The organism is Pseudonocardia kongjuensis (genome assembly GCF_039526905.1).
Lineage (GTDB): Bacteria > Actinomycetota > Actinomycetes > Mycobacteriales > Pseudonocardiaceae > Pseudonocardia > Pseudonocardia kongjuensis.
In genome coordinates, this window is sequence record NZ_BAAAJK010000034.1 from 108303 (window position 1) to 164451 (window position 56149).

The 56149-nt window shown below is 74.4% G+C and carries 56 protein-coding genes and 2 tRNA genes (2 of these 58 only partly in view); 33 read left to right on the top strand and 25 right to left on the bottom strand.

Going from position 1 to position 56149, the window contains the following annotated elements:
* Window positions 1–175: the 3' end of a bleomycin resistance protein gene (locus tag ABD160_RS24850; protein WP_344026598.1), read on the top strand. It extends 179 nt beyond the left edge of the window; the window shows 175 of its 354 coding nt (coding positions 180–354); the start codon falls outside the window, past its left edge; it ends in the stop codon at window positions 173–175.
* Between the two features lie 44 nt (window positions 176–219).
* Here ABD160_RS24850 and ABD160_RS24855 read toward each other — a convergent pair whose 3' ends face one another.
* Window positions 220–426, bottom strand: a complete 207-nt coding sequence (locus ABD160_RS24855) for a hypothetical protein (protein WP_344026600.1) — start codon at window positions 424–426, stop codon at window positions 220–222.
* A gap of 85 nt (window positions 427–511) precedes the next feature.
* On the opposite strand from ABD160_RS24855, the gene ABD160_RS24860 reads away from it, so the two are divergent.
* The gene (locus tag ABD160_RS24860) at window positions 512–1084 is read left to right on the top strand and encodes a TetR/AcrR family transcriptional regulator (RefSeq protein WP_344026602.1); all 573 of its coding nucleotides are present in this window, start codon (window positions 512–514) and stop codon (window positions 1082–1084) included.
* Window positions 1085–1114: 30 nt separating this feature from the next.
* Entirely contained in the window at window positions 1115–1612 is a 498-nt protein-coding gene (locus tag ABD160_RS24865; RefSeq protein ID WP_344026604.1) for a hypothetical protein, read from the top strand.
* A gap of 249 nt (window positions 1613–1861) precedes the next feature.
* Here ABD160_RS24865 and ABD160_RS24870 read toward each other — a convergent pair whose 3' ends face one another.
* Window positions 1862–2434 carry a dihydrofolate reductase family protein gene (locus tag ABD160_RS24870; protein WP_344026606.1) on the bottom strand — a complete coding sequence of 191 codons (573 nt, stop codon included), beginning with the start codon at window positions 2432–2434 and terminating at the stop codon, window positions 1862–1864.
* 7 nt (window positions 2435–2441) lie between these two features.
* Entirely contained in the window at window positions 2442–3869 is a 1428-nt protein-coding gene (locus ABD160_RS24875; RefSeq protein ID WP_344026608.1) for an amidohydrolase family protein, read from the bottom strand.
* 199 nt (window positions 3870–4068) lie between these two features.
* Between ABD160_RS24875 and ABD160_RS24880 the strand changes: the two genes are divergently transcribed.
* The 9 genes from ABD160_RS24880 to ABD160_RS24920 all read left to right on the top strand — a co-directional run bounded on the left by ABD160_RS24880 (window position 4069) and on the right by ABD160_RS24920 (window position 15938).
* Window positions 4069–4878 carry an IclR family transcriptional regulator domain-containing protein gene (locus ABD160_RS24880; RefSeq protein WP_344026610.1) on the top strand — a complete coding sequence of 270 codons (810 nt, stop codon included), beginning with the start codon at window positions 4069–4071 and terminating at the stop codon, window positions 4876–4878.
* A gap of 73 nt (window positions 4879–4951) precedes the next feature.
* Entirely contained in the window at window positions 4952–6118 is a 1167-nt protein-coding gene (locus ABD160_RS24885; protein ID WP_344026611.1) for a CaiB/BaiF CoA transferase family protein, read from the top strand.
* Complete coding sequence (locus ABD160_RS24890; RefSeq protein ID WP_344026613.1) at window positions 6115–6918, top strand: citryl-CoA lyase; 804 nt, start codon at window positions 6115–6117, stop codon at window positions 6916–6918. Before ABD160_RS24885 ends, ABD160_RS24890 begins: the two co-directional genes overlap by 4 nt.
* A complete protein-coding gene (locus ABD160_RS24895) occupies window positions 6915–7793 on the top strand; it encodes a dioxygenase family protein (protein ID WP_344026615.1) in 879 nt (292 codons plus the stop codon). Before ABD160_RS24890 ends, ABD160_RS24895 begins: the two co-directional genes overlap by 4 nt.
* A 2-nt stretch (window positions 7794–7795) precedes the next feature.
* Window positions 7796–8743, top strand: a complete 948-nt coding sequence (locus tag ABD160_RS24900) for a zinc-binding dehydrogenase (RefSeq protein WP_344026617.1) — start codon at window positions 7796–7798, stop codon at window positions 8741–8743.
* 554 nt (window positions 8744–9297) lie between these two features.
* Window positions 9298–10689 carry an MFS transporter gene (locus ABD160_RS24905; protein WP_344026619.1) on the top strand — a complete coding sequence of 464 codons (1392 nt, stop codon included), beginning with the start codon at window positions 9298–9300 and terminating at the stop codon, window positions 10687–10689.
* Window positions 10690–10765: 76 nt separating this feature from the next.
* On the top strand, window positions 10766–12163 hold the full coding sequence (gene hglS / locus ABD160_RS24910; protein WP_344026621.1) for a 2-oxoadipate dioxygenase/decarboxylase: 1398 nt from the start codon (window positions 10766–10768) through the stop codon (window positions 12161–12163).
* 146 nt (window positions 12164–12309) lie between these two features.
* The gene (locus ABD160_RS24915) at window positions 12310–12981 is read left to right on the top strand and encodes a GntR family transcriptional regulator (RefSeq protein WP_344026623.1); all 672 of its coding nucleotides are present in this window, start codon (window positions 12310–12312) and stop codon (window positions 12979–12981) included.
* Window positions 12982–13064: 83 nt separating this feature from the next.
* On the top strand, window positions 13065–15938 hold the full coding sequence (locus ABD160_RS24920; RefSeq protein WP_344026624.1) for an FAD-binding and (Fe-S)-binding domain-containing protein: 2874 nt from the start codon (window positions 13065–13067) through the stop codon (window positions 15936–15938).
* Here the strand turns inward: ABD160_RS24920 and ABD160_RS24925 are convergent.
* Window positions 15913–16554, bottom strand: a complete 642-nt coding sequence (locus tag ABD160_RS24925) for a LysE family translocator (protein WP_344026626.1) — start codon at window positions 16552–16554, stop codon at window positions 15913–15915. The two genes, ABD160_RS24920 and ABD160_RS24925, sit on opposite strands and share 26 nt — an antisense overlap.
* 91 nt (window positions 16555–16645) lie before the next feature.
* Here ABD160_RS24925 and ABD160_RS24930 point away from each other — a divergent pair, with 91 nt between their 5' ends.
* From ABD160_RS24930 to ABD160_RS24940, 3 genes are all read left to right on the top strand, one after another.
* Complete coding sequence (locus ABD160_RS24930) at window positions 16646–17215, top strand: hypothetical protein (protein ID WP_344026628.1); 570 nt, start codon at window positions 16646–16648, stop codon at window positions 17213–17215.
* Window positions 17216–17409: 194 nt separating this feature from the next.
* Window positions 17410–18066, top strand: coding sequence for a CPBP family intramembrane glutamic endopeptidase (locus ABD160_RS24935; protein WP_344026630.1), 657 nt, complete (start codon window positions 17410–17412; stop codon window positions 18064–18066).
* Between the two features lie 82 nt (window positions 18067–18148).
* A complete protein-coding gene (locus tag ABD160_RS24940) occupies window positions 18149–18448 on the top strand; it encodes a GNAT family N-acetyltransferase (protein ID WP_344026632.1) in 300 nt (99 codons plus the stop codon).
* 4 nt (window positions 18449–18452) lie between these two features.
* Here ABD160_RS24940 and ABD160_RS24945 read toward each other — a convergent pair whose 3' ends face one another.
* The gene (locus ABD160_RS24945) at window positions 18453–18842 is read right to left on the bottom strand and encodes a nuclear transport factor 2 family protein (protein WP_344026634.1); all 390 of its coding nucleotides are present in this window, start codon (window positions 18840–18842) and stop codon (window positions 18453–18455) included.
* Window positions 18843–18975: 133 nt separating this feature from the next.
* On the opposite strand from ABD160_RS24945, the gene ABD160_RS24950 reads away from it, so the two are divergent.
* The 3 genes from ABD160_RS24950 (at window position 18976) to ABD160_RS24960 (ending at window position 20900) form a co-directional block, all read left to right on the top strand.
* Window positions 18976–19836, top strand: coding sequence for an alpha/beta fold hydrolase (locus ABD160_RS24950; protein ID WP_344026636.1), 861 nt, complete (start codon window positions 18976–18978; stop codon window positions 19834–19836).
* A complete protein-coding gene (locus ABD160_RS24955) occupies window positions 19833–20348 on the top strand; it encodes an anthrone oxygenase family protein (RefSeq protein ID WP_344026638.1) in 516 nt (171 codons plus the stop codon). Before ABD160_RS24950 ends, ABD160_RS24955 begins: the two co-directional genes overlap by 4 nt.
* 192 nt (window positions 20349–20540) lie before the next feature.
* Window positions 20541–20900 (top strand): DUF4345 domain-containing protein, encoded by a 360-nt coding sequence (locus ABD160_RS24960; RefSeq protein ID WP_344026640.1) that lies wholly within the window; start codon window positions 20541–20543, stop codon window positions 20898–20900.
* A gap of 44 nt (window positions 20901–20944) precedes the next feature.
* On the opposite strand, the gene ABD160_RS24965 is transcribed toward ABD160_RS24960, so the two are convergent.
* Window positions 20945–21021: transfer RNA gene (locus ABD160_RS24965), tRNA-Leu, on the bottom strand.
* 34 nt (window positions 21022–21055) lie between these two features.
* Between ABD160_RS24965 and ABD160_RS24970 the strand changes: the two genes are divergently transcribed.
* Both ABD160_RS24970 and ABD160_RS24975 read left to right on the top strand, forming a co-directional pair.
* Window positions 21056–21874: a class I SAM-dependent methyltransferase gene (locus ABD160_RS24970; protein WP_344026642.1), complete on the top strand. Its 819-nt coding sequence runs from the start codon at window positions 21056–21058 to the stop codon at window positions 21872–21874.
* A 27-nt stretch (window positions 21875–21901) separates the two neighbouring features.
* Window positions 21902–22234 carry a hypothetical protein gene (locus ABD160_RS24975; RefSeq protein ID WP_344026644.1) on the top strand — a complete coding sequence of 111 codons (333 nt, stop codon included), beginning with the start codon at window positions 21902–21904 and terminating at the stop codon, window positions 22232–22234.
* Window positions 22235–22374: 140 nt separating this feature from the next.
* On the opposite strand, the gene ABD160_RS24980 is transcribed toward ABD160_RS24975, so the two are convergent.
* Together ABD160_RS24980 and ABD160_RS24985 are read right to left on the bottom strand one after the other, a co-directional pair.
* On the bottom strand, window positions 22375–23091 hold the full coding sequence (locus ABD160_RS24980; protein WP_344026646.1) for a uracil-DNA glycosylase: 717 nt from the start codon (window positions 23089–23091) through the stop codon (window positions 22375–22377).
* On the bottom strand, window positions 23088–24041 hold the full coding sequence (locus ABD160_RS24985; protein WP_344026648.1) for a Ppx/GppA phosphatase family protein: 954 nt from the start codon (window positions 24039–24041) through the stop codon (window positions 23088–23090). Before ABD160_RS24985 ends, ABD160_RS24980 begins: the two co-directional genes overlap by 4 nt.
* 86 nt (window positions 24042–24127) lie before the next feature.
* Here ABD160_RS24985 and ABD160_RS24990 point away from each other — a divergent pair, with 86 nt between their 5' ends.
* The 3 genes from ABD160_RS24990 (at window position 24128) to ABD160_RS25000 (ending at window position 27722) form a co-directional block, all read left to right on the top strand.
* Entirely contained in the window at window positions 24128–25801 is a 1674-nt protein-coding gene (locus ABD160_RS24990) for an acyl-CoA dehydrogenase family protein (RefSeq protein WP_344026650.1), read from the top strand.
* Between the two features lie 174 nt (window positions 25802–25975).
* Entirely contained in the window at window positions 25976–26935 is a 960-nt protein-coding gene (locus tag ABD160_RS24995) for an ABC transporter substrate-binding protein (RefSeq protein ID WP_344026652.1), read from the top strand.
* On the top strand, window positions 26928–27722 hold the full coding sequence (locus tag ABD160_RS25000) for a siderophore-interacting protein (RefSeq protein ID WP_344026654.1): 795 nt from the start codon (window positions 26928–26930) through the stop codon (window positions 27720–27722). Before ABD160_RS24995 ends, ABD160_RS25000 begins: the two co-directional genes overlap by 8 nt.
* 4 nt (window positions 27723–27726) lie before the next feature.
* On the opposite strand, the gene ABD160_RS25005 is transcribed toward ABD160_RS25000, so the two are convergent.
* The 4 genes from ABD160_RS25005 to eno all read right to left on the bottom strand — a co-directional run bounded on the left by ABD160_RS25005 (window position 27727) and on the right by eno (window position 30906).
* A complete protein-coding gene (locus tag ABD160_RS25005) occupies window positions 27727–28239 on the bottom strand; it encodes a VOC family protein (RefSeq protein ID WP_344026656.1) in 513 nt (170 codons plus the stop codon).
* Between the two features lie 122 nt (window positions 28240–28361).
* Entirely contained in the window at window positions 28362–28871 is a 510-nt protein-coding gene (locus ABD160_RS25010) for a DUF501 domain-containing protein (RefSeq protein ID WP_344026835.1), read from the bottom strand.
* Between the two features lie 40 nt (window positions 28872–28911).
* On the bottom strand, window positions 28912–29490 hold the full coding sequence (locus ABD160_RS25015; RefSeq protein WP_344026658.1) for an FtsB family cell division protein: 579 nt from the start codon (window positions 29488–29490) through the stop codon (window positions 28912–28914).
* Between the two features lie 120 nt (window positions 29491–29610).
* On the bottom strand, window positions 29611–30906 hold the full coding sequence (eno, locus tag ABD160_RS25020) for a phosphopyruvate hydratase (protein WP_344026660.1): 1296 nt from the start codon (window positions 30904–30906) through the stop codon (window positions 29611–29613).
* Between the two features lie 140 nt (window positions 30907–31046).
* On the opposite strand from eno, the gene ABD160_RS25025 reads away from it, so the two are divergent.
* From ABD160_RS25025 to efeB, 4 genes are all read left to right on the top strand, one after another.
* On the top strand, window positions 31047–31448 hold the full coding sequence (locus tag ABD160_RS25025; RefSeq protein ID WP_344026662.1) for a tetratricopeptide repeat protein: 402 nt from the start codon (window positions 31047–31049) through the stop codon (window positions 31446–31448).
* A 173-nt stretch (window positions 31449–31621) separates the two neighbouring features.
* Window positions 31622–32440: an iron uptake transporter permease EfeU gene (gene efeU / locus ABD160_RS25030; protein ID WP_344026664.1), complete on the top strand. Its 819-nt coding sequence runs from the start codon at window positions 31622–31624 to the stop codon at window positions 32438–32440.
* A 14-nt stretch (window positions 32441–32454) separates the two neighbouring features.
* Complete coding sequence (gene efeO, locus ABD160_RS25035) at window positions 32455–33594, top strand: iron uptake system protein EfeO (protein WP_344026666.1); 1140 nt, start codon at window positions 32455–32457, stop codon at window positions 33592–33594.
* Complete coding sequence (gene efeB, locus ABD160_RS25040; RefSeq protein WP_344026668.1) at window positions 33591–34823, top strand: iron uptake transporter deferrochelatase/peroxidase subunit; 1233 nt, start codon at window positions 33591–33593, stop codon at window positions 34821–34823. Before efeO ends, efeB begins: the two co-directional genes overlap by 4 nt.
* Before the next feature lie 19 nt (window positions 34824–34842).
* On the opposite strand, the gene ABD160_RS25045 is transcribed toward efeB, so the two are convergent.
* From ABD160_RS25045 to ABD160_RS25065, 5 genes are read right to left on the bottom strand one after another with little or no spacing between them, the layout of a single operon-like run.
* On the bottom strand, window positions 34843–35583 hold the full coding sequence (locus tag ABD160_RS25045) for a lytic transglycosylase domain-containing protein (RefSeq protein ID WP_344026670.1): 741 nt from the start codon (window positions 35581–35583) through the stop codon (window positions 34843–34845).
* 45 nt (window positions 35584–35628) lie between these two features.
* Window positions 35629–36564 (bottom strand): nucleoside triphosphate pyrophosphohydrolase, encoded by a 936-nt coding sequence (locus tag ABD160_RS25050; RefSeq protein WP_344026672.1) that lies wholly within the window; start codon window positions 36562–36564, stop codon window positions 35629–35631.
* Window positions 36561–37484, bottom strand: coding sequence for a SurA N-terminal domain-containing protein (locus ABD160_RS25055; protein WP_344026674.1), 924 nt, complete (start codon window positions 37482–37484; stop codon window positions 36561–36563). The genes ABD160_RS25050 and ABD160_RS25055 overlap by 4 nt, the downstream gene beginning before the upstream one ends.
* A 54-nt stretch (window positions 37485–37538) precedes the next feature.
* Window positions 37539–38189 (bottom strand): response regulator, encoded by a 651-nt coding sequence (locus ABD160_RS25060; protein WP_344026676.1) that lies wholly within the window; start codon window positions 38187–38189, stop codon window positions 37539–37541.
* The gene (locus ABD160_RS25065) at window positions 38165–40465 is read right to left on the bottom strand and encodes an ATP-binding protein (RefSeq protein WP_344026678.1); all 2301 of its coding nucleotides are present in this window, start codon (window positions 40463–40465) and stop codon (window positions 38165–38167) included. Before ABD160_RS25065 ends, ABD160_RS25060 begins: the two co-directional genes overlap by 25 nt.
* Before the next feature lie 167 nt (window positions 40466–40632).
* Here ABD160_RS25065 and ABD160_RS25070 point away from each other — a divergent pair, with 167 nt between their 5' ends.
* On the top strand, window positions 40633–41454 hold the full coding sequence (locus ABD160_RS25070) for a formate/nitrite transporter family protein (RefSeq protein ID WP_344026680.1): 822 nt from the start codon (window positions 40633–40635) through the stop codon (window positions 41452–41454).
* A gap of 3 nt (window positions 41455–41457) precedes the next feature.
* On the opposite strand, the gene mfd is transcribed toward ABD160_RS25070, so the two are convergent.
* Window positions 41458–45087 carry a transcription-repair coupling factor gene (gene mfd / locus ABD160_RS25075; RefSeq protein WP_344026681.1) on the bottom strand — a complete coding sequence of 1210 codons (3630 nt, stop codon included), beginning with the start codon at window positions 45085–45087 and terminating at the stop codon, window positions 41458–41460.
* 280 nt (window positions 45088–45367) lie between these two features.
* On the opposite strand from mfd, the gene ABD160_RS25080 reads away from it, so the two are divergent.
* Window positions 45368–46249 carry a phytanoyl-CoA dioxygenase family protein gene (locus ABD160_RS25080; protein WP_344026683.1) on the top strand — a complete coding sequence of 294 codons (882 nt, stop codon included), beginning with the start codon at window positions 45368–45370 and terminating at the stop codon, window positions 46247–46249.
* A gap of 63 nt (window positions 46250–46312) precedes the next feature.
* On the opposite strand, the gene ABD160_RS25085 is transcribed toward ABD160_RS25080, so the two are convergent.
* From ABD160_RS25085 to ABD160_RS25105, 5 genes are all read right to left on the bottom strand, one after another.
* Entirely contained in the window at window positions 46313–46582 is a 270-nt protein-coding gene (locus ABD160_RS25085) for a DUF2277 domain-containing protein (RefSeq protein WP_344026685.1), read from the bottom strand.
* 68 nt (window positions 46583–46650) lie between these two features.
* The gene (locus tag ABD160_RS25090; RefSeq protein WP_344026687.1) at window positions 46651–47676 is read right to left on the bottom strand and encodes an NAD-dependent epimerase/dehydratase family protein; all 1026 of its coding nucleotides are present in this window, start codon (window positions 47674–47676) and stop codon (window positions 46651–46653) included.
* Between the two features lie 32 nt (window positions 47677–47708).
* Window positions 47709–48395 carry a PIG-L deacetylase family protein gene (locus ABD160_RS25095; protein WP_344026689.1) on the bottom strand — a complete coding sequence of 229 codons (687 nt, stop codon included), beginning with the start codon at window positions 48393–48395 and terminating at the stop codon, window positions 47709–47711.
* Between the two features lie 31 nt (window positions 48396–48426).
* Window positions 48427–49266 carry a sugar phosphate nucleotidyltransferase gene (locus tag ABD160_RS25100; protein WP_344026691.1) on the bottom strand — a complete coding sequence of 280 codons (840 nt, stop codon included), beginning with the start codon at window positions 49264–49266 and terminating at the stop codon, window positions 48427–48429.
* Between the two features lies 1 nt (window position 49267).
* Window positions 49268–50491 (bottom strand): methyltransferase domain-containing protein, encoded by a 1224-nt coding sequence (locus ABD160_RS25105; RefSeq protein ID WP_344026837.1) that lies wholly within the window; start codon window positions 50489–50491, stop codon window positions 49268–49270.
* Between the two features lie 222 nt (window positions 50492–50713).
* Here ABD160_RS25105 and ABD160_RS25110 point away from each other — a divergent pair.
* Window positions 50714–50784, top strand: a tRNA-Gln gene (locus tag ABD160_RS25110).
* A 62-nt stretch (window positions 50785–50846) separates the two neighbouring features.
* On the opposite strand, the gene ABD160_RS25115 is transcribed toward ABD160_RS25110, so the two are convergent.
* Complete coding sequence (locus tag ABD160_RS25115) at window positions 50847–52061, bottom strand: YbfB/YjiJ family MFS transporter (RefSeq protein ID WP_344026693.1); 1215 nt, start codon at window positions 52059–52061, stop codon at window positions 50847–50849.
* A gap of 116 nt (window positions 52062–52177) precedes the next feature.
* On the opposite strand from ABD160_RS25115, the gene ABD160_RS25120 reads away from it, so the two are divergent.
* The 3 genes from ABD160_RS25120 (at window position 52178) to ABD160_RS25130 (ending at window position 53651) form a co-directional block, all read left to right on the top strand.
* Window positions 52178–52765 carry a TetR/AcrR family transcriptional regulator gene (locus tag ABD160_RS25120; protein WP_344026695.1) on the top strand — a complete coding sequence of 196 codons (588 nt, stop codon included), beginning with the start codon at window positions 52178–52180 and terminating at the stop codon, window positions 52763–52765.
* Between the two features lie 95 nt (window positions 52766–52860).
* Window positions 52861–53292 (top strand): protein-tyrosine phosphatase family protein, encoded by a 432-nt coding sequence (locus ABD160_RS25125; protein WP_344026697.1) that lies wholly within the window; start codon window positions 52861–52863, stop codon window positions 53290–53292.
* A 77-nt stretch (window positions 53293–53369) separates the two neighbouring features.
* A complete protein-coding gene (locus ABD160_RS25130) occupies window positions 53370–53651 on the top strand; it encodes a DUF4287 domain-containing protein (protein WP_344026699.1) in 282 nt (93 codons plus the stop codon).
* A 15-nt stretch (window positions 53652–53666) separates the two neighbouring features.
* Here ABD160_RS25130 and ABD160_RS25135 read toward each other — a convergent pair whose 3' ends face one another.
* Window positions 53667–56149, bottom strand: the 3' portion of a protein-coding gene (locus tag ABD160_RS25135) for a helix-turn-helix transcriptional regulator (RefSeq protein WP_344026701.1). The gene runs 358 nt beyond the window's last position; 2483 of the gene's 2841 nt are visible here — the last part of the coding sequence; its start codon lies beyond the right edge, outside the window; the stop codon is at window positions 53667–53669.

A 56149-nucleotide genomic window follows, 5' to 3' on the forward strand; every position in this document is an offset into this window, starting at 1 on the left:
CGCCGGCTGCGCCTACCTGCACGTCGACGACGCCGACGAGCTCTACGCCCGGTGGTCGGCCGCGCCCGGCGGCCGCGCGATCCCCCCGGTGGACGCGTCCTACGGGCTGCGCGAGGGCGCCCAGATCGACCCGGACGGCAACCTGCTCCGCTACGGTTCGCCGGCGGCCGGCTGAGCCCCGGGCCGGCCGGCCTGCATCAGGCCTGGATCAGGCCTGGATCACCGGCGGGTCCGCTCCATCCGGTCGAGCACGACCAGCGCGATCCCGGCCGCCACGACGACGAGCAGCGGCGGGACCCACGGCGCCGGCCCGGTGACGGCCAGCGGCCCCCACAGCCCGACCCGCCCGGTGAACAGGAACATGACCAGCGGGATCACCCCGAGGGTCACGCCCACCAGGCCGACGACGTTCTGCGCTGCCTTCATCCGGCACCTCCTAGTTGGAATGCAGTCGCATTGCAACAGGGCGCCCGGGTCGTTGTCAATGCGACCGCATTGCTACGCTGCCGTCGTGCCCCGCTCCGTGGACCACGACGCCCGCCGCTCCGAGATCGCCGACGCCGTGCTCGCGCTCGTCGCCCGGGCGGGCACGGAAGCGGTGTCGCTGCGCTCGGTCGCGACCGAGGCCGGGATCTCGATGGGGCGCGTGCAGCACTACTTCGCCAGCAAGGACGCCCTGCTGCTGCACGCGCTCGAGCGCTCGCACCGCCGGATGGAGCACCGGATCGAGGAGCGGGCCCGCTCCGGTCCGCCCACCCCGCGGGCGGCGCTGGCGACGATCCTCGACGAGCTGCTCGGCGCGCATCCCGAGTCCCGCGACGCGATCCGCATCCACGCCGCGTTCGCCGCACGCGAGGTCGACGAGCGGGCCCGCGCGATCCTCACCGACGGCGACGCCGAGATCCTCGGCCTCGCCGTGCAGGTCGTCGCCGACGCCGGCTCCCCCACCCCGGAGGACGACGGCTACGCGCTGCTCGCACTCGCCGGCGGCCTGGGGCACGACGTCGCCCTGCACGGCGCCCCGGTCGATCGGGCCCGCCGGGTGCTGGCGGCGATGCTGGACCGGCTCGCGCCCGACCGATGACCGTCCGCCGACCTTTGCGACGATCGTCCGATGCGTCCGTGGTTCCCGCTTCTCGCCGGATCGGTGTTCTACGCCGCCGCACTGCTCTGGGCCGCGACGGAGCTGCCGCCGGACGGCGTCCCGCTGCACTTCGACGCCGGTGGCACGCCGACCTGGTTCGGCACCCGCACCCAGTTCCTCGGTTTCGGCGCCCTGTTCGGCCTGTTCATGATCGGGACCGGGGCGGGTCTGTACGCGCTGGTCGCCCGGGGCCCGCTCGGTGCGGTCAGCGTGCCGCACAAGGAGTACTGGATGCATCCGAGGCGGGCCGGGCGACTGCGGCGGATGCTCGCCGAGGACATGGGCCGGTTGTTCGGCGCCGTCGTCGCCTTCCTCGCGCTGGTCCCGGTGGCCGCTGTGCACGCGACGCGGGTCGATCCGCCGCGGCTGCCGGTCGGACCGGTGTGGGTCGCCGTCACGGTGCTGGTGCTGGGGATCGTCGCGTGGTGCGTCTGGCAGACCCGCTACCGCTACCGCCCGCCCGCCTGAGCGCCCTGCCTCGCACCCCTTCACTCGCCGAGATGCACCTCAGCGGGAATTGTCGATCTTCGCGGCCCGCTGACGTGCATCTCGGCGGGCGACGGGGTGCGGCGCGGTGGGCGGGGTGCGGCGGCGCGGCGCGGCGGTGCGGTGCGGTGCGGCGCGGCGGTGCGGCGGCGTGGCGTGGCGCGGCGCAGCGGCGAGGCGCGGCGCAGCGGTGCGGCGCGGTGCAGTGGCGCGGCGCGGCGGTGCGGCGGGTCAGGCGGGGGTGCGGCGGGTCCGGTAGTGCAGGAACGTGAACCCGCCCGCGAGCCGCTGCTGCTCCACGAGCTCCAACCGGGCCCGGACGCCGTCGGGCAGCGCCCGCAACCCCCCACCGACCAGCATCGGGACCAGGTAGAGCTCCAGGTCGTCGACCAGCCCGGCCCGGATCGCGTCGGCGGCGAGGGTCGGGCCGGAGATCGAGACGTCGCCCGGGGCGGTGTCCACGATCGCCCGGACCCGGGCCGGGTCGAGCTCGCGTTCCAGGGTGGTCCGCGCGGTGCTCACCGCGGTCAGGGTCCGGGAGAACACCACCTTGGTCGCGGCCCGCCAGGTGCGGGCGAACTCGAGATCGGTCGCCGACCGGTCCGAGGTGACGTCGGTGACGTCCTCCCAGGACCGCATCTCCTCGTACATCCGGCGCCCGTAGAGGTGGGTGTCGGCGTCGCGCTCGCGCTCGGTGATGAAGGCGACCACCTCCTCGTCGGGGAACGCCCAGTCGTAGCGGCCCTCGGCGTCGGTCAGGTAACCGTCCGCCGACATGATCGTCGAGTAGCGCAGTCGCCCCATCGGCCCATCACACCTGGTGCGTCGAACCGCTGCGATAGTCGGTGTAGGTGTACGGGTTGTCGAGGATCTTGGTCTCCGGGATCTCCGGGTTCATCCCGGCCTGCCAGGCGTCCTCGCCCATCGTGGCGCGCAGGTGCTCCACGGTGGACCCGACGGCGGCCCGGGCGGCGGCGAGATCGACGTCGACCAGCCGGCCGTCGCGCTTCACGATCCGGCCGTTCACCAGCACCGTGTGCACGTCGGCGCGCTGCGCCTGGAACGCGACGTGGCCGTGCGGGTTGAGCAGCGGGAACGAGACCGGCGAGTGGTCGTTGCGGATCAGCACCAGGTCGGCCTTCTTGCCGGTCTCGACGCTGCCCAGGTCGGACTCGCGGCCGATCGCGCGGGCGCCGCCGCGGGTCGCCCACTCGACGACCTGCTCGGCGCGCAGCGCGGAGTGGGTGACCGTGTCGCCGCGGGCGTGCGCCTCCAGGTGCTCGCGGGAGCGGTCGGCGCCGAGCGTCGCGCGCATCGCGGAGAACAGGTCGCCGCTCCACCACATCGAGGTGTCCATGGACAGCGACACGTCGATGCCGTGCTCGCGCAGCGCCCAGGTGGGCGGGTAGCCCTGCCCGGCGCTCTGCTCACTCTCGGTGGACACCGACACGGAGCCGCCGGTCGCGGCGATCCGCTGGTAGGAGTCGGTGCTCAGGGTCGCGGCGTGCACGTACACCGTCTCCGGGGTCATGAAGCCGTGCTCGTGCATGAGCCGGATGCCGTCGTCGTTGGTGGCGCCCCACACCCCGGCGTGCGTGGTGACCGGCACCCCGAGCTCGCGGGCGGCCTCGAAGGCGGGCTTCTCCGGGAACGCCGGGTCGCCGGTCACGTCGAAGGCCAGCTGGAAGCCGAGCATGTCGTCGCCCGGGGTGATCCGGCGCCCGACGAACTCGCGGAAGCCGGGATCGGCGGTCCAGTTCGCGGGCGCGTCCTGGATGTTGCCGTAGGCGAGGACGAACCGGCCGGCGGTGGCCTGCAGGGCGTCGACGGCGGCGTCGGCGTGCTGCGGCGTCTGCAGCCCGTGCGACCAGTCGACGGTGGTGGTGACGCCGGCCTCGAGCGCCTCCAGGGCGGCGAGCAGGTTGCCCGCGTGGACGTCCTGCGGGCGGAAGATCTTGCCCCACTCCAGGTAGTTCCAGACGAAGTACTGGGTGAGCGTCCAGTCCGCGCCGTAGCCGCGCAGCGAGGTCTGCCACATGTGCCGGTGGGTGTCGATCATGCCCGGCATGACGATGCCGCCGGTCGCGTCGATCTCCTCGGTGCCCTCCGGCACGGCCAGGTCCGGCCCGATCGCGGCGATCCGGTCGCCGGTCACCAGGACGTCGTGGCCGGTCAGCACGGTCCGCTGGGCGTCCACCGTCAGCACGGTTCCGCCACGGAGGACGATCGAGTCGCTCATCGGGGTGCTCCTTCACTGTCCACACTGATCGGACGGACGTCCGCTACGCGGACAGGCTCCGGCCGGGTCACTCTGGCGCAGACCGCTTGCGGTGTCAACGGACGCCCGGCGACCCCGGCGCACGCACGGGAGACGCCCGTCCGCAGAGCGGACAGGACCGGCTAACGTGGGCGGCCGGACGGCGGACGAGGGGGAGCCCATGCCACGTGAGGGAACCGGGCCGGACTTCATCGAGGCCCTCGCACGCGGGCTGGACGTGATCACCGCGTTCCAGCCGTCCCGGCCGGAGATGACGCTGGCCGAGGTCGCGTCCGCCACCGGGCTCGCCCGGCCGACCGCGCGCCGGATCCTCATCACGCTGACCGAGCTGGGCTACGTCCGCAGCTCCGCCCGGGGTTACCTGCTCACCCCGCGGGTGCTCGAGCTCGGCGTCGCCTACGTCCGCTCGACCGGCCTGTGGGAGATCGCCCGCCCGCACCTGGAGCAGCTCGTCGAGCGGACGAACGAGTCCTGCTCGATCGGCCAGCTGGACGGCTCGGACATCGTCTACGTGGCCCGGGTCGCGGTGCCGAAGATCGTCACGCTGGCGGTCCAGATCGGCACCCGGTTCCCGGCGCTGCCGACCTCGCTGGGGAAGGTGCAGCTCGCCGCGCTGTCCGCGGACGAGCTGGACCGGGTGCTGGCCGAGCCGAGCCGGTCCGGGCTGACCCCGCGCTGGCAGCCCGACCGCGCCGAGCGCGACACCGAGCTGCGGCAGGTCAGGGCGCGCGGCTGGGCGCTCACCGACGAGCAGCTCGCGCCCGGCATCCGGTCGGTCGCCGCCCCGCTGCGCGACGGCGAGGGCCGGGTGATCGCCGGCGTCAACGTCAACTGCCACGCGGCCGAGACCCCGCTGGAGACCCTGCTCGAGCACCATCTCCCGCTGCTGCTGCAGACCGCGGGCGAGATCAGCGCCGACTTCGCCCGGCTGGCGACCGTGCCGCACGTGACGGTGCCCGCCCCGGCTTGACCACGATCTCCTCCGGCGCCACGATCGGCATGAGCGGACAGTTGTCCGTATCGCGATCAGCACGGAGGATCTCATGGCCGACCCCGGAGCACCGGAGCCAGGCGGCGGACCGCTGTCGGGCATCCTGGTGGCCGACTTCTCGCGGATCCTGGCGGGGCCGTACGCGACCATGCTGCTGGCCGACATGGGCGCCGACGTGATCAAGGTCGAGGGCCCGGCCGGCGACGACACCCGCTCCTGGACGCCTCCCGAACGCGACGGCGAGTCCACCTACTACCTCGGCATCAACCGCGGGAAGCGGTCGATCGCGCTCGACCTGCGCGACGACGACGACCGGGCCGCCGCCCAGGAGCTCGCCCGCCGCGCCGACGTCGTCATCGAGAACCTGCGGCCCGGCGGGATGGCCCGGTTCGGGCTCGATCACGCCGCCGTCGCCGCGACCAATCCGGGCGTCGTCTACGCCTCGATCTCCGGGTTCGGCTCCGGGGCCGGCGCGCACGTGCCCGGCTACGACCTGATGGTGCAGGCGATGTCCGGGCTGATGAGCCTCACCGGCGACCCGGACGGGCCGCCGTTCCGGGCCGGGATCTCGGTGTTCGACGTGATGGCCGGCAATCACGCGACGATCGGCATCCTGGCCGCGCTGCGGCACCGCGACCGCACCGGCGAGGGCCAGCACGTCGAGGTGAACCTGCTGTCGTCGGCACTGACCGGTCTGGTGAACCACAGCTCGGCGTGGGTCGCGTCGGGCACCGTGCCCTACCGGATGGGCAACGCGCACCCCAGCGTCTTCCCGTACGAGCCGCTGCCCACCGCCGACGACGACATGATCGTCGCCGCCGGCAACGACCGGCAGTTCGGCAAGCTCTGCGAGGTGCTCGGCATCCCCGGCGTCGCCGAGGACCCGCGGTTCGCCCGCAACGCCGACCGCACCGCGAACCGGGAGGCGCTGCGCCCGATCCTCACCGAGCGGCTCGCCGAGCGCGGTGCCGTCGAGTGGTTCGAGCTGCTCACCGACGCCGGCGTGCCGTGCGGACCGATCCAGACCATCGACGGCGGGTTCGCGATGGCCGAGCGGTTCGGCCTGGAGCCGGTCGTCGAGGTCGGCGACGGCGAGCGCGCGATCCCGACGACCCGGCACCCGATCCGGTTCTCGACCACCCCCGCGGTGTACCGCCTGCCCCCGCCGCAGCTCGACGAGCACGGCGCCGACCTGCGGAAGTGGCTGAGCGAGAGATGAGCGACCGGATCTACGAGACCGCGCTGGGCGCGTCCGACAAGGACAGCATCACGCTGCTCGGGCACGATCTCGCGAACGACGTGATGGGCGAGGTCGGGTTCGGTGAGCTGGCGTTCTGGCTGGCCACCCAGCGGCGTCCGGCCCGGGGTGAGACGCGGGTCTTCGAGGCCGTGCTCGCCGCGCTGGCCGATCACGGGTTCACCCCCACCGCGATCGTCACCCGGCTCACCCACCTGTCCGCACCGGACTCGGTGCAGGGCGCGCTGGCCGCCGGGCTGCTCGGCGGCGGATCCCGGTTCCTCGGCGTGACCGAGGACTGCGGCCGGTTCCTGCACGACCAGCTGCCCGCCGAGCATCCGGTCGACGACGCCGGCTGGGACGCCGTCGCGCTGGAGATCGTCCGGGCGCAGCGGGCCGCGAAGCGGTTCGTCCCCGGCCTGGGCCACCACGTGCACAAGGACGGCGACCCGCGCACCCCGCGGCTGTTCGCGATCGCCGAGGAGGAGGGCCTCACCGGCCCGCACCTGCGGCTGTTCGCCGCGATCGGCCGGGTGCATCCCGAGGTGCTGGGGCGGACGCTGCCGCTCAACGGCGCCGGGGTCTGCGGCGCGGCGCTGGCCGATCTCGGCCTGCCGCTGGAGCTGCTGCGCGGTTTCGCGCTGCTCGCCCGCACCGCGGGACTGGTCGGGCAGCTCGCCGAGGAGCTGCGCAGCCCGGTCGCGAACGACATCTTCCTGTCGGTCGACCTGAACAACCGCTCCGTCGACCCCCGTCCGTACCGACCCGAGGAGCTGCAGTGACATCGCAGTCGACGCAACCCGCCACCGTCACCGAGGACACGATCACCGACGTCGCCGCCGCGCGCTGGGCGACCGCGCACGACCCGCGCACCGCCGAGCTGATGACCGCCCTGGTGCGGCACCTGCACGCGTTCGCCAGGGAGACGCACCTGACCGAGGCCGAGTGGATGGCCGCCGTGCAGTGGCTCACCGCGACCGGGCAGATCAGCGACGAGAAGCGCGAGGAGTTCATCCTCGCCTCCGACGTGCTCGGCCTGTCCATGCTCGTCGTCCAGCAGAACCACCGGTTCGATCCGGCGGCCACCCCGGCGACCGTGCTCGGCCCGTTCCACATCGACGGCTCGCCGGACCGCGACTTCGGCCAGGACATGTCCGACGGGCTGCCCGGCGAGCTGCTCTTCGTGCACGGCACCGTCCGGTCGCTGGACGGCACGCCGGTGCCCGGGGCGGTGCTCGACGTCTGGCAGTCCGACTCCGACGGCGCCTACGAGGCCCAGCTCGACGTCGACGAGGCCCGGCTGCGCGCCAAGTACGCCACCCGCCCGGACGGCAGCTACTGCGTGCGGACGATCGCCCCGCTCGGCTACGCGATCCCGATGGACGGCCCGGTCGGCGCGCTGATCTCCGGCACCGACATCAGCTACTTCCGGCCGGCGCACATCCACTTCCTGATCGCCGTGCCCGGGTTCGAGCCGCTGATCACCCACCTGTTCCGGGAGGGCGCCGAGTACCTGGACTCCGACGTCGTGTTCGGCGTGAAGCGGGAGCTGGTCGTCGGCTTCACCGAGCACGGCCCCGGTCCGACGCCGGACGGCGGCCACTCGGACAAGCCGTGGCTGGAGGCCCGGTACGACTTCGTCCTGCAGCCGGCCTGATCGTGCGCCGGGTACTCGTCGAACGACCGGGCGAGCCGCCGGTGGTGCGGGACGGCCCCGCGCCCGCACCCGCGCCGGGGGAGGTCGCGATCGAGCTGCTGGCCGCGCCGATCACCCCGCTCGACCTGCTGTGCGCCTCCGGAACGTCGTACTTCGGCGCGCCCGCGACGCCGTACGTCCCCGGTGTGCAGGGAGTCGGCCGGGTGGACGGCCGGACCGTCTGGTTCCCGACGACGGCCGGGATGCGCCCCGGTGACGGCAGCATGGCCGCGGTCGCCACCGCCGTCGCCGAGGACCTGGTGGAGCTGCCGGACGGCGCCGATCCGGTCGCCGTCGCGGCGGCCGGGTTGTCCGCGGTCGCCGCACACGCCTGCCTGCACGCCCGCGGTGGGCTGACGTCCGGGGAGACCGTGCTCGTGCTCGGCGCCGGTGGCGTGGTCGGGCTCTCCGCGGTGCGGTTCGCCCGCGCCGCCGGGGCACGGGTGGTCGCCGGGGCCCGCTCCCCCGCCGCCCGGGCCAGGGCCGCCGCCGCCGGCGCGGACGTCGTGGTCGACCTGGACGGCGGTCTCGACGAGCTGGCCGCACGGTTCACCGACGCCTGCGACGGCGCCGCCGACCTGGTGCTCGACCCGCTGTTCGGGGTCCCCGCCGCGGCCGCGCTGCGTGCGCTGCGCCCGGGCGGCCGGATGGTGCACCTGGGCAGCTCGGCCGGCGACACCAGCCCGATCGACTCCGCGACGCTGCGCAGCAGATCGCTGCGGGTGATCGGCTACACCAACAACGAGCTGTCCCGCGCCGAGCGGGCGGAGACCCTCGGAGCGGTCGCGGACGCCGTCGCCGACGGGACCCTCGATCTCCCGCACGAGCGCCGCCCGCTCGACGACGCCGGAGCCGCCTGGCAGCGGCAGGCCGCCGGCACGGCCGACGGACGGATCGTGCTGGTCGCCTGACCGCGCGGAGCAGCTCGGCAACGCCCCGGGCGCCAGGCGGGTCCTCCCCCGGGCGGCCCGGCGGCCCCGCACCCCAGGTGGCCCCCCGCACCCCGCCCCGACGTCGTCGCACCGCCCGCTCCACCCCGCACCGGCTGTACCCGGTGCGGCAACGGGCCAGGGGTGCGGCGGCCGCGCGTCACGGCGGCGCTGCCCGGCAACCCGGCACGACCCGCGGCCCGGCACGACCCGCGGCAACTATCCGCGGCACCCACGCGCAAGCCCCCGCACCCGCTGCCGCGCACCCCGCACCCCGCACCCCGCACCCCGCACCCCGCACCCCGCCCCGACGTCGTCGCACCGCCCGCTCCACCCCGCACCGGCTGTACCCGGTGCGACGACCGACCAGGGGTGCGGCAACCGGGCAGGGGTGCGGGAAAACCCCAGGTCACGAAGCGGTGCGTGCACAGGCGACAGCGGAACGCGATCTCAAGATCCCTTATTGCGCCCCGTAATAACATGTTACATGCAACATCCAGTCCGTTGCGGCAACGACGACGATCGGACCCCTCCCCATGACGCAACCCGCCCCACCCGCCCCCGACACCAGCGACCCCAAGAAGGCGCGTCGTGCCGCATGGGGAGCGTTCGCCGGTACCGCCATCGAGTGGTACGACTTCTACGTCTACGGCACCGCCGCCGCGCTGGTGATCGGCAAGCTCTTCTTCCCCGATGCCGATCCGCTCGCGCAGACCCTCTCGGCACTCGCCACCTTCGCGATCGGCTTCATCCTCCGGCCGGTCGGCGCGGTGATCTTCGGTTACATCGGTGACCGGGTCAGCCGCAAGACCTCACTGCTCATCACGCTGCTGCTGATGGGTGGTGCGACCGTCGCCATCGGTCTGCTCCCCACCTACGAGACGATCGGTGTCGCCGCACCGATCATCCTGCTGTTCCTGCGCATGCTCCAGGGCCTCTCGGTCGGGGGCGAGTGGGGCGGCGCGGTGCTCATCGCCTCCGAGGCGGCGCCCCCGCACCGCAAGACACTCGCCGCGTCGATGGCCCAGCTCGGCGCCCCCGTCGGCTCGATCCTGTCGACCTCGGTGTTCCTGCTGCTCCCCTCCGGCGACGCGCTGCTCGACGGCTGGTGGCGGATCCCGTTCCTGCTCAGCGGCACGCTGCTGGTGGTCGGCCTGGTCCTGCGGCTCAAGCTGGAGGAGAACGACGAGTTCGTCCGGGCCCGCGAGCGCCGCGAGGCCGCCGCCACCAAGAAGGCCCCGGTGCTGGAGCTGCTCCGCCGCTTCCCGCTCACCAACCTCTGCGTCTTCCTCGCGTCCTGCGCGGTGTCCGGCGTGTACTTCCGCAACGTCTTCGCACTGAACTGGGCCGTCGAGACCCAGGACGTCGCCCGCGAGGTCTTCCTCAACGCGCTGCTGGCCGGCGGGTTCATCCAGGTGGTGCTGACCCCGCTCGCGGCGGTCGTCGCGGACCGGTTCTCGGTGCGCAATGCGCAGATCGCCTACACGCTGATCTACCTGGTGGTCGCACCGTTCCCGCTGCTCGCCCTGATCAGTGCGGGCGAGGGTCCCGGATCGGTGTACCTCGCGGTGGCGCTGTCCTACGTGGGCCACTCGGTGTACTACGCCACGCTGTCCGGCTTCCTCACCACACTGTTCCCCGCCGAGCTGCGCTACACCGGGATCTCGCTCGGTTACCAGCTGTCCGGTTCGCTGGTCTCCGGCTTCGTCCCGCTCGTCGCGGCGACGCTGGTCGGCGCCGACGGGACCAACATCCTGCCGGTCCAGCTGCTCTACGGTGGCCTGATCCTGCTCAGCCTGCTGGGCACCCTCGCGGGCACCTCGGTCAGCCGGCGGGAGACCGCGCGCTACGCCGCCTCGCTGGCGGCGGAGACACCACCGGCCGAGGTCACGTCGGGCGCCGGCGACGGACCCCACGGCACGAGCTGACCCGCAGGCCGGGCCCCGCGCCGCGCGCCGCGGGGCCCGGCCGCACCACCCGAATCCACAGCCAGGAGCAACCACCATGTCCCACGTCGGCACCACCGAGCTCCGGAGCCGGTTCGCCGCGGCACTGTCCCACCTCTACGGGACCGAGGTCCCCGCCTACACCACGCTGCTGCAGGTCTCCGAGGAGGTGAACCGCCGGGTCATCGAGGAGCAGGGCGACTCGGCCGAGCGGCTCGGCAGCATCGCCCGGGTGACCGCCGAGCGGCACGGCGCGATCCGGGTCGGCAGCGCCGCCGAGCTCGCCCAGGTCGCGCGGATCTTCGGCGCGCTCGGCATGCACCCGACCGGCTTCTACGACCTGCGCGACGCGCGCCCGCAGCCGATCCCGGTCGTCTCGACCTCGTTCCGCCCGACCGACACCGAGGAGCTGGCCCGCAACCCGTTCCGGGTGTTCACCTCGGTGCTCGTCCCGCAGGACCGGCGCTTCTTCGACGCCGACCTGGAGCGCAGGCTCACCGCGTTCATCGAGAGCCGCACCCTGTTCCCGGACGAGCTGCTCGTGCTCGCCGACCGCGCCGAGGCCGGCGGCGGGCTCGACGCCGCCGACGCCGAGCGGTTCCTGGAGCTCGCCACCGCGTCGTTCGCCCTGTCCCCCGAGCCGGTCGACCGCGCCTGGTACGCCGAGCTGGAGCGGATCTCCGGGGTGGCGGCCGACATCGGCGGCGTCGCCAGCACCCACATCAACCACCTGACGCCCCGGGTCCTCGACATCGACGACCTCTACCGGCGGATGCAGGACCGCGGGATCACGATGATCGACCGCATCCAGGGCCCGCCCGCCTGGGGCGGCCCGGACGTGCTGCTCCGGCAGACGTCGTTCCGGGCGCTGGCCGAGCCGCGCCGGTTCGCCGAGCCGGACGGCAGCGTGTCCACCGGGGAGCTGCGGGTGCGCTTCGGTGAGGTCGAGGCGCGCGGGATCGCGCTCACTCCGGCCGGCCGGGACCTCTACGACCGGATGGTCGCCCTGGTGGACGAGCGGATGGCGGACCGGCCGGACGACGACCGCCCGGCCGTCGCCGCGCACGTGTGGGCCGAGCACCTGCCCGCCACCGAGCAGGAACTGTGTCTGGGCGGGCTCGGCTACTTCAGCTACGCGACCGCCGGGCGGACGCCGGAGGGAACCCCGCCGGGCACCCTGCGCGAGCTGCTGGAGCAGGGCTGGGTCGAGGCCACGCCGATCGTCTACGAGGACTTCCTGCCCCGGTCCGCGGCCGGGATCTTCGCCTCCAACCTCACCGGCAACGCGACGCTGCACGCCGATCAGGGCGGGGCGGAGCGCGACGCGGCGTGGCTCTCGGACGCGATCGGGCGGCCGGTGGCGGCCCCCGAGCAGATCTACGCCGAGCAGTCCGCGATCTCGCTGCGCGCGGTGGAGAAGGAACTCGGGATCGCGGTCCCGGACCCGATCGGCTGAGCACGACACCCGTCCGGCCCAGCTCGTCCCGCCCGGGGCCGGACGGGTGTCGCGCGTCACGCTCCGTGCCTGCACTGACCCGCATCGCGACAGCAGGCTTCCTTACAGTGACGGTGCGTAGAATCGTCGGTGAGCGAAGGAGTGTCATGGAACGGCTCGCCGACCAGCCCAGCAAGGCCGACCAGCTCACCGTCGCCGTGCGGGACGCGATCCGCAGCGGCGAGCTGACACCGGACCGTCTCTACTCGGCCCAGGAGCTCGGCGAGCTGTTCGGCGTCTCCCGGACCCCGGTCCGGGAGGCCCTGCTGAAACTGGCGAACGCGGGCCTGGTCCGGATCGAGCGCAACCGGGGCGCCCGCGTCCTGCACAGCACCGAGGCCGACATCACCGAGGTGTCGACGCTGCGGCTGCTGCTGGAGCCGGCCGCCACCGGCCGCGCCGCGCTCGCCCCGGACTTCCCGGTCGCCGAGCTCACGGCGACCCTCGACCGGATGCAGGCGCACGCCGACGAGCCCGAGGAGTTCTTCCGGGCCGACTGCGACTTCCACGACGTGATCATGCGGGCCGGCGGCAACCAGCGGCTGGCGGGCATCGTGCTCTCGCTGCGCGACGCGATCGCGTTGCAGGGCAGGCGCAGCATGCCGAACGTCCGGGGCGCCACCCAGATCATCGCCGAGCACCGCGCGGTCGCCGACGCCGTCGCGAGCGGCGACCGCGACCGGGCGAGCGCGGCGATGCGCGAGCACTTGCTCAGCACGGCCGACGTGTTGAGCGAGGACTCGGCCACCTGGCGGCAGGAGTGGGAGCGCTGGGCCTGACGGTCCCGCCGCGCCCGGCCCAGCACGACTTACCCATGAGTAGCATGTAACGTGCAATTCACCACCACGCGAGAGGGGCGGGCATGCTCGACGTCGACACCCGGTCACCGGCACCCGTCGTGCCCGATCCCGCCCTGGCCGCGGCGCTGCACCGGCACGGCCTGGACTACCGCGACGACCCCGGCACCCGGGCGATGTACGCCACCGACGCCTCGCTGTACCGGATCCCGCCGCAGGGCGTGGTGCGCCCCCGCGACACCGACGACGTGCTCGCCGCCCTGGCCGTCTGCCGCGAGCTCGGCGTGCCGCTGACCTCCCGCGGCGCCGGCACCTCGGTCGCCGGCAACGCGATCGGCCCCGGTGTCGTGCTGGACTTCAGCCGGCACATGAACCGGGTGCTCTCGATCGATCCGCAGGCCCGCACCGCACTCGTCGAACCGGGCACCGTGCAGGCCGCGCTGCAGGCCCGGGCGGCCGGGCACGGGCTGCGCTTCGGCCCCGACCCGTCGACACACACCCGCTGCACGATCGGCGGCATGATCGGCAACAACGCCTGCGGCGCACGCAGCCTGGGCTACGGCCGCACCTCCGACAACGTGGCCGGGCTGGAGCTGGTCACCGCGGCCGGCGAGCGGATCGGCACCGGGTACGACGCGGCCGGCCGGCCCACCGTCACCGGCGACACCGACCTGGTCGCCCGCCTGCAGGACCTGATGGCCGGGTTCCTGGCCGTCGGCCGCACCGAGTTCGACCGGTTCGGCAGGCAGGTCTCCGGCTACGCCGTGCAGCACCTGCTCCCCGAGCGGTTCGACCTCGGACAGGCACTCGTCGGCTCCGAGGGCACCCTCGGTGTGCTCACCGCGGCGACCGTCCGGCTGGTCCGCGACCCCGCACACCGGGTGATGGTGGCGCTGGGCTTCGACGACATCGTCGCTGCGGGCGAGGCCGCCCCGCTGGTCGTGGGATACCGGCCGACCGCGTGTGAGGGGCTCGACTCCCGGCTGGTCGACGTCGTCCGCACCCGGCGCGGGGCCGACCGGGTACCGGAGCTCCCGGACGGCCGGGCCTGGCTGTTCGTCGAGCTCGCCGGGGACGACCGGGACGAGGTCATGGACCGGGCGGCCACGCTCGCCGGATCCGGGATCTCCGCGCGCACCCGGATCGTCGACGACCCGGCCGTGGCCGCGCCGCTGTGGCGGATCCGGGAGGACGGCGCCGGACTGGCCGGGATCGCCCCGTCCGGGAAGCGGGCCTGGGCCGGCTGGGAGGACGCCGCCGTCCCGCCCGACTCGCTCGGCGCCTACCTGGCGGAGTTCGACGAGCTGCTGGCCACCCACGAGCTGACCTCCGCCCCGTTCGGGCACTTCGGCGAGGGCTGCATCCACGTGCGGCTGGACTTTCCGTTCGACCGCGCGGACGGCACCACCGCGTTCCGTGAGTTCCTCGCGGCGGCCGCGAAGCTAGTCGCGAAGTTCGGCGGGACGCTGTCCGGCGAGCACGGCGACGGCCGGGCCCGCAGCGCGCTGCTGCCGACCATGTACTCGCCGGAGGCGCTGCGCCTGTTCGGCGGACTGAAGGCCGTCTTCGACCCGGACGCCCTGCTCAACCCCGGCGTGCTGGTCGACCCGGATCCCGTCGACCGCTCGGTGCGGTTCACCGCGGACCTGCCGCTTGTCGGCTCGCGGGGCTTCCGGTTCGACCACGACGGCGGCGACCTCGGCAACGCCGTGCACCGGTGCACCGGGGTCGGCAAGTGCCGCGCCGACAACTCCGGGCACGGCGGCCTGATGTGCCCGTCGTACCTGGCCACCCGCGAGGAGAAGGACTCCACCCGCGGCCGGGCCCGGGTGCTGCAGGAGATGATCCGCGGCGAGCGGACCGACTGGCGGGCCCCCGAGGTGCACGAGGCGCTGGATCTCTGCCTGTCCTGCAAGGGCTGCACCTCGGACTGCCCGACCGGGATCGACATGCCCAGCTACAAGTCCGAGGTGCTGCACCGCGCCTACAAGGGACGGATCCGGCCGCGGTCGCACTACTCGCTGGGCATGCTGCCGCGCTGGGCCCAGCTGGCCGGGCTGGCGCCGCGGCTCGCCAACCGGGCGGCGACGCTGCCCGGGATCGGCCGGCTGATGCTCCGCGTGGCCGGTGTGGACGGCCGGCGCTCGATCCCGGCATTCGCGACGACACCGTTCCGCCGCTGGTGGCGGCGCACCGGCTCGGCCGCGGCCACCGGCGGCACCCCGGTGCTGCTGTTCACCGACAGCTTCACCGAGGGCTTCTCCCCCGCCGCCGCGCAGGCCACCGTCGCGCTGCTGCGCCGCGCCGGATTCGAGCCGCAGGTCCCCCGCAATCAGCTCTGCTGTGGGCTGACCTGGATCTCCACCGGCCAGCTCGACGCCGCCCGCCGGATCCTGCGCCGCACCACCGGCGAGCTGGCCGCGGCGACGGCCGCCGGGATCCCGATCGTCGGGCTGGAGCCGTCGTGCACCGCGGTGCTGCGCAGCGACGCCGTCGAACTGCTCGGCACCGACGACGCCCGGGCCGTCGCCGGCAACACGTTCACCCTCGCCGAGTTCCTGTCCCGGCAGGACGACTGGACCCCGCCGGACCTGTCCGGGACGACGGTCGTCGCCCAGCCGCACTGCCACCACCACGCCGTCATGGGCTGGACGGCCGACCGGGAGCTGCTGACCCGGGCTGGGGCGTCGGTCCGGGCGCTGGCCGGATGCTGCGGGCTGGCCGGGAACTTCGGCGTCGAGCAGGGGCACTACGAGGTGTCGGTGGCGGTCGCGGAGCAGAACCTGCTGCCCGCGCTGGACGCCGAGCCCGACGCCGTCGTGCTGGCCGACGGGTTCTCCTGCCGCACCCAGATCTCCGACCTGCGCGGACGCCCCGCGGTGCACCTGGCCGAGCTGCTGCTCGACGGCCGGGTCACGGAGACGACGGCGCGGGGCTGAACGCGGTCCGCACCGCGAACCCGCCCAGCACGGTGCCGGCGATCCAGCGCTGCACGGTCATCGCCCGCGGCCGCGCGGCCAGGAACCCGGACACCGACGCGGCGGTCAGCACGATCAGCGCGTTCACCGTGACCGCGACGGCGATCTGGGTGCCGCCGAGCTGGAGCAGCTGGCTCCAGGTGGCGCCGTCGGCCGGGGTGACGAACTGCGGCAGCAGCGCCGCGTACATCAGCGCGATCTTGGGGTTCAGCAGGTTGGTGAGCAGGCCCATCCCGAACAGCCGCGCGTCCGACTCGGGTGCGAGATCGCGGGCCTGGAACGGCGAGCGGCCGCCGGGGCGCAGCATGGTCCAGGCCAGCCACGCCAGGTACACCGCTCCGGCGATCTTCACCGTGGTGTACGCGGCCGGGACGGCGGCGAACAGCGCGGACAGCCCGGCCGCCGCGGCCACCAGGTAGCAGACGAACCCGGCGGCCGTCCCGGCGAGCGAGACGAGCCCGGCGCGGCGGCCCTGGGAGATCGCCCGGGAGGTCAGGTAGATCATGTTCGGCCCCGGCGTGAGGACCATGCCGAGTGCGATCACGACGACACCCAGTACCGCGGACAGCTCGATCACGATCCGACCCAAGCACGCCCGGCCGGCGGCTGACCACCGGATTCCCGCCCGGCTAGGGTGATGCATGTCGCAACGATCGAGGGAATCGGACGTGCTCCAGCCGTCGTCGTACACCGGGATCCTGCTGGCCGGCCCACCCGCTTCGGGGAAGCGCACGGTCGCGTTCGCACTCACCAGCCTGCGGCGCAGCTACGCCCGCGTCCCCGCGCTGACGACCGCCACCGATCCGCCGGTGGACGCCGAACCGGCCGCCCGGGCGCACCTCGACGAGCTGCGGTCCTGGGCCCAGGTGCTGCACGAGTTCACCGTGGACGGCTCCGGGTACCTCTACGACCGGGAGCGCCCGGCCGGGCTGCGCGAACAGGGGCGCCTCCCGGTCGTGTGCGTCGAGGACGCCGACGCACCGGCCGCGTTCCGGCGCGAGTCGGCCGGCTGGCTCCCGGTGCTGCTGTGGTGCCCGGCCCCGGAGGCGCGGGCCAGGGCCGGCCGGGGGCTCCGCGGCCCGGTCGACCGCGGCTGGACGCGCCGGTGGGAGCGGTCGAGCAAGGCCCTGCTGGGCGCGGCGACGCACTTCACCCTCACCCTGCGGACCGACCGGCTGGACGCCGTCGACGCCGCCCGGATCATCCACGCCGCCGCGCAGGCGACCGCCCCGGGGTGAGCACCGGGTCCCCTCCGGTGGCGGCCGCCGGCGCCTGCTCCTAGGTTTCGCCGGGTACCACGCGCGCCGCGGAGGAGGCCACCATCAGCACCGAGCACGGTGGCGCCACCGCTCGCGGACCGGCCCGGTTCGGCCGCGCGGTCGAGCGCGGCGACGGCGCCGACTTCCCCTTCTACGACGGGACGCCGGTCGGGGTGTCCACCGGCCGCTGGCTCGCGCTGTGGTCCGCCTGCCTGGTCGCCTTCCTCGTCCTGTCCCTGGTCCCACTGGACGGCCCGTCCGCGCTGGTCCGGCAGTCCGCGTTCACCGCGATCATGCTGGGTGCCCTCGGGTGGGCCACCGGCCGCTGGTGGACGGCGCTCTTCCGCCGGGTGACGCTGCGCGACGCCGGGCTCATGGTGGTGTTCGCCGTGCTGGGGATGATCACCTCGGGGGTGGCGGCACTCGTCGTCCGGAGCCTGTTCGCGGTGTCCGCGAACCCGTTGAGCGGCGGCACCCGGGGTGGCACCGGCCAGACGATCGTGGAGTGGGTCGGCGACGCGGTTCAGCTGCTCGGCGAGGAGCTGATGACGTTGCTGCCGTTCCTGGCGCTGCTGCACATCCTGACCGGACGCGCCGGGCTCGGCCGGCGCCCGGCGATCGTCTGGGCGGCGCTGGTCACCGCGGTCTGGTTCGGCGCCCTGCACCTGCCGACTTACGACTGGAACGTCGCGCAGTCGCTGATCGTGATCGGTGCCGCCCGGCTGGTGCTGACGCTGGCCTACATCCGCACGAAGAACCTGTGGGTGCCGGTCGGCGCCCACATCCTGTTCGACACGACCGTCCTGTTCCTGGTGCCCGCGCTGACCTGAGCGGCCGGCCGGCCGTCGGGATGTGCGGCACGACCGCCGCGCCCACCGGGCGCCGGCCCGCCGGTCGGCCATGATCGAACCCATGACCACCGGCACCGACGGCCCGACGCTCCGGCCGGCCGCCCCGCAGGACGTCGGCACGCTGCACCGGTTCGTCGTCGAGCTGGCGGCGGCCGAGGCGTTCCCCGGGGCCGTCGAGACCCTGCTCGGGCACCTCGCCCGGCTCGCCGTCGAGCGCGGGTGCGGGCGGCTGGAGTGGTGGGTACTGCACAGCAACGACGGCGCGATCCGGTTCTACGAGCGGTTACGGGCACGCGGCCTGGACGAGATCGGGGTGATGCGCCTGGACGGGTCCGCGCTCGAACGGCTCGGCCGCGGGTGAGCGGTCAGAACATGCCGTTGTCGTTCGCCGAGGTCGCCGGGACGACCTGCAGGACGTCCCAGTGCTCGACGACCTTCCCGTCGTCGTCGACCCGGAAGATGTCGATGCCGGCGTAGTCCTCGCCGCCCGGCCAGCTCTGGTGGCAGTGCAGCACCACCAGGTTCCCCTCCGCGACGACCCGGACGAACCGCACCGACTTGCCCGGGTACTCCGCCGCCATCCGTTCGAAGTAGTCGATGAACGCCTGCTTGCCGTCGGCGACGTGCACGTTGTGCTGGATGTAGGTCGCCCCCGCGTAGCGCTCGATCGCCTCGGCAGGCCGGCTCCGGTTGAACATCAGGTCGTAGAACGCCCGGACGTTGTCCTTGTTGCGCTGCAGGTCGGTGTCGGTCACGGCGCGCTCGCCTCCGGTGCAGGAGTGGGTAGGACGGCCCAACCCCGGCGCGGTCGCGTTCATTCCGCGTGGCGATGAGTTCGCCGCGCCGGACCGGTCCCCCTTTCGCGACCGCCACGACAGGAGGCCGACCGTGAGCATCCACCTCGTCCGCCCGGACGACCACACGGAACTGCACGTCGAGTCGATCGGGGGGATCGGCGGCGATCCGCTGGTACTGCTGGGCGGTGCGACGTGGTCCAAGGACTGGTGGGACGACCGGCTGTGCGCACTGTTCGCCGACGCCGGGTTCCGGGTGGTCCGCTTCGACCAGCGCGACACCGGCGAGTCGACGTTCTGGCCGCCCGGCGGGCCCGGCTACACCGGTGCCGATCTGGTGTCCGACGTGGTCGCCGTCATGGACGGGCTCGAACTCGGTGGCGCGCACGTCGTCGGGCTGTCGATGGGCGGCGGGCTCGCCCAGCAGCTCGCGTTCCGGTACAGCTCGCGTGTGCTGTCCTCGACCCTGATGTCGACCAGCCCGGCCGGCCCGGTCCGGTCGGAGCTGCCCGGCCCGACGCCCGCGATCGCCCGGCTGTTCACCGAGGCCGCGGACGAACCCGACTGGGCGGACCGGGCGGCGGTCGTCGAGCACCTGGTGGAGGGCGAGCGCCCCTTCGCCGGGCCGGGGAGCTTCGACGAGGACGTCGTCCGGGCGACCGCCGGACGGGTCGTCGACCGCACCCGCAGCCTGCCCAGCGCGATGACCAACCACTTCCTGCTCTCCGACGGCGGTGCGGCACCCGTCGAGCTGTCCGAGCTGGGCTCCCGGCCCACCCTGGTCGTGCACGGGACGGCCGATCCGCTGTTCCCGGTCGAGCACGGTCGCGCGCTGGCGGAGCACATCCCGGGCGCCGAACTGCTGGAGCTCGCCGACGTCGGCCACCAGCTTCCGCCGCCCCGGCACTGGGACGCGCTGGTCGGCGCCGTGGCGCGGCAGCGGGAGCTCCGGTGATCACGCCGGAGCCTGCCGGTGAGCCGAGCCGACCGGCCCTGGCCCTCGCCCGGCTGACCCACGCCCAGTGGCTCGCCGTGAACCTCTACGAGGCCGTCGTCCGGATGCCCGAGCGGCTCGCCGACGAGCACGACCGCGCGGATCGGCCGCCGGGGCGGGGGCCGCTGCGCCGGGGCAGCCCGGCCCACTACCACGTTCCCGCGATCCCGCTGGTGCTCGGCTCGGCGGTCGCTGCGGCCGGCACCGGGCCGGGCTCCCCGGGCGCCCGGCGGGCAGCCCTGGTCGCGGCGGGATCGTCGCTCGTCGCGACCGTCCTGTCCGGATACCTCGTCCGGACGGTCAACCTGCGGCTGCTCGGCGACGGGCCGCCGATCGCCGCGGACGAGCGGGAGCGGCTGCTCGCCCGGTGGGACAAGGTGAACGGGGTCCGGCTGGTGCTGCTGGCCGTCGCCACCGCAGGCTTCGAGTACGCGGGGCGCGCCGATCAAGACAGCTCGGCGCCCGCTGAGTAATGGTTGTGCTGGATGAACCCATGGCGGCATCGTCGGGTTGCAAATCCCCACCGCGCGACCCGGAGGAGCCGACCATGGCCGGACTCGGGAAGACCCGGGCGGCGCTCCGGCTCGGCCCGGCACCCCCCGGTGAATCGGCTGGGGCGACGACCCACGAACTGCAACGATGCCTGCATGTCGACGCTGAGAACGGTGGGACGACTGACCGGGTGGGCGTGCATGGCGATCGGTGGGATCCAGCTCGTCGGCGGGGTGCGCGGCGAGCCGGGCATGACCGGTGACGCGACGGTCGACTCGCACGTCCGGTTCATGGGCCCGGTGTTCGCCGGTTACGGGCTGGCCTGGCTCGACGCCACCGCCGACGACGAACCGGACCTGGACCGGCTGCGGATCCTCGCCGGATTGATGGCGCTCGGCGGCGTCGGGCGGCTGGTGACCCGCGCGACCCGGGGCCGGCCGCACCGGTTCCACGACGCGCTGCTCGCCGTCGAGCTCGCCGCCCCGGTGGTGACGGAGGTGCTGGGCCGGCGCGAGCGGGCCGCGCGCAGGTGACCGGGCGAACCCGCTGTTCAGGGGCGTAGGGTCGATGCCGGATCTGGTGCCCCCGGTGGGATTCGAACCCACACCGGTAACCCTTTTAAGGGGCTTGCCTCTGCCGTTGGGCCACGGGGGCGCCACGCCAGCGTAGCCAGGCGGGGAGGTCGGCGATGGCGGGCACCGAGAAGGTGGACCTGCGCGGCGCCGCCGCGACCCTGCTGATGACCCTCTACATGCGACGGCTCGACGCGCGTTCCCGCAGGCCGATCCTCGGCGACCCGTACGCCGAGGCGGTCTACGACCGGATCGAGCACGACGTGCACGGCCTCTGGCAGGTCGCGGGCGACGCCGCCACCATCGCCGCCCGGGCCGCCGTACTGGACGGCTGGACCCGGGAGTTCCTGGGCACCGAGTCGCACGGCCAGGTGCTGCACCTGGGCTGCGGATTGGACAGCCGCCCGCTGCGGCTGGCGGTGCCGCCGACCGTCCGCTGGCTCGACGTCGACCAGCCGGAGGTGATCGACGTCCGGCGGCGGCTGTACACCTTCCCGGAGCACGTCGTGCAGGTTGCCGGCTCGGTCACCGGCGAGACGTGGTGGGAGGCGGTGGACCCGGACCGGCCGACACTCGTCGTCGCCGAGGGCCTGTTCATGTACCTCCGGCCCGCCACGGTGCACGCCGTCGTCGACCGGGTCGTCGACGGGACCCGGCGGGCCGAGCTGGCCTTCGACGCCGTCTCCCCGTGGACGGTCACGATGTCCCGCTGGACCCCGACGTTCCGTGCCCTGGGCACCGGTTTCCGGTGGGCCTGGAACCCGGCCGACTTCGCCCACCGCCACCCCACGCTGCGCGAGCTCGACGACGTCGCGATCATCGACGAGCTGACGATCCGGCATCCGCGGGTGTGGCTGCGGCCGCTGCTGTCCGCCGCCGGGCACCTTCCGACGCTGCAGGACGCGATGCGCCTGCACCGCTTCACCACCCGCTGAGAGAGAAGGCCACCGACCGTGTCCGTCGTGCAGACCGTCGCGAGACCGTTCAACGCCGTCGTCGACGCCCTGTTGCGTTCCCCGCGGCTGCGCGGGCTGGTGCAGGGCCGGATGACGGTCCTGACCTACACCGGGCGCCGGTCCGGCCGGGAGGTCCGCCTCCCGGTCGGCTACGAGCGGGGCGGCCCGGAGCGGGTGCTGGTGCGGGTCGGGCTGCCCTACCGGAAGACGTGGTGGCGCAACTTCACCGGCGACGGGCATCCGGTCACGGTCCTGCTCGACGGCCGGGAGCGGGTGGGGCACGGCGTCGTCGTCCGCGACGCCGGCCGGGTCACCGTCGACGTCACGCTGGAGCCGTGAGCCGGTGAGGCCCTGACCGCGCGACTCCCGCCGGGGCGTGACTGACGGGCGGGGTGAGCAGAGCAGCGCGCGAGGTGAGCAGAGCAAAGCGAGGTACACACAGACCCCCTGCCTGCGGCGATGCCGTGCCGGCGGGGCGGTTACCGGGGCGCCGGGGAGAGCCCGGCGGCCCGGGCGGCGTCGGCGAGGACCTGCTCGAGCATCGCCGGGGTCAGGCGTCCGGTGAAGGTGTTCTGCTGGCTCACGTGGTAGCAGCCGAACAGCTCCAGCGGCGCGCGGCCGGGGCCGGACGGGCTCAGCGTCACCGAGGTTCCGTGCCCGAAGCGCGGCCTCGGCCGCGGGATCTCCCAGCCGGCCCCGGCGAGCACCGGTAACAGCGCCTGCCAGCCGAACCCGCCCAGCACCATGATCGACCGCACGGTCGGGGCCAGCAGGTCCAGCTCGCGTTCCAGCCAGCTCCGGCAGGTGTCCCGCTCGGCGGGGGTGGGCTTGTTCTCCGGCGGCGCGCAGTGCACCGGCGCGGTGATCCGGACGCCGTACAGCTCCAGGCCGTCCCTCGCGTGGACGGAGGTCGGCTGCGACGCCAGGCCGACCGCGTGCATCGCGGCGTAGAGCACGTCGCCGCTGCGGTCGCCGGTGAACATCCGGCCGGTGCGGTTGGCGCCGTGCGCGGCGGGGGCCAGCCCGACGACGAGCATCGCCGCGTCGGCCGGGCCGAAGCCGGGCACCGGGCGTCCCCAGTAGGTCTGGTCGCGGTAGGCGGCCCGCTTCTCCTCCGCGACCCGCTCGCGCCACTCGACCAGCCGCGGGCAGGCCCGGCACTCGGCGATCTGCCGGTCCAGCAGGGCCAGGCTCATGCGATCGAGCGCGCGATGCCGTCCAGGATGTCGTGCTCGGAGACGACCACGCGGTCGATCCCGGCGCGCGCGTGCAGCTCGTCGGCCAGCGCCTGTACGACCAGCGATCCGGCGCCGATCACGTCCACCCGGCCCGGGTGCAGCGCACCGTGCTTCTCGCGCTCCGCGCGCGGGGAGTGGATCAGCAGGTCGGCGACCCGGTGCAGCTCGTCGCGGGACAGCGTCGACAGGTGCACCGCCTCCGGATCGTAGCTCGGCAGCTCCTGGGCGATCCCGGACAGCGTGGTGATCGTCCCGGCGACGCCGACCCAGGTCCGGGCGCCCTCGACCGGCACCGACGCGAACGCCTCGGCCAGCACCTCTGCGGCGACCCGGCGGGCCTGCTCCACCTCGGACTCCGACGGCGGGTCGGACGGCAGGCAGCGCTCGGTCAGCCGGACCGATCCCATGTCCACCGACCGGGCCGCGGTGACCTCGGCGACACCGTCGCGCAGCTCGCCGACGACGACCTCGGTGGAGCCGCCGCCGACGTCGGTCACCACGAACGGGCCGTCGTCCGGGTCGAGGTCGCCGACCGCGCCGACGAACGACAGCCGGGCCTCCTCGTCGCCGGTGATGATCTCCGCCTCGACGCCGAGGGTGTCGCGCACCATCGTGAAGAAGTCCTCGCGGTTGGCGGCGTCGCGGGTCGCCGAGGTGGCGACCATCCGGACCCGCTCGGCACCCTTGCGGCGGGCCGCGACGGCGTAGTCGACGAGCGCGACCCGGGTCCGTTCCAGGGCCTCCGGATCGAGCCGGCCGGTCGCGTCGACACCCTTCCCCAGCCGGACGATCCGCATCTCCCGGTGCAGGTCGCGCAGCTCCTTGGCGCCGTCGAACGCCTCGGTCACGTCGGCGACGAGCAGGCGGATCGAGTTGGTCCCGCAGTCGATGGCGGCCACCCGCGACATCGGCACTCCCTGGGCTGGACGACCGGTCGCCGCCACCGTACGCGGAAGCCTGGAGCCGGACCCGCCGGTCAAGTTACTCTCGGGTAGTGACGACGACGCACACCCGGCCGGAGACGCCGGCCCCCGTGTCCGATCTCGGCACCCACGAGGTCACGAACCAGGTCCCGCCGCGACCGGACGGCGACCTGCTCGACGCCGACCCCGCGCTGACCGAGGCGCTGGACCGGGAGGGCGGCGACCGGGCCGCGCTGGAGCGGCTGGCCGCCGTGGTCGGCACCGCGGCGCACCGCGAGCACGCCCGCGCCGCGAACACCCACGAGCCGGAGCTGCGCACCCACGACCGCACCGGGCACCGGATCGACGAGGTCGGCTTCCACCCGTCGTGGCACGAGCTGATGCGGGTGAGCGTCGAGCACGGCCTCGGCGCCGCGCCCTGGGCGTCCGCACCCGGCACCGGCGCGCACCTGACCCGCGCCGCCGGGTTCTACCTGACCTCGCAGGTCGAGCAGGGCCACCTGTGCCCGATCTCGATGACCTACGCCGCGGTCCCCGCGCTGCGGCACGCCCCGGAGCTGGCCGCCGCCTACGAGCCCGGGCTGACCGCCCGCAGCTACGCCCCCGGGCTCGCCGTCCCGGCCGGCAAGGCCGGCCTGCTCGCCGGGATGTCGATGACCGAGAAGCAGGGCGGCTCCGACGTCCGGTCCGGCACCACGGTGGCCGCACCGCAACCGGACGGCAGCTACCGGCTGACCGGGCACAAGTGGTTCACCTCGGCCCCGATGAACGACCTGTTCCTCACCCTCGCCCAGGCGCCCGGCGGGCTGACCTGCCTGGTCCTGCCGCGGGTCCTGCCGGACGGCACGCGCAACGCGATCCGGCTGCAGCGGCTCAAGGACAAGCTGGGCAACCGGTCGAACGCGTCGTCGGAGATCGAGTACACCGGCGCGGTCGGCTGGCGGATCGGCGACGAGGGCCGCGGCGTCCGGACGATCATCGAGATGGTCTCGATGACCCGGCTGGACTGCGTGCTCGGCGCCGCCGGGACGCAGCGGGCGGCCGTCGTCGAGGCCGCGCACCACGCCGCGCACCGGTCGGCGTTCGGCGCCCGGCTGATCGAGGCGCCGCTGATGCGCGAGGTGCTCGCCGAGCTGGCCGCGGAGACCGAGGCCGCGACCGTGCTGGCGATGCGGCTGGCCGGCGCGGTGGACCGCGGCGAGACGGCGCTGCTGCGGCTCGCGCTGCCGGTGTCGAAGTACCTGGTGTGCAAGCGGACCTCCGCGGTGGTGGCGGAGGCGCTGGAATGCCTGGGCGGCAACGGCTACGTCGAGGAGTCCGATCTGCCCCGGCTGTACCGGGAGGCGCCGCTCAACTCGATCTGGGAGGGCGCGGGCAACGTCACCGCGCTCGACGCGCTGCGCGCGATCACCCGCGAGCCGGACGCGGTCGACGCACTGCTCACCGAGATCGACCTGGCCGCCGGGCGGGACCCGCGGCTGGACGCGACGACCGCAGCGCTGCGCACCGAGCTGGCCGCACCGCAGGAACGCCGGGCCCGCCGGCTCGCCGAGCTGGCCGCGCTCGCACTGCAGGGCTCACTGCTCGTCCGGCACGCCCCGGCCGCGGTCGCGGAGACCTTCCTGACGACCCGGCTGGACACCGGAGGCCCGCTGCGCACGGCCGGGACCCGGCCCGGCGGGGGCACCGGGAGCACGGTGGACGCCGTGCTGGAGCGGGCGACCACGGCGGCCGGGGGCTTCTGAGAGGAGCCGATCACATCACGTCCGGCCGGGCGAGATGGCTGTTACTTCGGTTTGCCTTCCCTCACACACCGGAGTCGCCCCGTGCCCGTGCTCTGCCCGCCCGCTCCCCGCTCCGTCCTGCAGATCGCGGACGCTCCCCCGATCGCCCTGCACCGCACCGGATGGCCGGCCGTCGTGAGCGAGCTCGATCGGCGCGGGTTCCTCCTCGGCGGTGCCGTCGCCGCGGCCGCCGCCCTGACCGGCTGCGCCACCACGAGCGGTCCGGCCGCTCCGGCGATGATCGACTTCAGCTACCAGGGCGTCGAGACCCGGATCCCGGCCGAGCCGACCCGGGTCGCCGTCGTCGAGGGCCGCGGCGACCTGGAGTTCGCCCTCGTCGCCGGCTACCCGGTCGTCGCCAGCGGGTTCTACTTCGGCCGCGACGGCGCGCTGCTCGACGAGCTGTCCGAGTTCGATCTCGACGCGATCCAGGAGATCCGGTTCACCACCCAGCAGCCGGACCCCGAGCAGCTCGCGGCACTCGAACCGGACCTGATCGTGATGCGGGCCAACGCCTTCCAGCAGGACTTCTACGGCAACGACCTGCTCACCCGGATCGCCCCGATCCTCGCGGTACAGGCCGGTCGGCCGCAGTGGGTCGAGGACGTCACCGGGCAGGCGGCCGGTCTGCAGCGGGAGGACCGCGGGCAGAGCGAGATCGAGCGCTACGAGGCGCTCGTCGCCGAGGCCCGCGAGGCGCTCGGCGACATCCCCGACCGGCTCACCCTGACCATGGGCACCGCCCTGGACACCGGTGGCATGTACGTGTGGGCGAACCTGCTCGCGAACCGGGTCGCGGCCGATCTCGGCTTCACCCAGCCGCACTACGACCCGTCCGCCGCCGAGCCGTACTTCGAGGTCGGCGGCGAGGAGCTCGGCACCGCCGCGAACGCCGACGTCCTGTTCGTCCAGAGCCTGGACGACCGCCCCGCGCTGCAGGAGTCCCCGCTGTTCCGGGCCCGGCCCGCCGCGGTCGCGAACCGGGTGTTCGATCTCGACGCCACCCTGAACAACGGCCTCGGCCGCGCCGCCTGCGGGGTCGTCCGCCGGATCCGGACCGCGCTCACCGGCGACACGGCGGCCACCGGTGGCTGAGCCGGACGCGGCGCGCCGGGCGGCCCGCAACCTGCGCACCGAGCACCGGCTCTACCGGGCCACCGTGTCCGGCGCCGCGCAGGTGTCGCCACACCTGCGGCGGATCACGCTGGTGGCGCCGGAGTTCGCCGATCTCGATCCGCTCGGCCCCGACGAGTTCTTCGGCCTGCTGCTGCCCCCCGCGGGCCGGCCGCTCACGCTGCCCGGTTCGGGCGACGACATCCGGTCGGCGCTGGCCGGGCTGCCCGAGCCGGACCGCCCGACGCTGCGCTGGTACACGCTGCGCCACCACCGCCCGGCCGGGGCGGCCGTCGACATCGACTTCGTCGTGCACGGCGACGAGGGCCCCGGCAGCCGCTGGGCGCTCGGCGCCCGCGCCGGCGACGTCGTCGGCGTCCGGGAGTCCGGCGCGCCGTACCTGCTGCCCCCCGGCGCCCGCGGCCAGGTGCTGATCGGCGACGAGACGGCGCTGCCCGCGCTCGCCCGCATCCTGGAGTCCGCACCGGCGGTCGACACCGTCGCGCTCGTCGAGGTCCCCGACCTCGACGACGCGGTCGATCTCGCCGCCGGCCCGATCCGGGTCCCCCGGGGCGGGCGGGCCCCGGGGGCGGCGCTGCTCCCCGTGCTGGAGGACGCGACGCTGCCGGACACGATCGACTACGCCTGGGTCTGCGGCGAGGCCGATCTCGTGCGGCGGGCGCGGCGCCATCTCGTCGAGGAGCGCGGCGTGCCGAAGGAGCGGATCATGTTCTCCGGGTACTGGCGGCTGGGCCAGGCCCGGGGCTGACCCGCTACCGTCCCGGGTCGTTCCAGGTGTCGTAGTTCAGCGCCTCGAGATCGGTCTCGAAGTCACCGCCGTAGAACCGGCCGAGATCGATGCTGCCGACGTCGGAGTACCCCTCGTGGCAGTACAGCTCGAACAGGTTGCCCGAGGGGTCCCGGAAGTACATCAGGGCCTCGCTGCGGAACCGGGTCCACACCTGGTCGCACGGCACGCCGAACTCGGTCAGCCGGTCGCGCAGCGCATCCATCCGGTCCGGGGCGACGTCCAGCCCGTAGTGCGGGTACTCGGCCCGGCGGCCGGTGGCGGCGCCCTTGTCCTGCGCGGAGAACCCGAGCAGGAAGTTGCCCGGCATCGCCACGATGCCGAAGCCGTCGTTCTCGAAGGTGCCGAGGACCTGGGCACCGAAGATGGTGCTCCAGAAGCGCAGCGCCTCGTGCACGTCCCGCACGGGCATCGCCACGTGGTTGAAGCCGACGATGCCGGTGGTGGCGGCGTCGGTCCCGGGTACGGAGGTGGTCATGGCCTTCTCCTCTCGACGGGAGGAGGCCCCCGGCCCCCTCGCCGAGCAGCCATCGCAGCACCGGCACACCCGCGTCGGCCACCGATCCGTTCCGGTGACCGAACCGCACGGTGACCGGCGACTCACCCGGCGCAGTCGCCGTGCCGCCACCACGCGCCGAGCTCGTCGAGCGCCTCGTCGCCGAACGGGTTCACCCCGGATCCGGCGGCGAGCGCGTGCGCGACGTGCACGTGCAGGCACTTCACCCGGTCCGGCATGCCACCCGCGGTGACGTCCGGATGGGTGGCCAGCGGCTCGATCGCGTCCCGCTCCGCCAGGTAGCGCTCGTGCGCGGCCCGGTAGCGCCCGGCGAGCTCCGGATCGGTGGCGAGCCGGGCCTCCATCTCGCGCATCCGGCCGTCGGCCTCCAGGGTCCCGATCCGGGACGCCAGGCGCGGGCAGGTCAGGTAGTACAGCGTCGGGAACGGGGTCCCGTCCGGCAGCCGGGGCGCGGTCTGCACGACCGCCGGATGCCCGGACGGGCAGCGGTAGGCGACCGCCAGGATCCCGCGCGGGGCCCGGCCGAGCTGCCGGGCGACGGCGTCGAGATCCGCCTGCGACGGCGGGCCGGTCTCGAGTCCGGGTGCGCGGATGACGGGATCGGGCTCGGGATCGGACTGTGGGCTCACCCCGTCATCGTCGCGGTTCGCCGGTGACGTCGTTCCACAGGGTGGTGAACCAGGGGACGCCGGGCTCGGCCTGCCCGTCGTCGACGACCGGTTCCGGCGGCGCCGGGAACTGCACGACGTAGGGCGTCTCCCCCGGCTGCACCATCCCGAGCCGGGTCCTGGCCTGGGCCTGCACCTCCGCCGGGTCGGACAGCCGGGCCCGGTCCGCGGACAGCCGGTCGACCTCGGCCTCCAGCGCCTGCTGCCGGTCGGAGACGGCGGCCAGCTCCTGGCGCTGGGCGACGTAGTTGTGCAGCGGGACCGCGACGGTCAGCGCCAGCGCGCACACCACGATCGCCAGGATCGCGGCCCGCTTGGTCGACGACAGCCCGAGCAGGCCGGTGGTCCGCGCGACGACCTCGCCCGCCTTCGACCGGGCCCGGGTCAGCCGCGGGCGGGCCGGCGGCGGCCCGGCCGGCCGGGAGCGTGCGGTGCCGTTACGGGTGCCCGACGGCGCGGTCCGCGGCTTGGCCGGGGCGCGACCCCGGCCGGTGCCGGAGGTACGCGCCCTGGCGTCGCGGCCACGGCTGCGCGTGTCCCCCACGGCGTCCTCCTCCCCCGGACCGGTACCGCTGTGTGTCCGTCACCCCCAGGATGCCGCCCGATCGGGCGTCGGTCCGGGTGCCGCGCCGAGGGAACCCGGCCCGGCACCCGGATCGGCCGCTCAGCCCTGGCCGGGCACCTGGTAGCGGGGGAACGCGAGCTCGCCGTTGTAGCGGGCGGCGTCGCCGAGCAGCTCCTCGATGCGCAGCAGCTGGTTGTACTTCGCGACCCGCTCGGACCGGGCCGGGGCGCCGGTCTTGATCTGGCCGCAGCCGGTGGCGACGGCCAGGTCGGCGATCGTCACGTCCTCGGTCTCGCCGGAGCGGTGGCTCATCATGCAGCGGTAGCCCGCGTTGTGCGCCATCGTCACCGCGTCGAGGGTCTCGGACAGCGTGCCGATCTGGTTCACCTTCACCAGCAGCGCGTTCGCGGCGCCGCGGGCGATGCCGTCCTCCAGCCGCTCCGGGTTGGTGACGAACAGGTCGTCGCCGACCAGCTGCACCTTGTCCCCGATCGCCTCGGTCAGCGCGACCCAGCCGTCCCAGTCGTTCTCGTCGAGCGGGTCCTCGATGGAGACCAGCGGGTAGGCGTCGACCAGCTCGGCCCACACCTCGGCGAGCTTGTCCGACGACACCTTCTTGCCCTCGAAGGAGTACTTGCCGCCGTCGTGGAACTCGGTGGCGGCGACGTCGAGCGCCAGCACGACGTCGGTCCCCAGGGTGTAGCCGGCCCGCTGCACGGCCGCCGCGATCAGGTCGAGCGCGCCGCGGGTGCCGCCCTTGACGTCGGGGGCGAAGCCGCCCTCGTCACCCAGCCCGGTCGACAGGCCCTTGTCCTTCAGCTCCGACTTGAGCGCGTGGTAGACCTCGGCGCCCCAGCGCAGCGACTCCCGGAAGGTCTCCGCGCCGATCGGGGCGACCATGAACTCCTGCACGTCGACGGAGGTGTCGGCGTGCGCTCCCCCGTTGAGGATGTTCATCATCGGCACCGGTAGCACGTGCGCGTTGGAGCCGCCGACGTAGCGGAACAGCTCCAGGCCGGACGACTCGGCGCCGGCCTTCGCGACCGCGAGCGAGACGCCCAGCAGCGCGTTCGCCCCGAACTTCGACTTGTCCGGGGTGCCGTCGAGATCGACCAGCCGCTGGTCGACGAGCCGCTGGTCGACCGCCTCGACCCCGACCAGCTCCGGCCCGATCTCGTCGAGGACGGCCGCGACGGCCTTCTCGACGCCCTTGCCGCCGTAGCGCTTCGGGTCCCCGTCGCGCAGCTCGACGGCCTCGTGCTCGCCGGTCGAGGCGCCGGACGGAACCGCGGCACGGGCCAGCGTGCCGTCGTCCAGCGCGACCTCGACCTCCACCGTCGGGTTGCCCCGTGAATCGAGGATCTCGCGTGCCCCGACCTGCTCGATGACCGCCACCGTCACTCCTTCTCGCATCGCCGGTCGTGTCCGGCGCCAGCGTAGTCACAGCGGCGTGACGCGTGAGGGACGCTTCCGTCACGGTCCCCGGTGTCAACCCCTCGCGTCGAACGTGGATCACACCTAACGTGGGGGTGACCATGAGCAGTCCACGCCCGAACTCCACGGACCCGGTCGCCGCGTTCCGCCGGGCGGACGAGCTGCTCTCCCGGCGCCGGCCGCTGGAGGCGCTGGACGCGCTGCGCACGGTGCTCGGCCCGGGCGGCTCGCCGGACGCCTCGGTGCACCTGCTCGCCGGTCGTGCGTACCTGGACTCGGCGCAGCTGCGGAAGGCCGAGGAGGCGTTCCGGCGGGTGATCGAGATCGATCCGGCCGACCACTACGCGCGCTTCGCGCTCGGCAAGACGCTGCAGCGGCAGGGCCGGCTCGGCGAGGCGGAGACGTCGCTGAAGATGGCGTCGGCGATGGACCCGCGGCCGGAGTACCAGGAGGCACTGGGCGAGGTCCGGGCCCGGATCGCGGTCGGCTCCGATCGGCACTGATCACCCGGGCCCAAGGTCCTGACCTGGGCCGAAGCGGACTCCGCGGCCTCCGGGGATCTTCCGGGAGGAAGGACTCGCGACCCTTTTCCGGAGCGAAACGGTGAGGCTAGCCTCCGCACCGGGCAGCGCATCCTGACCTCGCGACTGCCGTCACCACCGGGGGTCGGAGGCTCATGCTCGGGAACGCCCTGATCGGGCTGCGCGAAGGTCTCGAGGCGTCGCTCGTGGTGGCGATCCTGGTGGCCTTCCTGGTGCGCACCGGCCGCCGCGCCGAGCTGCCGCGGGTGTGGCTCGGGGTCGGCCTCGCGGTCGCCGTCAGCGTCGGGGTGACGCTCGGGCTGACCCTGACCCAGCAGGCACTGACCTTCGAGGCCCAGGAGGCGCTCGGCGGTTCGCTGTCGATCATCGCGGTCGGCTTCGTCACCTGGATGATCTTCTGGATGCGCGCGCACGGCCGCACGCTGTCGGCCGAGCTGGAGGGGCGGCTGGACGCCGCGATCGGGATGGGCCCGTGGGCCGTCGTGCTGATGGCCGCGCTGGCCGTGGGCCGGGAGGGCCTGGAGACGGCGGTGTTCTTCTTCGCCGCGGCGCAGGCCGCCGGGGAGACGACCGGGCCGCTGATCGGCTTCCTGTCCGGGATCGCGGTCGCGGTGCTGCTGGCCCACCTGCTCTACCGCGGCGCGCTGCGGATCGACCTCGGCCGGTTCTTCACCGTGACCGGTTTCCTGCTGGTCTTCGTCGCCGCCGGGATCCTCGCCTACGGCGTGCACGACCTGCAGGAGGCCGGGATCCTGCCCGGCCTGAACACGCTCGCCTTCGACGTCAGCGCCGCCGTCCCCGCCGACTCCTGGTACGGCACGCTGCTCAAGGGGATCTTCAACTTCTCGCCGCGGACGACCGTGCTGGAGGCCGTCGTCTGGTCGGTCTACGTCGTGGTCGTGCTGGCGCTGTTCCTGCGCCCGGCCCGCCGCTCCACCCGCACCACCACCTGAAACCCGGGAGAACCATGTCCACCGCCCCACGCACGGCCGCCGGCCTCGCATCCCTCGCCGCTGCCGCCGTGCTGGCCGGCTGCACCTCGACCGCCCCGCCCGCGGACACCGCGGGCGGCCCGATCACGGTGAACGCCACCGACACCGCCTGCGAGGTCTCGGCCGGTTCGGCACCGGCCGGGAACATCACGTTCGCGATCACCAACACCGGGTCCAAGGTCACCGAGTTCTACCTCTACGGCGTCGGCGACCGGATCATGGGCGAGGTCGAGAACATCGGTCCCGGGCTGTCCCGGGACCTGATCGTCGAGGTCCCGGACGGCGGCACCTACACGACCGCCTGCAAGCCGGGGATGTCCGGCGACGGGATCCGCGCCCCGTTCACCGTCACCGGGAACGCGCAGCGCGCCACCGACACGAACGCGGAGCTGGCGGCGGCCACCGCCGGGTACACCCGCTACGTGTCGTCGCAGGTCGACGCGCTGGTCCCGAAGACCCAGGAGTTCGTCGACGCGGTGAAGGCCGGCGACGTCGAGCAGGCCAAGGCGCTGTTCCCGGTCGCCCGGACCTACTGGGAGCGGATCGAGCCGGTCGCCGAGTCGTTCGGCGACATCGACCCCAAGATCGACGGCCGGGAGGACGACGAGCGCGATCCCGGCGTCGGGTTCACCGGCTACCACCGGTTGGAGAAGGACCTCTGGGTGACCGGTCTGCAGCCGGACTCGGCCGCGATCGCCGACCAGCTGATGGCCGACATCAACGATCTCGCCGCCCGCACCAGGACCGTCGAGCTCACCCCGGTGCAGCTGGCCAACGGCGCGAAGGAGCTGCTCGACGAGGTCGCCACCGGCAAGATCACCGGTGAGGAGGACCGCTACTCGCACACCGACCTGTGGGACTTCCAGGCCAACGTGGAGGGCTCGCAGGCCGCGGTCGCCGCGCTCCGGCCGGTGATCGACCAGAAGGACCCGGCGCTGGGCCCGCAGCTGGACGAGCGGTTCCAGGCCGTCGACGAGCTGCTGCAGGGCTACCGGGACGGCGACGGCTACGTGCTCTACACCCAGCTCACGCCGGAGGACATCAGGAAGATGACCGCCGCGATCGACGCGCTGTCCGAGCCGGTCAGCAAGGTCGCGGGGACCGTCACCGCATGACGCCGCGGGTCTCCCGGCGGCGGCTGTTCGGGCTGGCCGGCGCCGGTGCGGCGCTGGCCGGTGCGGGCGTCGCCGCCGGGTACGGGCTGGACGCGGCGACCGCACCCGGGCGCGGCACCGTGGACTTCCGCGGCCCGCACCAGGCCGGGATCGTCACCCCCGCCCAGGACCGGCTGCACTTCGTGGCGCTCGACCTGACCAGCACCGACCGGGGCGCGGTCCGCGACCTGCTGCAGCGCTGGACGGTCGCCGCCGAGCGGATGACGGCCGGGCTGGAGACCGCCGACGGCGGCGCGATCCCGGCCAACGTCAACGTGGCCCCGGCCGACACCGGCGAGGCGCTCGGGCTGCCGGCGGCGTCGCTGACCCTGACCTTCGGGGTGGGCCCGTCGCTGTTCACCCGGCTCGGGCTCGACGACCGCCGGCCGGCCCCGCTGGCCGAGCTGCCGCACTTCCAGGGCGACCGGCTCGATCCCGCCCGGTCCGGCGGCGACCTGTGCCTGCAGGCGTGCGCCGACGACCCGCAGGTCGCCGTGCACGCGGTGCGGAACCTGGTGCGCGACGGCTTCGGGGTGACCGAGGTCCGCTGGTCGCAGCTCGGGTTCGGGCGGACCTCGTCGACCTCGACCGGCCAGGCCACCCCGCGCAACCTGTTCGGGTTCAAGGACGGCACGAACAACCTCAAGGCCGAGGAGCCGGAGCTGCTCGACGAGCACGTGTGGGTCGGCGACGAGGGGCCGGACTGGCTGCGCGGCGGCTCCTACCTGGTCGCCCGCCGGATCCGGATGCACGTCGAGACCTGGGACCGGACCTCGCTCGACGAGCAGCAGCTGATCGTCGGCCGGGACAAGGGCGAGGGCGCCCCGCTGACCGGGACCGCCGAGTTCGACGTCGCCGATCTCGCCGCGACCGGCCCGGCCGGGCCGGTGATCCCGGACGACGCGCACATCCGGCTGGCCTCGGCCGAGGCGAACGGCGGGGTGCGGATGCTGCGCCGCGGCTACAACTTCGTCGACGGCTCGGACGGCCGCGGGCATCTCGACGCGGGCCTGTTCTTCGTCGCGTTCGTCCGGGACCCGCAGCGCCAGTTCGTGCCGGTGCAGCGCGCACTCGCCCGGCACGACGTGATGTCGGAGTACCTGGAGCACACCGGTTCGGCGCTGTTCGCGGTGCCGCCCGGGCTCACCGGCCCGGACGACCACTGGGGCCGGGCCCTGCTCGACGGCTGACCGCCCGGCGGGCGACCGGTCAGCGGGCGTCGCCGGCCGGCGCGGTGCGGGCGGCGTACTCCGCGGCGGCCGACCACACGTCGCGGGCGTACTCGCCGGAGGCGTTGTAGGCGAGCACGCCGTCCCACCAGTCCCCGGCGTCGGTCACGTCCCGGTCGCCGCTGCACAGGTAGCCGGCCGCGGCGAGCGCGGCGTCGTCGATCTGGTGCGGATCGGCGACGCCGTCGCCGTTGCCGTCGGCGCCGTGCCGCTCCCAGGTCTCGGGCAGGAACTGCATCGGCCCGACCGCCCGGTCCAGGTCCGGGTCGCCGTCGAGCCGGCCGCCGTCGGTGTCGGGGACCAGCCGGGTGCCGTTCGTGCCGTCCAGCGGGATCCCGACGACGGGTGGCTGCACCCGGCCGTCGGGCAGCACCTGCGCGTCGCGCAGCGTGCCGTGCCGGGACTCGATCCGGCCGATCCCGGCGAGGGTGGCCCAGCCGACCCGGCACTCCGGGGTGCGTTCGCGCTGGCGCAGCTCGGCGTTCGCGTAGGCCTGCAGGGTGCGCTCGGGGATGTCGGCGCCCGGCGCGGTCGCCCCGGCCCAGGCGACCGGATCGGTGCCGTCCGGCAGGGTCGCCGCGGCCGGGGGCGGGCTGTCCCGGTCCACCGGCGTCCGGCCCGGTCCGCCCGGGCCCGGGCCGGTGACCAGCAGGCCGAGCGCGACCAGCAGGACCAGGGCCAGGATCCCGCCGACACCTGCCGCCAGAGATCGGATACGCACCCCGTCCACCGTACCGACCGGGAGCACCCGGCCGGGTGACCCGGCTCAGGGGGTCTGCCAGTACCGGCGCCACTCGTCGGCGGTCAGCGCGTGCGGGTCCCGGCCGTCGGCGGCCGCGGCCTTCTCGGCGGCGCGCACCCGGGCGTCGAACGCGCGGGCGACGCCGCGCAGCGCGTCCTCCGGATCACCCCCGCCGAGCTGGGTGGTCGCGGCCAGCCGGAACAGCTGCTCGCCCGGCCCGTCGCCGCCGGGCAGCAGGTCCGCGGGCAGCCCGGCCCGGGCGGTGCGGGAGGCCAGCTTCGCGGCCAGCGCGACCGCCGGCTGGGCGGTCGCGACGCCGTCCACACTGGACTCGCGCTGCTTCTCGGCCCGCTTCAGCTCGTCCCAGCGGCGGTCCTGGTCCTGCGCGGTCGCCACCCGCTCCCCGGTGCCGAACACGTGCGGGTGCCGCCCGACGAGCTTGTCGACCAGGCCGGTCGCGACCGGGTCGATGCCGAACGGGTCGTCCGGGTGCTCGGCGGCGACCCTGGCGTGGAACAGCACCTGCAGCAGCACGTCGCCGAGCTCCTCGCGCAGCTCGGTCCGGTCGCCGTCCTCGATCGCCTGGTAGAGCTCGTAGCACTCCTCCACCAGGTAGCGCAGCAGCGAGACGTGGGTCTGCTCGGCGTCCCACGGGCAGCCGCCCGGCGAGCGGAGCCGGTCCATCACCGCGATCGCGTCGAGCACGGCGTGACCGGTGGGCGGGGCGACGGTGCCGTACGGACGGTCCGGGCGGGCAGCCGGATGACCGGCCGGGACCAGCAGCACGGTGCCGTCGGGCAGCGACGCCGGATCGGTGCCGTCCCAGTCCTGCGCACCGGCGGCCGCACCGGCCTCCAGCCCCGGATCGGCGAGCACCGCGGTGGCCGCCCGCAGCGCGGGCACCGCCGCCGCCGGCAGCGCGGCCCCGCGGCGCGGGCAGGCGACGACCGTCGCCGTCACGGCGTCAGCGCACCGGATCCGGTGGACACCGGCAGCAGCGTCGCCGCCTCGTCCGCGCCCGGCACGGCGAGCATCTGGATCGGGTCCCAGCTGCCGTAGCGCGGGTTCAGCTCGACCCCGGCGCGCAGCGCGGTCGGGGTGAGCAGCCGGATCCCGGCCTCGGACAGCGTCTCCGGGTCGAGCCGGTCCACCGCGCCGCCCTCCGGCGGGGCCTGCGCGTCGAGGGTGCGGTCGGTCACCCGGACCACCACCCAGCCCTGGCCGGTGCCCAGCTGGAACGCGGCGACCCAGCCCGCCGGGATGCCGATCAGCGGGGTCAGCGCGGCCTGCGGCGTCTCCGCGGGGCGGATCGCCAGGTCCCGCTGGGTGGTTCCGGCGCCGGCCAGCGCCCGCTCGGCGCGCTCGCCGCCCGCGGCGACCTCGCGCGCCAGGTCGAGTGCCTGCTCGCGGGACTCGGCGATGGCGACGTCCGCGGTGACCGAGAGCCGGTCGAGATCGCGGCCGGCCAGCGCGGCGAGGGTCAGCCGGTCCCGGACCGCGGCCTGCGCCCCGCCCACCGACAGCGAGCTCGCGGTGACCGCCTCCGGGCCGCCCGCCTCGGCGACCGCGGCGTCGACCTGCTGGTCGGTGACGGTGATGCCCTGCTCCTGCGCCGCCCGGCCGAGCAGGTCCCGGATGACGAGCTGGGACACCACGGCGCGGCCGATGTCGGCCTCCGAGCCGCCCTGCGCGGCCAGCCCCTCGACCAGCCCGGGCCGGACGAGCACGTCGGTGATCGACTGCTGGGTCTCGTCCAGCGGGATCGAGGTCTGCCCGACGATCGCGGCCGAGTCGGCCCGGTTCGGACCGGCACCGCAGCCCGCGACCAGCGCCGAGACGATCACCAGGGCCGCCGTGAACCTGCCCGTCCGTGTGCGCACCGGCCCAGCCTCTCACGCGGTGTGGCGGCGGTCTCCGGCGGCTGGCGGCGCCGGTCACAGCTCGCCGAGCTCCACCAGGCCGTCCTGCAGGGCCCTGGCCACCAGCGCGGCCTTCGACGGGGCGGGCCGGCCGGCGTCGGCGTACTTGGCCCGGACCCGCGCGATGTAGGTGTCGACGGTCTTCACCGACAGGTGCAGCCGGTGCGCGACGAGGGTCTTCGACTCGGACTCGAACCAGGCCAGGAGCACCTGCCGCTCCCGGACCGACAGCACCGGCCGCTCCGGGCGGCGGTCGCCGGCGAGCACGCCGCCGAGCATCGGCCCGGTGTACGACGCGCCGCGGGCCGCCGCGTGCACCGCGGCGACCAGGTGCCCGGCGCCCTCGGACTTGGCCAGGTAGCTCGACGCGCCGAGATCGACGCAGCCGAGCACGGTCTCCGGGGTCTCGTCCTGGGAGTAGACGACGACGTTGCGGCCGGCCTCGACCAGGCCGCGCAGCACCGCGAGGTCCGGCACCGGGCCGCCCAGGAACAGGTCCAGGACGACGACGTCGGCGGCGGCGCCGGGGCCGGTCGACGCGATCTCCGGACCGGGCCCGGCCGCCAGCACGGTGATCGGCGGGTCGGCGGCGGCACACCAGCCGCTCACGCCCTCCACGATCGCCGGATGGTCGTCGACGATCACCGCGGTGACCGCTGCTGCCATCTGACCTCCAACCAGGTGCGTCCCTCGTGCTCCAGGATCTCGGTGCGGATCCCGGACCCGTCACCGGGTGCGGGCCGCGGGCCGGGGCCCGGACCGAGCTCGGCGACGACGGCGAGCACGAGCCCGCCGTCGTCGGCGTGCAGGGCCACCCGGGCGGTGCCGGTCGCGGCGGCCAGCATCGCACCGGCGTGGCCGACCAGCGTCCGGCGCACCTGCGCGGGCGGCTCGGGCCCGGGCGCCGCGGCGGCGAACCGCACGACGAGGCCGCGCCGCTCGGCCCGCTCGACCAGCGCCTCCAGCTCGCCGGCGAGCTCGCCGCCGTCGTCACCGGCGGCGAACAGCCGGCGCAGCCGGGCCGACTCGACGGCGGCGCGGCGCCGCACGTCCGGGTCGCCGGGGGCCAGCGAACCGTCCCGCAGGCCGCGCAGCAGCGGCAGCACCCCGGCCCGCAGGGCCGCGTAGCGCCGCTCCCGGTCGCCGTGCACCCGCTGCGCGATCTCCTCCCGGGTCACGGCGGCGGCCCGCGCGGCGGCCGCCGCGGTGGTCTCCGCCGCGACGGTGCGCAGCGCCACCGCGCCGAGCGCGACCGCCAGGTGCAGGCCCTCCACGCCGACCACGACGATGCCGAACTCGACCAGGGTGGCCGGATCGGCGCGGCCGCGGACCACGAGCACCCCGGCCATCAGCACGACGTGCGTCACGATGAACCCGACGGTCCAGCGCAGCCGCCGGTCGCAGAACAGCAGCACCCCGAGGAAGCCGGTCACCCCGAGCGTCCAGTGCGCGGGCCGGACGAGCCCGTCGGCGGGCAGCGACAGCGTCGCCCCGAGCGCCATCAGCAGCACGAACGCGGCCGCCGGGAGCCGCGCCGCACCCCAGTACCGGTCGGCCGTCACCAGGGCCAGGTCGGCGAGCGCGACGGCGGCGATGCCGGCGAACCAGATCCAGGCCGCCCACGGCGCCGGGTACAGCTCCGCGGTGGCGAGCAGGTTCCCCAGGCAGAACACCGCCAGCACGACCAGCACGACCAGCGACTGCGCGAGCCGCAGCCCGCGCAGCAGCCGCAGCGCGGGCACCCCCGGGTCCGCCGCACCCGGTCGGCCGGAGCCGCCGGGCCGGTCGGGTCCGTCCGGGCCGGGCCAGTCCGGGGCGGGCCAGTCGAGGGTCACGGTGGTGCCGGCGCCGGCCGCGGACACCACGGTCGCCCGGCCGCCCGCTCCGGCCATCCGCCCGGCCACCGACGTCCGCAGCCCGGTGCGGCCGCGCGGCACCGACGCCGGATCGAACCCGCCGCCGTCGTCGGTGATCTCGATCCGGACGCCGCCGTCGCGCGGGTGCAGCCGGAGCCGGGCGGCGCCGGTCCCGGCGTGCCGGCGCACGTTCTCCAGCGCCTCGCCGACGGCGCCGTCCAGCGCGGCGAGCGCGGGCCCGGGCAGTCCCGGGTAGGACGGCACGGGCTCGGGCCGCACCCGCACCCGGGACCGGGCCACGGTGCGGGCCAGCGACGGCGCCGGATCGGCGGACCGGCCCTCCAGCGTCGCGATGTCCCGGTCCAGCTGCCCCCGCAGCCAGGGCTCCCGGCCGCCCACCTCGCCGAGCCCGACCATCAGCAGGGTCCCGGCGGCGGTGTCGTGCACGGCCGCCCAGTGCCGGCGCTGCTCGGCCCGGCGGGCCGCCTCGGTGGCGGCGGCACGCTCGGTGGCGAAGCGGTCGGCGAGCAGCGCGTCGGCGTCCCGGCCGGCCCGCACGACCAGCACCCGCAGCAGCCGGGACAGCGCCGCGCCGACCAGCATCCAGGCGCCGCCCCCGGCCAGCAGCGCCTCGCCGGGACCGAGCCCGGAGAGCAGGCAGCCGGCCAGGTAGGCGCCGGCCAGCAGCACCGCGGTCAGCGCGCCGGCGAGCGGCGGCCGGTACCACTGCACGGTGATCGCGGTGAACGACACCACCACCGCCACCCAGCCGAGCTGCAGCGCGACGAGCCCCGGATCGACCAGCCACGGCTGGGCCAGCGCCAGCAGCGCGACCACCGCCGGATCGGCCCGGCCCACCTCGGCCGGGCGGCCGGTGCGCGCCCAGTGCAGGTGGAGCAGGTTCCATCCGGCGAAGGCCACCGCGACCGCCCCGCACAGCCACGCCCCCGCGGGCGGCCCGGCGAACGGCGCGAGCCCGGCCGCCAGGATCCCGACGACGGCCCGCGCGGACACCGCGTACCGGCGGCCCCGGCGATCCAGGAACCGCGTGGTCGCGGCCTCCTCCACCGGCGAGGTCCGGAACATCACGGAGAGGGTGTCGCGTCTCCGGCCGTCCCGTTAGCCCGGTCCGACCCCCGGGTGCCGAGCATCTCGTCACACGGACGCCCGGCCGATACGTGACGAACACGGCGTTTCGGACGAACCGTCACCGTCTACCCGGCATGCGGTCCGCACCGCCAGGAGGAGACACCGTGCCCGACCGGACACCCGCCGAGATCGCACCCGCCGCGGTGGAGCAGGGCGTCGCGAAGGCGAGCCGACGCTGGGACTCCGTCGTCGTCGGCTCGTTCCTCGCCGGCGCCTACATCGCCTTCGGCGCGCTCGTCGCGATCAGCGTCTCCTCCGGGATGGACCCCGGGCTCTGGGGGACCCTGCCGACCCTGTTCCTCGGCGGCGCGTTCACGCTCGGCCTGGTGCTCGTCGTGATCGGCGGCGCCGATCTGCTCACCGGCAACATGATGCTGCTCCCGCTGGCCGTGCTGCGCCGCAGGCTGCGGTCCGCGGCGGTGCTGAAGAACCTGGCGATCGTGCTGGTCGGGAACCTCGCCGGCGCGGTGTTCGTCGCGTACTTCTTCGCCGTGCAGGCCGGGGTCGTCGGTGACGCCGGATCGCCGGCGGGCAGCCTGGAGCTGCTCGCCTACGAGCGGCTGGTCGGGATCACCGAGTCCAAGGGCGGCTCGGCCGGCGCCTGGGAGGTGTTCCTGCGCGCGGTGGCCTGCAACTGGCTGGTCTGCCTGGCGATCTGGCTCTCGCTCGCCTCCGACCGGATCACCGGGAAGATCCTCGGGATCTTCTTCCCGATCATGGCGTTCGTGGCGATGGGCTTCGACCACGTGGTCGCCAACATGTTCTTCCTGCCGGCCGCGATGTTCGCCGGTGTCCCCGGGCTGACCTGGTCCGACGTGACCGTCAACCTGTCGATCGCGACCGTCGGCAATCTCGTCGGCGGCGTCGTGTTCGTCGCGCTCGCCTACTGGTACCTGTACCTGAAGGACGAGCCCGCCGACGCCTGAGCCTCAGCCGCCGGTCGAGCGCACCGGCGTCGACGACGGCACGATCTGCGCCAGCAGCTCCGCGCACCAGCCGAGCAGCTCGACATCGCGCACCGGCGCCCCGCCGATCCGGCCGCCCTGCACCGGCTTCGGCACCGTGACGACCTGCGCCGCCGCCTTGTACTGGGCCTCCGGGTAGAGCCGGCGCAGCCGCAGCTGCGCCGAGTCCGGCAGCTGCACCGGGCCGATCCGCAGCTGCGTGCCGGCCGAGGCGACCTCGCGGACGCCGAGCCTGCGGCACAGCTGCCGGAACCGGGCCACCTCCAGCAGGTTGCGCACCGGGGTCGGCGGCTCGCCGTAGCGGTCGGTCAGCTCCTCCACGATCGCGCCCAGCGCGGCGTCGTCCGGCGCCTCGGCGATCTTGCGGTAGACCTCCAGCCGCAGCCGCTCGCCGTCGACGTAGTCGTGCGGCACGTGCGCGTCGACCGGGAGATCGACCCGGACCTCGGGCAGGTCCTCCTCGATCTCCCCGGCCTCGCCGCCCGCCTGCCTGCGGAACGCGGCGACCGCCTCGCCGACCAGCCGGATGTAGAGATCGAAGCCGACGCCGGCGATGTGCCCGCTCTGCTCGGCGCCCAGGATGTTCCCGGCGCCCCGGATCTCCAGGTCCTTCATCGCCACCGCGGCGCCCGAGCCCAGCTCGGAGTGCTGGGCGATGGTCGCCAGCCGGTCGTGCGCGGTCTCGGTGAGCGGGTGCTCGGGCGGGAACAGGAAGTAGGCGTAGCCGCGCTCCCGGCCACGGCCCACCCGGCCGCGCAGCTGGTGCAGCTGGGACAGCCCGAGGGTGTCCGAGCGCTCGACGATCAGCGTGTTGGCGTTGGAGATGTCCAGCCCGTTCTCGACGATGGTGGTGCACACCAGCACGTCGGACTCGCGATGCCAGAACGCGCTGACGGTGCGCTCCAGCAGGTCCTCGTGCATCTGGCCGTGCGCCACCGCGACCCGGGCCTCGGGCACCAGGTTCTGCACGTGCCGGGCGGCCCGGTCGATCGAGGACACCCGGTTGTGCACGTAGAACACCTGGCCGTCGCGCAGCAGCTCGCGGCGGACCGCGGCGGCGACCTGCTTGTCGTCGTAGGCGCCGACGTAGGTCAGCGTCGGGTGCCGGTCCTCGGGCGGGGTGGTGATCGCCGACATCTCGCGGATCCCGGCGAGGCTCATCTCCAGGGTCCGCGGGATCGGCGTCGCGGAGAGCGTGAGCACGTCGACGTGCGCGCGCAGCGCCGTGATGTGCTCCTTGTGCTCGACCCCGAAGCGCTGCTCCTCGTCGACGATCACCAGGCCGAGGTCCTTGTAGCGGACCCCGGTCTGCAGCAGCCGGTGGGTGCCGACGACGACGTCCACCTCGCCCTCGGCGAGCTTCGCGATCGTCTCCTTCGCCTCGGCCGGATCGGTGAACCGGGACAGCCCGCGCACGGTCACCGGGAACGCCCGCATCCGCTCGGCGAAGGTGGACAGGTGCTGGGTGGCCAGCAGCGTCGTCGGCACCAGCACGGCGACCTGCTTGCCGTCCTGCACCGCCTTGAACGCCGCCCGCACCGCGATCTCGGTCTTGCCGAAGCCGACGTCGCCGGAGATCACCCGGTCCATCGGCACCGGACGCTCCATGTCCCGCTTGACCTCGTCGATCGCGGTCAGCTGGTCGGGCGTCTCGGTGTAGGGGAAGGCGTCCTCCAGCTCCCGCTGCCACGGGGTGTCCGCGCCGAAGGCGTGCCCCGGGGACGCCTGGCGGGCCGCGTAGAGCTGCACCAGCCCGGCGGCGATGTCCTTGACCGCCTTGCGCGCACGGCCCTTGGTCTTCGCCCAGTCGGCGCCGCCCAGCTTGTTCACCGCGGGCTGCTCGCCGCCGACGTAGCGGCTGATCTCGTCCAGCGCGTCGGTCGGCACGAACAGCCGGTCCGCGGGCTGGCCCCGCTTCGACGACGCGTACTCCAGCACCAGGTACTCGCGGGTGGCGCCCTGGACGGTGCGTTCCTTCATCTCCACGAAGCGCCCGATGCCGTGCTGGTTGTGCACCACGTAGTCGCCGGGCTGCAGCACCGCCAGGTCGACGGCGTTGCGCCGGCGCGGGGTGGTCTTGCGCGGCGCCGCGTCCAGCCCGGCCCGGCTGCCGGTGAGATCGGCCTCGGACACCAGCACCAGGCCGACGTCGGTCGCGGTGAAGCCGTTCAGCATCCGGCCGCAGGTGACCGTGACGATCCCCTTGTCCGGCGCCTCGGGCAGGGCGTCGACCTTCACCGCGGGCACCTCGGCCTCGCGCAGCTGCTCCATCGAGCGGTCCGCGGTGCCCTGGCCGGCGAGCACCAGCACCGCGGCGCCGCCGGTGGCGACGTGCGCGCGCAGGTCGGTCAGCGCCCGGTCGATGTCGCCGCGGTAGGGCTCGAGCTCGTGCACGGCGGGCACGATCGCGTCGTCGGAGCCGGACAGCAGCGGGGACAGCGACACCACCGGCCGCCCGGTGGCGGTGGCGTGCTCGAGGGTGGTGGTGAGATCCCGGTACGCGGAGCCGGAGACGTCGATCGGCGCCTCGCCGCCGGCGCCGCTCGCCAGCCAGGAGGCCTCCAGGAACTCCTGCCCGGTGCGCACCAGGTCGGCGCAGCGGGTGCGGATCCGCTCCGGATCGGCGACCAGCACCCGGGTGCCGTCCGGGAACAGGTCGGTGAGCGGCTGCATCTCGGACCCTGCGAGGACCGGGATCAGCGACTCCATACCCTCCCCGGCGATGCCCTCGGCCAGCTTCTCCAGCAGCTCGCGCAGCGGGTTGCGGTTCAGACCGGCCGCCTCGGGCTGCTCGGCGGCCAGCGCCCTGGCCCGGGCCCGGACCGGCCCGGTGAGCAGCAGCTCCCGGCAGGCCGGGACGACCACCCGGGCCACGTCGCCGACCGAGCGCTGGTCGGCGACCGAGAACGCCCGCAGCTCGGACACCTCGTCGCCCCAGAACTCGACGCGCACCGGATGCTCGGCGGTCGGCGGGAACACGTCGAGCAGGCCGCCGCGGACGGCGAACTCGCCGCGCGCGGTGACCATCTCGGCGCGGGTGTAGGCCAGCTCGACGAGCCGCTCCAGCAGCTGCTCGAAGTCGTGCTCCTCGCCGGGGGCGAGCGTCACCGGCTCGAGCGCGCCCAGCCCGGGGGCGACCGGCTGGATCAGGCTGCGCGCCGCGGTGACGACCACCCGCGGCGCGGTCTCCGCCGACGCCAGCCGGTGGAAGATCGTCAGCCGCCGGGCGACGGTGTCCGGCCGCGGCGAGAGCTTCTCGTGCGGCAGCGTCTCCCACGACGGCAGCACGACGACCGGGGCGCCGGCGCTGTCGGTGACGGTGTCGGCGGCGGCGTCCAGCGCCGCGCCGTGCCCGAGCAGGTCGGACACCGCGGCCGCGAGGTCCTCCGCCTCCCGGTCGGTGGCGGTCACGGCCAGCACGGTCGACGACCCGGCGAGGGCCGCGGTGAGCAGCGGCCGCAGCGCCGCCGGACCCTCGACGCCCACCGCGGGTGTCTCGGTGGTGCGGGTGTCGGCGTCGCGGGCGGCATCGACGGCGGCCCGCAGGCCGGCGTCGGACAGGGCGGAGGTGAGCAGACCGGACAGGATGGCCACGACGGCGCTGGCTCCTCGATCGGGAGTGGGCTGGCGGTGCGCAGGACAGACCCCTGCCCGGGTCGCGTGCGGTCCGGGCGGGGGTGCCGGCCCCCGACGATACGCCCGGTCGTCCCGGGTGCCGGGGACCGGCCACCACGGTCCGGCCGGATTCCGGATCCGGACGATCACGACACCGTGTCACTACTACCTTTCATCGTAGAACGACACCCGTTCGAGTGCGCTAACGTCCGAGTGCGTCAGCCGGGGATTCCGGATCCTGAACGGACGGAGCACACCGTTGATCACGGTCTACCTGAACCGCCGGATCGGCGACGACGATCGTCGCGAACTGCTGTTCGGCGGGGACTTCTTCCTCTACACCGACATCGGCGGCGCCGATGCGCTCGCCGATCACGCCAAGGACCTGATCGGGCAGGCGTTCGAGGGCCTGGACCCGGAGCGGGCCCAGTACGAGATGGACGTCGACGAGTTCATCCGCCGGGTCGAGCCGCTGAAGCGCGAGTTCACCAACGGGCAGCGCACGAAGGAGCTGTGCCGGCAGTTCGCGACCGATCTCGGCGTCGATCCCGAGCTCACCTACTTCGACATCCCGCGGTTGCGGGTGATCCCGGCCGACCAGTTCCTGACCGCCGGCGTCTCCTACAACTACAAGGCGCACCGGGACATGTGGTACGGCCATCCGCAGCAGCTGGTGAACTACTGGACGCCGGTTTTCCCGGTCGTCGGCGACAACGTGATGAGCATGTACACCGACTATTTCGACCGACCGGTGAAGAACGGGTCGAACCAGTACGACTACGACGAATGGGTCGCCAAGCACCGCACCGCCGCGGCCGGGGAGAAGACCACCGACACCCGTCCGCACCCGCTGCCGCTGGAGGACTTCGAGTCCCGCGGCGAGATCCGGATCGCCGGCCAGTCCGGCGACGTGTTCATGTTCTCGTCGAACCACCTGCACGCGTCGGCGCCGAACACCTCCGGCGTCACCCGGTTCTCCTACGACCTGCGGACCATCAACCTCGACGACGTCCGGCGCGGCCGCGGCCCGCGCAACGTGGACTCCGGCGCGACCGGCACCACGCTCGGCGACTTCCTGCGCGTCTCCGACCTGGCCCCGCTCGACGCGGACGAGTTCGCCGACGCCCTCACCCGCTCCTGACCGCAGCGGGCCGCGGGGCGGCGGCGCACACCGCCGCCGCCCGGCCGCCCCCGCACGGTCCGGTCAGCGGGCGTAGCGCAGCTCCGCGCGGGCCCTGGCCTTCGCCGCCTCCACCTCGCGGTCCTTCGGCGGGGCCGTCGTGGTCAGCCCGTCCAGCAGCTCCCGGGTCGCCTCGGCGACCGCCGCCACCGCCCGGTCGAACACCTCGGCGTTGGCCTGCGACGGCTTCGCCGAGCCCGAGATCTTGCGGACGTACTGCAGCGCCGCCGCCTGCACCTCGTCGGTGTCGGCGGGCGGCTCGAAGTTGTGCAGCGTCCGGATGTTGCGGCACATCGGCGCCTCCGGTGCTCGTGGGTGGTGTCGCGGTGCAACCACGATAACCACCCACGAGCGGCCGGCGGCTACTTCACGACGTGCATCGACCCGTCCAGCTCGCCCGCCTTCTGCCGCGCGTTCAGCACGGCGAGCCGGGTGAAGGAGTTGTCGAACGCGTCCTGGGTGAGGCCGCGGGCCTGGTACTCGGTGGCGAGCTGCTCGGCACCGGCCGGGATCGTCCAGCCCGCCTCGAAGCCGAGCTCCTTGCGGGCCCGGGAGAAGTCGACCCGGTACGAGCGCGGGTCGTTGCCGGCCTCCCCGGTGATGTTCAGCGTCGAGCCGGGGACGGCGTCGATGACCGCCTGGGCGATCTCGGCGACGGTCCGGTTGTTCTTCTCGGTGCCGACGTTGTAGGCGCGTGCCCGGACGACGTCCGCGGGGGCCTCCAGGGCGGCGACGACCGCACCGGCGATGTCCTCGGCGTGCGCCAGCGGGCGCCACGGGGTGCCGTCGGAGAGCACGGTGACCTCGCCGGTGAGCACGGCGCGCCCGACCAGGTTGTTCAGCACGATGTCGGCGCGCAGCCGCGGCGAGAAGCCGAACGCGGTGGCGTTGCGCATCGAGACCGGCACGAAGTCGCCGGAGGCCAGCTCGGCGAGATCGTCTTCGACCCGGACCTTGGAGATCGCGTACGGGGTGACCGGCTTGAGCGGGGCGTCCTCGTCGACCAGGTCGTCGCCGGACTGCGCGCCGTACACCGAGCAGGTCGAGGCGTAGACGAACCGCCCGACGCCGGCCTCCTTCGACAGCGTCGCCAGCCGGGTGGAGGCGTGGTGGTTGATGTCGTAGGTGATCTCCGGTGCCATCGAGCCGAGCGGGTCGTTCGACAGTGCGGCCATGTGCACCACGGCGTCGAAGCCCTGCAGCTGCTCGACGGTGACGTCCCGCAGGTCGGTGCTGAAGCCGTCGACGTCGGGGGTGTCCAGCGATCCCAGCACGCAGGAGGCGAACAGCCCCGAGTCGAGCCCGGTGACCTCGTGGCCGGCGGCGGCGAGGATCGGTGCCATCACCGTTCCCAGGTAGCCCTGATGTCCGGTGAGCAGTACCCGCATGGTGATCCCTTCGAGAGTGTGGTCGTTCGAGGTCAGGCGGCGCCGAAGCCGGGCGAGGGCTCGGATCCGGCGATCGGTGCGACGGACAGGGTGAGCTTCTGCACGTGGAACGCCTCGGCGTAGCGGGCGTGGCACTGCACGCCGCGCACCCGGGCGAGCCCGCGGAAGGTCTCGTCGTCGAACCAGGGACGGTCCTGCTGGGAACCGTAGTGCTCGCCCAGCTTCACGATCTTCTCGGTCAGCACCGGCTCGGCGAGCGGGAGGTAGACGCCGGGCTGGGCGAGGTCGCCCTCCCACTTGAGGATCTCGTAGCCCAGCGTCAGGTGGTCCCGGTAGGCGGTCGGGATCATCTGGGCGAGCGTCCGGTGGTCCTGGTGGGCGTCGTGCGGGGACGGCCCGATGACCAGGTCGGGCTCACCCCGGGTGCGCAGCTCCTCGAGCGCCATCTTGGCGCGCTCCCAGTGCTGCGGCACCCGGCCGTCCGGCAGGTCCATGACGGTGACCTCGAGCTCGGCGCCCGGCGTGAACGCGGCCAGTGCCGACCGCTCCTCCTCCTCGCGCAGCGACCCGGCACCGGTCAGGACCAGTGCGGTGACGTGCACGCCCGGATAGGCGCGGCACAGCTCGAGGAGCGTGCCGCCCGCCCCGATCGCGATGTCGTCGCAGTGCGCGCCCAGCAGCAGGATGCGGTCCAGCCGCTCGGGCAGCAGGTTCAGCACGGTCTCTCGGTCCCTCCGGCAACTCGGCGCGTCAGTCGCGCTGGTGGCTGCTGCTGTGCATCGCGACGATCGCGGCCTGCAGCGGGTCGCGATCGGTCCCGTGCGACTCCCACAGCATCCACGGCCGGGCGCCGCCCTGGTAGGCGGCCTCCAGAGCGTTGCGCTCCTTCACGGTGTCCGCGGGCTGCCAGAATCCCCGGTGCCGGAACGCCGCCATCCTGCCCTTGCGGGCCAGCGGTGCACACACGTCGCCGATCAGGTCACAGTCCTTCTCGAGATACTCGAAGACGCCGGGCCGGAACATCAGGTAGCCGCCGTTCTCCCAGAGCGGCATCTCCTGCAGCGTGGTGATCGACTCCAGCTTCCCGTCGTCGGTCACGTCGACGCAGTGGAACGCCGACTGCGGCGGGACGGCCATCAGCTGACCGATCGCGTCGGTCCCGCGGAACTGCTCGACCATCCGGTCCAGCGGCGCGTCGGTGAGGACGTCGGCATAGTTGGCGTGGAACATCTCGTCGTCCTCCACGAGATGGCGGACCCGCCGCAGCCGCTCGCCGATCGGCGAGTCCAGGCCGGTGTGCACGAACGTGATGTTCCAGTCCTGGATGTCACTGCCCATCAGATCGACCTCGCCGTGGTGCAGCACGAAGTCGTTGGACTCGGTCTCGTCGTAGTTCAGGAAGTAGTTCTTGATGTGGTGCGCGCCGTAGCCCAGGCACAGGATGAAGTCCTTGTGCCCGAAATGGGCGTAGTAGCGCATCACGTGCCAGATCAGCGGCCGGGGACCGACCGGATGCATCGGCTTCGGGAGATCGGAGGCGCCGTCGCGCATCCGCATGCCGTAACCACCGCAGAACAGGACGACCTTCACGTCAGACCACCTCGAGCGACGGGATCGGGAACACCAGCCGGCCACCCCAGTCGTGCACGTGTGCCAGCTGCTCGGTGAGCTCGGCGCGCAGGTTCCAGGGCAGGACGAGCACGTAGTCGGGACGGTCCCGGGTGATCCGTTCCGGATCGTGGATCGGGATCCGGGTCCCCGGCGTCAGCCGGCCGTGCTTGTACGGGTTCCGGTCCACCGTGTACTCGAGCAGGTCGGGCCGGATCCCGCAGTAGTTGAGCAGGGTGTTGCCCTTGCCGGGGGCGCCGTAGCCGACGACCCGCTTCCCCTGCCTGCGGGCGTCGATCAGGAACGACACCAGGTCGTCGCGGATGGTGGAGACGGCCTCGGCGAACCCGTCGTGCCCCTCCGGGCTGTGCAGGCCGGCCGCCGCCTCGGCGGCGAGCACCTCGCGCACCCGCTCGCCCGGCTCGCCGGCCGCGCCGTCCGGCCGGGCCCACATCCGGATCGAGCCGCCGTGCGTGTCGAGCAGCTCGACGTCGACCAGGGTCAGCCCGCCCGCGGCGAGCGCCCGCTGCCCGGTGAGCAGCGTGTAGTACTGGAAGTGCTCGTGGTAGATCGTGTCGAACTGGCGGCGCTCGACCAGCGTGAGCAGGTGCTGGACCTCGATCGAGACCCAGCCGTCGTCGGCGACCATGGCGCGCAGGCCCTGCGCGAAGCCGACGACGTCCGGGATGTGCGCGAACACGTTGTTGCCGCAGACCAGATCAGCCGGGCCGTGCTCGGCGCGCACCCGGGCGCCGGTCTCCGGGGTGAGGAACGCGGTGAGCGTCGGGACGCCCTTCTGCCGGGCCGCCTCGCCGACGTTCACGCTGGGCTCCACGCCGAGGCAGCGGATGCCCTTCCCGACGACGTGCTGGAGCAGGTACCCGTCGTTGCTGGCGACCTCGACGACGAACGAGTCCGGTCCCAGGCCGATCCGCTCGGCGGCGGTGTCGACGAACCGGCGGGCGTGCTCCACCCAGGACGAGCTGAACGACGAGAAGTAGGCGTACTCGGAGAACGTCTCCTCCGGCGTGATCTCCGGCGGGAGCTGGGCCAGCAGGCAGGCGTCGCACACCCGGACGTGCAGCGGGTAGGTGACCTCCGGCCGGCCCGCCGCCTCGGGCGTGAGGAACAGCTCGCACGGCGGCGTCGCGCCGAGATCGCAGAAGCTGCGCAGGTCCGTGGAACCGCACAGCCGGCAGGTCAGCACGGCTTCGGGTGCCCCTGTCGCACCGGTCTCCACGCCGCTCTGCCTGGGACCCCCCGTTTTCAGCACGTATCTCAGTCTGTCAACTCGGAGCGCTCGTGGCACGCCCGGGGGTGGGGTCGCCCGATAGTGGGTGTTTGTCCCGGGATGGACCCTCGCAAACCGCCCACGCGGGGAGGTGTGCTGCGGGGCGGCCGAACGGGGCGTGCCAGGATGAGTGCCTGATCCGCCGTGGTGTAACGGCAGCACCTCGGATTTTGGTTCCGATGGTCCAGGTTCGAATCCTGGCGGCGGAGCAAGGCCCTGACCGGCGATTCCCCGCGCCGTCCACGCAGTCGTCGAGCACCGCGTCGCGGGTTCACCCCGCCGCGGGGGCCGGCTGGTCTGCGCCGGTGAGCGCAGGCGGGGCGAAGCGGTGATGCAGCTGCATCCATGCGGCCAGCCCGAGCAGACCGGTGAGCGCGAACGTCGGGCCGAGGCCGAGCATGCCCGCGGTGGCGCCGGCGAGCGAGGAGCCCGCGGTCTGCCCGACGCCCATGGCCAGGAAGGCCCAGGTCACACCCCGCGACGGCGCCGCCGGGAACAGATGGGCCCCCCAGAGGATGCACAGTCCGGTCAAAGCCATGAAACCCGCGCCGAACACGCCCGCGGACACGACCGCCCCGGCCGGGCCCGGCTCCGCGAGTGCGAGCAGCGCGATCCCCGCCGACCAGGCGGTCCAGATCGCCAGACCGGTCGCTCGTAGGCCGTACCGCTCCACGACGCGCCCCGCGATGCCGGCGGCCAGGCCGACGAGGCCGATCGCGCACCAGGACCAGGTCGCGACCGCCGTGCTCAGACCCACCTCGCCGACCCGCGATGTCGAGAACGTCCAGTAGGGCGCGCTGACTGCTCCGAGCAGCACGGCGTTGAGCAGCAGCGGGAGGAGCAGGGCCGGGCGGGGCCGGGTGCCGTCGTCCGGCAGTCCGGTGGCCGTTCCGCCCGTCGTGGCGCGGGGCAGCGACCACGCCGCGGCCGCCGTGACGACGGCCGCGACGACGGCGAACCCGAGCCAGATCGGTCGCCAGCCGAGCGGGAGCAGTGGGGTGAACGCGGTCAGGGCGAGCCCGGCGCCGGTCCCGGTGTTGGCCCAGGTCTGAGCCCGGGTCCGCGCTCCCCGCCGGACCGTCTCGACCACCAGCTGGGCGACACCAGGGGACACCAGCCCGGCGCCCGCTCCGGCTGCCAGGATCCCGGCCCCGAACAACACGACATCGGGTGCGACGGCCATGGCTGCCAGCCCGATCGTCGCCGAGCAGCCCGCGACGAGGGTGGTGGCCCGGGCGGACCGGGCGGCCCCGGCGGGAGCGACGAGCAGCCCGACGACGTACCCGACGGTCGACACCGCCGAGAGGGCACCGACGACGACCGGATCGAGATCGAACGTCTCGCCGAACCGTGGCACGAACAGGCCGTACGCGTACCGGGCGAAGCCGTAGCACACGGCGATGACGGCCGCGCCAACCACGGCGACCGGCCACCAGCTCCGGGGGGTGTCCCGCAAGGCGGGCGAGCGGCAGTCTCCGATGTCCACAGCCCGATACTAAACAGACCTGTAGTCTATAATCGACCTTCGAGGTCGTTGATGCCAGCATGTGTGCTGCTAGCAGGGATAGTTTTAACAGACCGATCAGTAGGGTAGGTGAGATGATGAGGCGCACTGCACGGGGCGGCGCCGGCCCGAAGGTGCTGGAGACGGCACACCGGCTCTTCTACCGGGACGGCATCCATGCCGTGGGCGTCGACACCATCGCCGCCGAGGCCGGCGTCACGAAGACCGCCCTGTACTCGAACTTCGGCTCCAAGGAGCAGCTGGTGGTGTCCTACCTGCGCGAGCGCGACCGGCTGTGGCAGGCCGAGATCGACCGGATCACCGCCTCGGTCGACTCGCCCCGCGAGCGGGTGCTCGCGGTGTTCGACGCCTACGAGGCGTGGTCGTCCCGGGACCGGTTCCGGGGCTGCGCCTTCGCCAATGCGGCGGCCGAGCTGCCCCGGGCGGACGATCCGGCGCGCGAGGTCGTGCGACACCACAAGGGCGCGGTCCTCGCCTATCTCGGCAGGCAGGTGGAGCTGCTGCGGGAGCCGGATCCCGAGCTTCCCAGCCGGCTGATGCTCCTTCTCGAAGGTGCCGCCGTCATGTCCGGTGTCGAGCGGCGCGCGGAGCCGTTCCACGTCGCCCGTCGGCTCGCCGAATCGCTGCTCCCGCCGGAGGCACCGGAGCCGTCGGGCCCCCGGTGACGCCCACCCCCTCGTGGCGGCCGACAGTGGACGCCCCACCGCCGGGCCGCGATCCTGATCCGGCGACGGCGGATCGCGGGGAGGCGGGACCGGACATGGCCGACACCTGGACCGAGGACGCGCCCGGCGTGCTGCGCCTGCCGTCCGGACGGCTGGTCCGCGGCCGCGCACTGCGCCGGCCGCTGCCCGACGGGCCGGTCCCCGACTTCGGGCTCTACCTGCTCGGCCGCGAACCCGAACCGACCGCCTGGCCGTCCCGCTGGGTGCGCTGGCCGGACTTCCTGCTCCCCCGCGACCGGATCGCGTTCACCTCGGGCCTGCGCGAACTGCTCGACCGGGCCGGGTCCGGACGGGTGGAGGTCGCCTGCGCCGGCGGGTCCGGGCGCACCGGCACCGCACTCGCCTGCCTTGCCGTCCTCGACGGCGTCCCGGCCCGCGACGCCGTCGGCTACGTGCGCCGGCACTACTCGCCGCGGGCCGTCGAGACCCCGTGGCAGAAGCGGTTCGTGCGGCGCTTCGGCGGCTGAGACAGCCGTCACCGATGAGTTCCGGCCGGACACACAGTCGGACGGTGGACAGCACACCCGACAGAACGGACAGGCGAATGTCGTTCCAGGCGTACCTCGACGCGATCGAGAAGAAGACCGGGAAGATCCCGGCCGAGCTGGTCGCCGAGGCGACGGCGCGGGGCTTCGGCACCGGGACGAAGGCCGGGGACATCGTCGCCTGGCTGAAGACCGACTACGACCTCGGTCGCGGGCACGCGATGGCGCTGGCCCACGTCGTCCGCAACGGCACCACCATCAGCGACACCCACGTCGGGACGACCGGCTCGCACCGCGACGAGTCGACCGAGCTGCGGCTCGACGGGATCGCGAACCGCTGACCCGCGCCGCCGGGCTCAGTCCGGCCGGTCCGGGGCGGGCAGCGCGGCGAGCAGCCCGGCCCGGCCCTCGATCCCGAGCTTGGCGTAGGCGTGCGCGAGATGGGTCTCGACCGTGCGCACCGACAGCACCAGCCGGCGGGCCACCTCGGCGTTGCTCGCCCCATCGGCCGCGAGCTCGGCGATCTCCCGTTCCCGGCCGGTCAGCCGGGGCCGGACCAACCGGTCCAGCGCGGGCGTCCGCGCGCCGCAGCCGCCCGCCAGCTCGGTGGCCCGGGCGGCCGACGCCGCGGAGCGGCGACGCTCCCCCGCCCGGTGGTGCGCGGCGGCCGCGGCGGCTGCGACGTCCGCGGCCTCCAGCCGGGCACCGGCCAGCGCGAGATCGGCGGCCACCCGGTCGAGCCGGCCACCCGCGCCCGGGCCGGCCCGGGCCGCCGCGGACGCGTGCGCGGCGAACAGCTGCAGCAGCGGTGACCGGCCGCGGGCCGCGCGATCGGCGAGCCGGTCGACGACCCGGTCCGGGCGGCCGAGCCGGGCCACGTCGTGCAGCAGGACGACCTCGGTGACCAGGTCTCCGCGGGCCGCCGCGGACCGCGCCCCGGCGAGCAGCGCGCGGACCGGTGCGGCGCCGGAGTTGTCCGCGGCCTGCAGCCAGGCCCTGGCCCGGGTCACCGCGGCGGCCGCGGCCGGCGGCACCCGCCCGGGCAGGCCGTCGAGCAGCGCGCGGGCCCGGTCCCGGTCACCGGTGAGCACGTGCACCAGCGCGAGCGTCGCGGAGCAGTCGGCCGCCAGCCCCAGCGGGTCGCGGTCGGCGGTGCCGGCCCGCGCCTCGGCGAGATGCCGGCCCGCGGCGTCGAGATCCCCCCGGACCAGTGCGGCGCGCCCACGGTGCCAGGCGATCCAGGCGTCCCCGGCCCAGCCGGGTGCGGCGAGGTTGTGGCGGTGCGCGTCCTCGGCGGCGCGCCGGAGATCCTCCGGGCGGCCGGCGACGCGCAGCGCGGACAGCTCCGCGTCCACCAGCAGCAGCCCGGTGAGTGCGGACTCGGCGCGGCCGTCCGGGTCCGGGGCCGACCGCACCCCGGCGACGGTGTCGAGCGCCTCGGCGGGACGGCCCGCCGCGGCGAGCCGGCCGGCCCGGGCGGCCCCGGCGAGCGCGGCCCAGCGGCCGACGGGCAGGCCCTGCCCGACGGTTGCGGGCTCGCGCCGCGCGGGCGCGTCCCCGGGATCCGGGTCGGCCCCGACCCCCGGACCGGGGTCGCCCGGCACCGGACCCGGCGCCCCGGCGGGCTGCCCCACCTGCGACGACGCGGCCCTGGCGAGCGCGACGCCGTCCAGCCGGGCGGCGGCCTCCAGCACCGCGACCTCCGCGGCGAGCGCGTCCCGGGAACCGACCGGCTCCCCGGGGCCGGGCCGGTCCCCCGGGCCGGGCCGCTCCCCCGGGGAAGTCCGGTCTCCCGGGCCGGGCCGCTCTTCCGGGCCGGGCCGCTCCCCCGGGGCAATCCGGCCCCCCGGGGCCGCTGACGACGCGAGGCCCGCCGGAGCCACCGGACCGCCCGGGCCCGACCCGTCCACCCCACCCGCCGACGGCTCCCCCGCGAGCGCCTCCTCGGCCGCCGCGAGCGCCGGCTCACCGGCCCGCCGCGCGAGCAGCGCCCGGGTCATCGCGAGCCGGGCCGGCCCGTCACCGGTACGCACCCGCCGGCCGGCCTCCGCCAGCAGCGGCGGCAGCTCGGCCCCGCGGTCCTGCCAGCGCAGCGACTCGATCAGTTCCAGGTGCGCGGTCCCGTCCCGGTCGTCGGCGAGTGCCTGCCGGGCGATCCGCTCGGCGCGGGCGTGGTCCAGCTCGCGGTTCGCCGCGGCCGCGGCCGCGACCGGGTCCGGGGCCGGGGCAGGCCGGTCGCCCGGCTCCCGGGCGGCGGGCACGTCCGGCCCGGCGCGCCCCGCCCCGGCGACGACCGCGGCCACGAACGGCGGCACCGCGGCCCGCCCGGCGCGGTCGGTCCGCACCAGCTCGCGGCGGACCAGCTCCCCCGCACCGCCCGGCCCGGCACCCGGCCCGCCCGCCACCAGCCGCTCCAGCGCGGCCCACTCGTCGGGCGCCAGACCGGCCAGCACGAACGATCCGAGCCGCGGCGGCGGCTCCATCGGGCCGTCCCACCGCCACGGACCGGCGCGCCGGGTGAGCCGGCCCGACTCGTACCCCGCGCGCACCAGCTCGCACAGGAACAGCGGGGTGCCCTGGGCCAGCTCGCGCAACCGCTGCGCGGTGCGGGCCTCCACGTCGCCGCCGAGCATGCCGTGCAGCAGCCGGTCGGTGTCCGCCTCGGCGAGCGGTCGGACCGCGACCGGGCGCACGTCGTCGCCGAGGGTGCGCAGCCGGTCGACCGGGGCGCGGTCGCTGCGCTCGGTCGCGACGACCGTCGCGTCCCCGGCGAGCAGCAGCTGCTCCAGCACCGAGCGGGTGAGGTCGTCGAGCCGGTGCGCGTCGTCCACCGCGATCA

Excerpts from the sequence above, each read along its gene's own strand:
- ABD160_RS25085 (WP_344026685.1), bottom strand. The coding sequence starts at position 46,582 with ATGTGCCGCAACATCCGGACGCTGCACAACTTCGAGCCGCCCGCCGAC.
- efeU (WP_344026664.1), top strand. The coding sequence starts at position 31,622 with ATGCTCGGGAACGCCCTGATCGGGCTGCGCGAAGGTCTCGAGGCGTCG.
- ABD160_RS24875 (WP_344026608.1), bottom strand. The coding sequence starts at position 3,869 with ATGAGCGACTCGATCGTCCTCCGTGGCGGAACCGTGCTGACGGTGGAC.
- ABD160_RS25025 (WP_344026662.1), top strand. The coding sequence starts at position 31,047 with ATGAGCAGTCCACGCCCGAACTCCACGGACCCGGTCGCCGCGTTCCGC.
- ABD160_RS24890 (WP_344026613.1), top strand. The coding sequence starts at position 6,115 with ATGAGCGACCGGATCTACGAGACCGCGCTGGGCGCGTCCGACAAGGAC.
- ABD160_RS24920 (WP_344026624.1), top strand. The coding sequence starts at position 13,065 with ATGCTCGACGTCGACACCCGGTCACCGGCACCCGTCGTGCCCGATCCC.
- ABD160_RS24855 (WP_344026600.1), bottom strand. The coding sequence starts at position 426 with ATGAAGGCAGCGCAGAACGTCGTCGGCCTGGTGGGCGTGACCCTCGGG.
- ABD160_RS24880 (WP_344026610.1), top strand. The coding sequence starts at position 4,069 with ATGCCACGTGAGGGAACCGGGCCGGACTTCATCGAGGCCCTCGCACGC.
- efeO (WP_344026666.1), top strand. The coding sequence starts at position 32,455 with ATGTCCACCGCCCCACGCACGGCCGCCGGCCTCGCATCCCTCGCCGCT.
- ABD160_RS24870 (WP_344026606.1), bottom strand. The coding sequence starts at position 2,434 with ATGGGGCGACTGCGCTACTCGACGATCATGTCGGCGGACGGTTACCTG.
- ABD160_RS24940 (WP_344026632.1), top strand. The coding sequence starts at position 18,149 with ATGACCACCGGCACCGACGGCCCGACGCTCCGGCCGGCCGCCCCGCAG.
- ABD160_RS24970 (WP_344026642.1), top strand. The coding sequence starts at position 21,056 with ATGGCGGGCACCGAGAAGGTGGACCTGCGCGGCGCCGCCGCGACCCTG.
- ABD160_RS25065 (WP_344026678.1), bottom strand. The coding sequence starts at position 40,465 with ATGTTCCGGACCTCGCCGGTGGAGGAGGCCGCGACCACGCGGTTCCTG.
- ABD160_RS25120 (WP_344026695.1), top strand. The coding sequence starts at position 52,178 with ATGAGGCGCACTGCACGGGGCGGCGCCGGCCCGAAGGTGCTGGAGACG.
- ABD160_RS24885 (WP_344026611.1), top strand. The coding sequence starts at position 4,952 with ATGGCCGACCCCGGAGCACCGGAGCCAGGCGGCGGACCGCTGTCGGGC.
- ABD160_RS24915 (WP_344026623.1), top strand. The coding sequence starts at position 12,310 with ATGGAACGGCTCGCCGACCAGCCCAGCAAGGCCGACCAGCTCACCGTC.
- ABD160_RS25005 (WP_344026656.1), bottom strand. The coding sequence starts at position 28,239 with ATGACCACCTCCGTACCCGGGACCGACGCCGCCACCACCGGCATCGTC.
- ABD160_RS24985 (WP_344026648.1), bottom strand. The coding sequence starts at position 24,041 with ATGTCGCGGGTGGCCGCCATCGACTGCGGGACCAACTCGATCCGCCTG.
- ABD160_RS24980 (WP_344026646.1), bottom strand. The coding sequence starts at position 23,091 with ATGAGCCTGGCCCTGCTGGACCGGCAGATCGCCGAGTGCCGGGCCTGC.
- efeB (WP_344026668.1), top strand. The coding sequence starts at position 33,591 with ATGACGCCGCGGGTCTCCCGGCGGCGGCTGTTCGGGCTGGCCGGCGCC.
- ABD160_RS25130 (WP_344026699.1), top strand. The coding sequence starts at position 53,370 with ATGTCGTTCCAGGCGTACCTCGACGCGATCGAGAAGAAGACCGGGAAG.
- ABD160_RS24905 (WP_344026619.1), top strand. The coding sequence starts at position 9,298 with ATGACGCAACCCGCCCCACCCGCCCCCGACACCAGCGACCCCAAGAAG.
- ABD160_RS25125 (WP_344026697.1), top strand. The coding sequence starts at position 52,861 with ATGGCCGACACCTGGACCGAGGACGCGCCCGGCGTGCTGCGCCTGCCG.
- hglS (WP_344026621.1), top strand. The coding sequence starts at position 10,766 with ATGTCCCACGTCGGCACCACCGAGCTCCGGAGCCGGTTCGCCGCGGCA.
- ABD160_RS25060 (WP_344026676.1), bottom strand. The coding sequence starts at position 38,189 with ATGGCAGCAGCGGTCACCGCGGTGATCGTCGACGACCATCCGGCGATC.
- ABD160_RS25090 (WP_344026687.1), bottom strand. The coding sequence starts at position 47,676 with ATGCGGGTACTGCTCACCGGACATCAGGGCTACCTGGGAACGGTGATG.
- ABD160_RS24865 (WP_344026604.1), top strand. The coding sequence starts at position 1,115 with ATGCGTCCGTGGTTCCCGCTTCTCGCCGGATCGGTGTTCTACGCCGCC.